At 40.3% G+C, this 57,671-nt stretch carries 51 protein-coding genes, 6 tRNA genes and 3 rRNA genes (1 of these 60 running past the window's edge); 36 read left to right on the top strand and 24 right to left on the bottom strand.

The genetic code is table 11. From position 1 onward, the window contains the following. Nucleotides 1-185: 185 nt before the first annotated feature. The 4 genes from ilvC (at nucleotide 186) to HWV00_RS20430 (ending at nucleotide 5,309) form a co-directional block, all read left to right on the top strand. Entirely contained in the window at nucleotides 186-1,661 is a 1,476-nt protein-coding gene (gene ilvC, locus HWV00_RS20445; RefSeq protein ID WP_211684110.1) for a ketol-acid reductoisomerase, read from the top strand. A 276-nt stretch (nucleotides 1,662-1,937) separates the two neighbouring features. Then, nucleotides 1,938-3,680, top strand: a complete 1,743-nt coding sequence (locus HWV00_RS20440) for a CAP domain-containing protein (protein WP_211684109.1) — start codon at nucleotides 1,938-1,940, stop codon at nucleotides 3,678-3,680. Between the two features lie 998 nt (nucleotides 3,681-4,678). Further along, nucleotides 4,679-4,957: a hypothetical protein gene (locus HWV00_RS20435; protein WP_211684108.1), complete on the top strand. Its 279-nt coding sequence runs from the start codon at nucleotides 4,679-4,681 to the stop codon at nucleotides 4,955-4,957. Beyond that, nucleotides 4,932-5,309, top strand: coding sequence for a hypothetical protein (locus tag HWV00_RS20430; protein ID WP_211684107.1), 378 nt, complete (start codon nucleotides 4,932-4,934; stop codon nucleotides 5,307-5,309). Before HWV00_RS20435 ends, HWV00_RS20430 begins: the two co-directional genes overlap by 26 nt. A 487-nt stretch (nucleotides 5,310-5,796) precedes the next feature. Here HWV00_RS20430 and HWV00_RS20425 read toward each other — a convergent pair whose 3' ends face one another. Then, complete coding sequence (locus HWV00_RS20425) at nucleotides 5,797-6,546, bottom strand: glutathione S-transferase N-terminal domain-containing protein (protein WP_211684106.1); 750 nt, start codon at nucleotides 6,544-6,546, stop codon at nucleotides 5,797-5,799. A 167-nt stretch (nucleotides 6,547-6,713) separates the two neighbouring features. On the opposite strand from HWV00_RS20425, the gene tcdA reads away from it, so the two are divergent. Together tcdA and HWV00_RS20415 are read left to right on the top strand one after the other, a co-directional pair. After that, entirely contained in the window at nucleotides 6,714-7,502 is a 789-nt protein-coding gene (gene tcdA, locus HWV00_RS20420; RefSeq protein WP_211684105.1) for a tRNA cyclic N6-threonylcarbamoyladenosine(37) synthase TcdA, read from the top strand. A 287-nt stretch (nucleotides 7,503-7,789) separates the two neighbouring features. After that, nucleotides 7,790-9,001, top strand: a complete 1,212-nt coding sequence (locus HWV00_RS20415) for an acetyl-CoA C-acetyltransferase (RefSeq protein ID WP_211684104.1) — start codon at nucleotides 7,790-7,792, stop codon at nucleotides 8,999-9,001. Nucleotides 9,002-9,054: 53 nt separating this feature from the next. Here the strand turns inward: HWV00_RS20415 and csdE are convergent, their stop codons facing one another. Beyond that, the gene (csdE, locus tag HWV00_RS20410) at nucleotides 9,055-9,480 is read right to left on the bottom strand and encodes a cysteine desulfurase sulfur acceptor subunit CsdE (protein WP_211684103.1); all 426 of its coding nucleotides are present in this window, start codon (nucleotides 9,478-9,480) and stop codon (nucleotides 9,055-9,057) included. Between the two features lie 47 nt (nucleotides 9,481-9,527). Next, nucleotides 9,528-9,782: a PepSY domain-containing protein gene (locus HWV00_RS20405; RefSeq protein WP_211684102.1), complete on the bottom strand. Its 255-nt coding sequence runs from the start codon at nucleotides 9,780-9,782 to the stop codon at nucleotides 9,528-9,530. A 112-nt stretch (nucleotides 9,783-9,894) separates the two neighbouring features. Between HWV00_RS20405 and HWV00_RS20400 the strand changes: the two genes are divergently transcribed. From HWV00_RS20400 to HWV00_RS20390, 3 genes are read left to right on the top strand one after another with little or no spacing between them, the layout of a single operon-like run. Next, nucleotides 9,895-10,191, top strand: coding sequence for a PepSY domain-containing protein (locus HWV00_RS20400; protein WP_255554848.1), 297 nt, complete (start codon nucleotides 9,895-9,897; stop codon nucleotides 10,189-10,191). Nucleotides 10,192-10,197: 6 nt separating this feature from the next. Then, nucleotides 10,198-10,857, top strand: coding sequence for a response regulator transcription factor (locus tag HWV00_RS20395; RefSeq protein WP_211684100.1), 660 nt, complete (start codon nucleotides 10,198-10,200; stop codon nucleotides 10,855-10,857). Beyond that, nucleotides 10,854-12,272, top strand: coding sequence for an ATP-binding protein (locus tag HWV00_RS20390; RefSeq protein WP_211684099.1), 1,419 nt, complete (start codon nucleotides 10,854-10,856; stop codon nucleotides 12,270-12,272). Before HWV00_RS20395 ends, HWV00_RS20390 begins: the two co-directional genes overlap by 4 nt. Nucleotides 12,273-12,384: 112 nt before the next feature. Here the strand turns inward: HWV00_RS20390 and HWV00_RS20385 are convergent, their stop codons facing one another. Together HWV00_RS20385 and HWV00_RS20380 are read right to left on the bottom strand one after the other, a co-directional pair. Then, the gene (locus tag HWV00_RS20385) at nucleotides 12,385-12,756 is read right to left on the bottom strand and encodes a YgiW/YdeI family stress tolerance OB fold protein (protein WP_211684098.1); all 372 of its coding nucleotides are present in this window, start codon (nucleotides 12,754-12,756) and stop codon (nucleotides 12,385-12,387) included. Between the two features lie 139 nt (nucleotides 12,757-12,895). Further along, nucleotides 12,896-14,116, bottom strand: coding sequence for a cysteine desulfurase (locus tag HWV00_RS20380; RefSeq protein WP_211684097.1), 1,221 nt, complete (start codon nucleotides 14,114-14,116; stop codon nucleotides 12,896-12,898). 348 nt (nucleotides 14,117-14,464) lie between these two features. Between HWV00_RS20380 and rpmB the strand changes: the two genes are divergently transcribed. From rpmB to rep, 3 genes are all read left to right on the top strand, one after another. Continuing rightward, nucleotides 14,465-14,701, top strand: coding sequence for a 50S ribosomal protein L28 (gene rpmB / locus HWV00_RS20375; RefSeq protein ID WP_019442412.1), 237 nt, complete (start codon nucleotides 14,465-14,467; stop codon nucleotides 14,699-14,701). A gap of 11 nt (nucleotides 14,702-14,712) precedes the next feature. After that, nucleotides 14,713-14,868 carry a 50S ribosomal protein L33 gene (gene rpmG, locus HWV00_RS20370; protein WP_211684096.1) on the top strand — a complete coding sequence of 52 codons (156 nt, stop codon included), beginning with the start codon at nucleotides 14,713-14,715 and terminating at the stop codon, nucleotides 14,866-14,868. 124 nt (nucleotides 14,869-14,992) lie between these two features. Beyond that, entirely contained in the window at nucleotides 14,993-17,008 is a 2,016-nt protein-coding gene (gene rep, locus HWV00_RS20365; RefSeq protein WP_211684095.1) for a DNA helicase Rep, read from the top strand. 23 nt (nucleotides 17,009-17,031) lie between these two features. Here the strand turns inward: rep and HWV00_RS20360 are convergent, their stop codons facing one another. Both HWV00_RS20360 and HWV00_RS20355 read right to left on the bottom strand, forming a co-directional pair. Then, nucleotides 17,032-18,357, bottom strand: a complete 1,326-nt coding sequence (locus tag HWV00_RS20360) for a phosphodiesterase (protein WP_255554847.1) — start codon at nucleotides 18,355-18,357, stop codon at nucleotides 17,032-17,034. Nucleotides 18,358-18,539: 182 nt separating this feature from the next. Continuing rightward, nucleotides 18,540-18,959 (bottom strand): cytochrome c5 family protein, encoded by a 420-nt coding sequence (locus tag HWV00_RS20355; protein WP_211684094.1) that lies wholly within the window; start codon nucleotides 18,957-18,959, stop codon nucleotides 18,540-18,542. Between the two features lie 330 nt (nucleotides 18,960-19,289). On the opposite strand from HWV00_RS20355, the gene HWV00_RS20350 reads away from it, so the two are divergent. The 8 genes from HWV00_RS20350 to HWV00_RS20315 all read left to right on the top strand — a co-directional run bounded on the left by HWV00_RS20350 (nucleotide 19,290) and on the right by HWV00_RS20315 (nucleotide 21,473). Further along, nucleotides 19,290-19,366, top strand: a tRNA-Arg gene (locus tag HWV00_RS20350). Nucleotides 19,367-19,403: 37 nt separating this feature from the next. Beyond that, nucleotides 19,404-19,479: transfer RNA gene (locus tag HWV00_RS20345), tRNA-His, on the top strand. A 211-nt stretch (nucleotides 19,480-19,690) separates the two neighbouring features. Beyond that, nucleotides 19,691-19,767 (top strand) — tRNA-Pro (locus HWV00_RS20340). A 5-nt stretch (nucleotides 19,768-19,772) separates the two neighbouring features. Continuing rightward, a tRNA-His gene (locus HWV00_RS20335) sits at nucleotides 19,773-19,848 on the top strand. A gap of 79 nt (nucleotides 19,849-19,927) precedes the next feature. Then, nucleotides 19,928-20,012: transfer RNA gene (locus HWV00_RS20330), tRNA-Leu, on the top strand. A gap of 4 nt (nucleotides 20,013-20,016) precedes the next feature. Further along, nucleotides 20,017-20,093 (top strand) — tRNA-Pro (locus tag HWV00_RS20325). A gap of 267 nt (nucleotides 20,094-20,360) precedes the next feature. Next, nucleotides 20,361-20,600, top strand: coding sequence for a hypothetical protein (locus HWV00_RS20320; RefSeq protein ID WP_211684093.1), 240 nt, complete (start codon nucleotides 20,361-20,363; stop codon nucleotides 20,598-20,600). A 153-nt stretch (nucleotides 20,601-20,753) separates the two neighbouring features. After that, the gene (locus HWV00_RS20315; RefSeq protein ID WP_211684092.1) at nucleotides 20,754-21,473 is read left to right on the top strand and encodes a hypothetical protein; all 720 of its coding nucleotides are present in this window, start codon (nucleotides 20,754-20,756) and stop codon (nucleotides 21,471-21,473) included. 67 nt (nucleotides 21,474-21,540) lie between these two features. Here HWV00_RS20315 and HWV00_RS20310 read toward each other — a convergent pair whose 3' ends face one another. Both HWV00_RS20310 and HWV00_RS20305 read right to left on the bottom strand, forming a co-directional pair. Continuing rightward, on the bottom strand, nucleotides 21,541-22,044 hold the full coding sequence (locus HWV00_RS20310) for a CreA family protein (RefSeq protein ID WP_211684091.1): 504 nt from the start codon (nucleotides 22,042-22,044) through the stop codon (nucleotides 21,541-21,543). A gap of 151 nt (nucleotides 22,045-22,195) precedes the next feature. Further along, a complete protein-coding gene (locus HWV00_RS20305; RefSeq protein WP_211684090.1) occupies nucleotides 22,196-22,576 on the bottom strand; it encodes a TraR/DksA C4-type zinc finger protein in 381 nt (126 codons plus the stop codon). Nucleotides 22,577-23,160: 584 nt separating this feature from the next. Here HWV00_RS20305 and rmuC point away from each other — a divergent pair. Then, nucleotides 23,161-24,519 carry a DNA recombination protein RmuC gene (gene rmuC / locus HWV00_RS20300; protein WP_211684089.1) on the top strand — a complete coding sequence of 453 codons (1,359 nt, stop codon included), beginning with the start codon at nucleotides 23,161-23,163 and terminating at the stop codon, nucleotides 24,517-24,519. A 25-nt stretch (nucleotides 24,520-24,544) separates the two neighbouring features. Here rmuC and HWV00_RS20295 read toward each other — a convergent pair whose 3' ends face one another. From HWV00_RS20295 to def, 5 genes are all read right to left on the bottom strand, one after another. Beyond that, complete coding sequence (locus HWV00_RS20295; RefSeq protein WP_211684088.1) at nucleotides 24,545-25,990, bottom strand: TrkH family potassium uptake protein; 1,446 nt, start codon at nucleotides 25,988-25,990, stop codon at nucleotides 24,545-24,547. 21 nt (nucleotides 25,991-26,011) lie between these two features. Continuing rightward, nucleotides 26,012-27,388 carry a Trk system potassium transporter TrkA gene (trkA, locus tag HWV00_RS20290; protein WP_211684087.1) on the bottom strand — a complete coding sequence of 459 codons (1,377 nt, stop codon included), beginning with the start codon at nucleotides 27,386-27,388 and terminating at the stop codon, nucleotides 26,012-26,014. 137 nt (nucleotides 27,389-27,525) lie between these two features. Continuing rightward, entirely contained in the window at nucleotides 27,526-28,821 is a 1,296-nt protein-coding gene (rsmB, locus tag HWV00_RS20285) for a 16S rRNA (cytosine(967)-C(5))-methyltransferase RsmB (protein WP_211684086.1), read from the bottom strand. Between the two features lie 51 nt (nucleotides 28,822-28,872). Continuing rightward, entirely contained in the window at nucleotides 28,873-29,826 is a 954-nt protein-coding gene (fmt, locus tag HWV00_RS20280; protein ID WP_211684085.1) for a methionyl-tRNA formyltransferase, read from the bottom strand. A gap of 22 nt (nucleotides 29,827-29,848) precedes the next feature. Further along, complete coding sequence (gene def / locus HWV00_RS20275; RefSeq protein ID WP_211684084.1) at nucleotides 29,849-30,352, bottom strand: peptide deformylase; 504 nt, start codon at nucleotides 30,350-30,352, stop codon at nucleotides 29,849-29,851. Between the two features lie 105 nt (nucleotides 30,353-30,457). Here def and HWV00_RS20270 point away from each other — a divergent pair, with 105 nt between their 5' ends. The 7 genes from HWV00_RS20270 (at nucleotide 30,458) to aroE (ending at nucleotide 35,948) form a co-directional block, all read left to right on the top strand. Next, on the top strand, nucleotides 30,458-31,549 hold the full coding sequence (locus HWV00_RS20270; RefSeq protein ID WP_211684083.1) for a LysM peptidoglycan-binding domain-containing protein: 1,092 nt from the start codon (nucleotides 30,458-30,460) through the stop codon (nucleotides 31,547-31,549). Nucleotides 31,550-31,564: 15 nt separating this feature from the next. Continuing rightward, nucleotides 31,565-32,674, top strand: coding sequence for a DNA-processing protein DprA (dprA, locus tag HWV00_RS20265; RefSeq protein ID WP_255554846.1), 1,110 nt, complete (start codon nucleotides 31,565-31,567; stop codon nucleotides 32,672-32,674). After that, nucleotides 32,674-33,150 carry a DUF494 family protein gene (locus HWV00_RS20260; protein ID WP_211684082.1) on the top strand — a complete coding sequence of 159 codons (477 nt, stop codon included), beginning with the start codon at nucleotides 32,674-32,676 and terminating at the stop codon, nucleotides 33,148-33,150. Before dprA ends, HWV00_RS20260 begins: the two co-directional genes overlap by 1 nt. 106 nt (nucleotides 33,151-33,256) lie before the next feature. Next, nucleotides 33,257-33,826 (top strand): type I DNA topoisomerase, encoded by a 570-nt coding sequence (locus HWV00_RS20255; protein ID WP_211684081.1) that lies wholly within the window; start codon nucleotides 33,257-33,259, stop codon nucleotides 33,824-33,826. 61 nt (nucleotides 33,827-33,887) lie between these two features. Then, a complete protein-coding gene (gene purE / locus HWV00_RS20250) occupies nucleotides 33,888-34,397 on the top strand; it encodes a 5-(carboxyamino)imidazole ribonucleotide mutase (RefSeq protein WP_211684080.1) in 510 nt (169 codons plus the stop codon). Nucleotides 34,398-34,461: 64 nt separating this feature from the next. After that, nucleotides 34,462-35,049, top strand: a complete 588-nt coding sequence (locus HWV00_RS20245) for an L-threonylcarbamoyladenylate synthase (RefSeq protein WP_211684079.1) — start codon at nucleotides 34,462-34,464, stop codon at nucleotides 35,047-35,049. An 86-nt stretch (nucleotides 35,050-35,135) separates the two neighbouring features. Further along, a complete protein-coding gene (aroE, locus tag HWV00_RS20240; RefSeq protein ID WP_211684078.1) occupies nucleotides 35,136-35,948 on the top strand; it encodes a shikimate dehydrogenase in 813 nt (270 codons plus the stop codon). A 67-nt stretch (nucleotides 35,949-36,015) separates the two neighbouring features. On the opposite strand, the gene HWV00_RS20235 is transcribed toward aroE, so the two are convergent. Beyond that, nucleotides 36,016-36,558, bottom strand: coding sequence for a gamma carbonic anhydrase family protein (locus HWV00_RS20235; protein ID WP_211684077.1), 543 nt, complete (start codon nucleotides 36,556-36,558; stop codon nucleotides 36,016-36,018). Between the two features lie 496 nt (nucleotides 36,559-37,054). On the opposite strand from HWV00_RS20235, the gene HWV00_RS20230 reads away from it, so the two are divergent. From HWV00_RS20230 to rrf, 3 genes are all read left to right on the top strand, one after another. Next, nucleotides 37,055-38,599 (top strand): 16S ribosomal RNA (locus tag HWV00_RS20230). Between the two features lie 266 nt (nucleotides 38,600-38,865). Then, nucleotides 38,866-41,757: ribosomal RNA gene (locus tag HWV00_RS20225) — 23S ribosomal RNA — on the top strand. Nucleotides 41,758-41,883: 126 nt separating this feature from the next. Next, nucleotides 41,884-41,999, top strand: a 5S ribosomal RNA gene (gene rrf, locus HWV00_RS20220). The 16S, 23S and 5S rRNA genes sit together here, the layout of an rRNA operon. A gap of 155 nt (nucleotides 42,000-42,154) precedes the next feature. Here the strand turns inward: rrf and HWV00_RS20215 are convergent. Further along, on the bottom strand, nucleotides 42,155-43,276 hold the full coding sequence (locus HWV00_RS20215; RefSeq protein ID WP_211684076.1) for a phosphoserine transaminase: 1,122 nt from the start codon (nucleotides 43,274-43,276) through the stop codon (nucleotides 42,155-42,157). Between the two features lie 176 nt (nucleotides 43,277-43,452). On the opposite strand from HWV00_RS20215, the gene HWV00_RS20210 reads away from it, so the two are divergent. Then, nucleotides 43,453-43,848, top strand: a complete 396-nt coding sequence (locus tag HWV00_RS20210) for a phnA protein (RefSeq protein ID WP_211684075.1) — start codon at nucleotides 43,453-43,455, stop codon at nucleotides 43,846-43,848. A gap of 101 nt (nucleotides 43,849-43,949) precedes the next feature. Continuing rightward, nucleotides 43,950-45,140, top strand: coding sequence for an NAD(P)/FAD-dependent oxidoreductase (locus HWV00_RS20205; RefSeq protein ID WP_211684074.1), 1,191 nt, complete (start codon nucleotides 43,950-43,952; stop codon nucleotides 45,138-45,140). 63 nt (nucleotides 45,141-45,203) lie between these two features. Here the strand turns inward: HWV00_RS20205 and HWV00_RS20200 are convergent, their stop codons facing one another. The 3 genes from HWV00_RS20200 to HWV00_RS20190 form a co-directional block, all read right to left on the bottom strand. After that, complete coding sequence (locus HWV00_RS20200; protein WP_211684073.1) at nucleotides 45,204-46,787, bottom strand: hypothetical protein; 1,584 nt, start codon at nucleotides 46,785-46,787, stop codon at nucleotides 45,204-45,206. A 102-nt stretch (nucleotides 46,788-46,889) separates the two neighbouring features. After that, on the bottom strand, nucleotides 46,890-47,681 hold the full coding sequence (locus HWV00_RS20195) for a Cof-type HAD-IIB family hydrolase (RefSeq protein ID WP_211684072.1): 792 nt from the start codon (nucleotides 47,679-47,681) through the stop codon (nucleotides 46,890-46,892). 75 nt (nucleotides 47,682-47,756) lie between these two features. After that, entirely contained in the window at nucleotides 47,757-48,782 is a 1,026-nt protein-coding gene (locus tag HWV00_RS20190; RefSeq protein ID WP_211684071.1) for an alpha/beta fold hydrolase, read from the bottom strand. Between the two features lie 201 nt (nucleotides 48,783-48,983). On the opposite strand from HWV00_RS20190, the gene HWV00_RS21535 reads away from it, so the two are divergent. After that, nucleotides 48,984-49,109 carry a hypothetical protein gene (locus tag HWV00_RS21535; protein ID WP_255554845.1) on the top strand — a complete coding sequence of 42 codons (126 nt, stop codon included), beginning with the start codon at nucleotides 48,984-48,986 and terminating at the stop codon, nucleotides 49,107-49,109. 78 nt (nucleotides 49,110-49,187) lie between these two features. Here HWV00_RS21535 and hslU read toward each other — a convergent pair whose 3' ends face one another. From hslU to priA, 5 genes are all read right to left on the bottom strand, one after another. After that, nucleotides 49,188-50,519: an ATP-dependent protease ATPase subunit HslU gene (gene hslU, locus HWV00_RS20185; protein WP_211684070.1), complete on the bottom strand. Its 1,332-nt coding sequence runs from the start codon at nucleotides 50,517-50,519 to the stop codon at nucleotides 49,188-49,190. 26 nt (nucleotides 50,520-50,545) lie between these two features. After that, nucleotides 50,546-51,070, bottom strand: a complete 525-nt coding sequence (hslV, locus tag HWV00_RS20180; protein ID WP_211684069.1) for an ATP-dependent protease subunit HslV — start codon at nucleotides 51,068-51,070, stop codon at nucleotides 50,546-50,548. Between the two features lie 144 nt (nucleotides 51,071-51,214). Further along, nucleotides 51,215-51,757, bottom strand: a complete 543-nt coding sequence (locus tag HWV00_RS20175) for an SPOR domain-containing protein (RefSeq protein WP_211684068.1) — start codon at nucleotides 51,755-51,757, stop codon at nucleotides 51,215-51,217. Nucleotides 51,758-51,760: 3 nt separating this feature from the next. Further along, nucleotides 51,761-53,515 (bottom strand): arginine--tRNA ligase, encoded by a 1,755-nt coding sequence (argS, locus tag HWV00_RS20170; RefSeq protein ID WP_211684067.1) that lies wholly within the window; start codon nucleotides 53,513-53,515, stop codon nucleotides 51,761-51,763. Between the two features lie 96 nt (nucleotides 53,516-53,611). Then, nucleotides 53,612-55,813 carry a primosomal protein N' gene (gene priA, locus HWV00_RS20165; protein WP_211684066.1) on the bottom strand — a complete coding sequence of 734 codons (2,202 nt, stop codon included), beginning with the start codon at nucleotides 55,811-55,813 and terminating at the stop codon, nucleotides 53,612-53,614. A gap of 232 nt (nucleotides 55,814-56,045) precedes the next feature. Between priA and rpmE the strand changes: the two genes are divergently transcribed. Both rpmE and HWV00_RS20155 read left to right on the top strand, forming a co-directional pair. Next, entirely contained in the window at nucleotides 56,046-56,258 is a 213-nt protein-coding gene (gene rpmE / locus HWV00_RS20160; RefSeq protein ID WP_211684065.1) for a 50S ribosomal protein L31, read from the top strand. 406 nt (nucleotides 56,259-56,664) lie between these two features. Further along, nucleotides 56,665-57,671, top strand: partial view of a malic enzyme-like NAD(P)-binding protein gene (locus tag HWV00_RS20155; protein ID WP_211684064.1) — the 5' portion only. Its footprint extends 235 nt past the window's final position; only the first 1,007 of its 1,242 coding nucleotides appear in the window; its start codon is at nucleotides 56,665-56,667; its stop codon lies beyond the right edge, outside the window.

The following is a 57,671-nucleotide window of genomic DNA, read 5'->3' as shown; positions in this document are numbered from 1 at the left end:
GCTTTGTTTTAACACTAACTTTACACTTGGTTGTTGTATATAAACGTGAACGTTGCATTTATTGCAATACTGTATTGTAAATATATCATTTCCAGCAATGAGTAACTTAGCATATAGTGAATACATAGCGCATCACTGGAGTAGTGATGGCACATTTAAATTACTAAATTCTCATGGAGAGCAACATGGCTAACTATTTTAACACTTTAAACCTACGCCAGCAGTTAGAACAACTTGGTAAATGTCGTTTTATGGATCGCAGCGAGTTTGCTGATGGTTGTAACTTCATTAAAGACTGGTCAATTGTTATTGTGGGCTGTGGTGCACAAGGTCTAAACCAAGGCCTAAACATGCGTGACTCAGGTCTTAACATTTCTTATGCATTACGTGGCGCTGCGATTGCAGAAAAACGTCAGTCATTCCTAAATGCATCTGAAAATGGTTTTGTTGTTGATACTTATGAGAATTTAATTCCACAAGCAGATCTAGTACTTAACCTTACTCCTGATAAGCAGCATTCAAATGTAGTAGAAACTATTATGCCGCTAATGAAGCAAGGTTCAACGCTGTCTTATTCTCACGGTTTTAATATCGTTGAAGAAGGCATGCAAGTTCGTTCTGACATTACAGTTGTAATGGTTGCACCTAAGTGTCCTGGTTCTGAAGTGCGTGAAGAATATAAACGTGGTTTCGGTGTTCCAACACTGATTGCTGTTCACCCAGAAAATGATCCAAAAGGTAACGGCCTTGCGATTGCTAAAGCATACGCGTCTGCTACTGGTGGCGATCGCGCTGGTGTACTTGAATCTTCTTTTGTTGCTGAAGTTAAATCTGACCTTATGGGTGAGCAAACTATCTTATGCGGTATGTTGCAAACTGGTGCAATCTTAGCATTCGAAAAAATGGTTGCTGACGGTAAATCACCTGAGTACTCAGGTAAATTAATCCAGTTCGGTTGGGAAACTATTACTGAAGCACTGAAATATGGCGGCATCACTAACATGATGGACCGTTTATCTAACCCAGCTAAAATCAAAGCATTTGATATGGCTGAGGAAATGAAAACGACATTACGTCCACTATTCGAAAAACACATGGATGACATCATTACAGGTCACTTCTCATCAACAATGATGGCTGACTGGTCTAACGATGATGTGAACCTACTTAAATGGCGTAAAGAGACTGGCGAAACTGCATTCGAGAACTACCCTGAATCAGATATCGTTATTGACGAGCAAGAGTTCTTCGACAACGGTACATTGTTCGTTGCTATGATCAAAACAGGTGTTGAGCTTGCGTTTGAAAGCATGGTTGCTTCAGGTATCGTTGATGAGTCTGCATACTACGAGTCACTTCATGAAACTCCGTTAATCGCGAATACGATTGCACGTAAGCGTTTATATGAAATGAACGTAGTTATCTCTGATACAGCAGAATATGGTTGTTACCTGTTTGCTCATGAAGCTGTGCCACAGTTACGTGAATACGTAAATGCACTACCAACTGAATTAATGGGCTCTGCATTCGCAGCTAAATCAAATAGCGTTGATAATGCACGCCTAATCGACGTGAACGAAGAAATTCGTAATCACCCTGTAGAAGTTATCGGTAAGAAACTACGTGGTTACATGTCTGATATGCAGAAAATCGTTGGCTAATACTTGATGTAATCATCATGGTTTAGTTAATAAAGCCCGGTAAACATTAGCGATAATGTTTACCGGGTTTTTTTATGCGTCATTATTAACGGCTAGATGTTTAAGGTGGTAATTTACATATAGAACAGTGTGTTAACTATGTAATGGGCGCTAATTTAATTGTATTTTAGCCATGTTTATTTATTGTGGTTATGGGTTTTATTTTGGTTTACATCGCTAAATTACACGTTATCTTAATCTTATTATATGGATATAATTATAAAAGATGGAGAGTTCATGGCGAACGTTAAATTGAAAGCAAGCAGTGTATTATTATTGGCACTATTATCTGGTTGCGGTAGTGAAAAAAAACCTCCCGAGTTAACAGACTCTAATCCCGACGATGACAGAACCCCTGTTGTTCCCGTTGAACCAATCGTTCCACCTGAGCCGGTAGTTCCACCTGAGCCAGTAGTTCCGCCTGAGCCAGTAGTTCCGCCTGAGCCAGTAGTTCCGCCTGAGCCAGTAGTTCCTGCCTTAGATATCTCTGCAATTAATGCTATCCGAGAAGCTGAGTTTAGTCCTTACTCGGTACTAAAGGACAGTGAGACATTAACTTTAGATGCAGCGCTCGCTACATCAGCTCAAGAGCGAGTTACGGCTTTAATCTCGACAGAAATGTTCAGTGAATATGATTATGGTTCAGTGGAAGTTAATACGTTGTTGATTGAACCAAAGCAAGATGTCGGTGAGATTCGTTACCTTTCTTTAAATGCTTTGGTTACTGTTTCTGATGCAGCTTTAGCTTGGCAGCAACAAGGAAGTTCGTTTGATATTTCCAACTTTGATTTGAATACAAAACGGTATGTGACAGCCTGCTCAGATAGTCAGCCTTGTTATAATTATGCTCAGATAGTCACGGAAAGAGCGAGTAAAATCGGTTGTGCGTCTGATGTGTATGAACAAGGTCCATTAGCGGGTCAAGCAGTGATGGTTTGCTTGTTTGATAAAACATTTGTACCTCGATATAGAGCATACAATATGTTTAGCCTACCAGATCAAGAACACGCTTCTTATACAGATAGACATAATGAACACAGGCAAAAACATTATCAGAATAAAGGATTATACTTTAACGAAATCTTGCAACTAGAAGCACAAGATTTTGCTGACATCTCGACAAAACTCGGTTTATGGCGTCACTCTAAGGGCGCTAATGAGCAGAACCCAGAATTAAAAGATCAAGGTGAGAACTTACACCTTGGTGGCGGACGCTCTTCTATTGCTGGCCCCATTGATTCTTTCTATAGCAATGAGGTGGGTAATCTCGTTGATGCTGGAGTATCAGGAAGTTCTACATGCAAAGATAATAAAGTATGTGGACACATGACCCAAGTTGCGTGGCAGAAAACCCGTCTGGTTGGCTGTGCACAATCTTTCTATTTTGATCCTGTGAATGGTAATAAAAAGAATAATTGGATTACGGTATGTCGTTATTGGCCTGGTGGTAATTATTCTGGACAGCGCTTTGCGTGCCCGCCTCAAGGTAGTGATGATATCTTAGAGGAAGCACCTTATTTAGCGCTGCCATATGCAGCAAATGATGTCGTACCATTTACAGAGGCATTGCTGAATAAAGAACTCGTGCTCATCGAAAACACTCAAAAGCGTTCAAACAGTTCAGACTGTAGTATTACTCAAGGCATTCCAGCCGCGATAGCGTTGGGTAAATCTCAGCAAATCGATAGTTTTACAATGAAGACATATAATGTGGCAGCTGACGGTAAAATAAAGCGGACTTTAGAACCACGTGAAATCAATGATGTTGTATACAAGATTAATGATTTAGGGCAACTCTCTTTAACAGGTGTTTCTGATTCATATTTTGGTGCAACAGTTGAGATCAATATGACGATCTTGTCACAGCGCACTGATGGATCTTATATTGTTGAACTAGAGTATCAAACGGATGAACAAGGTTCTGGAGGACCAGCCAATGTACCCGATGCAAGTGGTCGTGGTATTTACTTAATGCAATAGATAATATTGTAGGAAGGCTCTCGCTCGTATGTAGATCATCGGATTAAGCTACATTTTGACTCTGAAAATCGGTAAACATGAATGATAATGTTTACCGATTTTTGTGCGGATTGATTCTGAGTTTATACGCTTTTAGTTTCCAGATTCACATGGTCAATAAAAGCGATAAACTCTACAACACTATTGATAAATAAAGATATCTTTTGATCGGACATATTATATTTATTTGATGCACTTTCTAATGTTAAAAATGTCTTTTTTAGCTATATCATTTGGCATTATCTTTCCTTGTGCCGTTAGCAATAATGTCATCATGCATACTTATAACCTTGGTAAGGTATTAATATTATAAGTATTTTATAAAATCTTAACATGTAGTACTTCAATAATGATTTTATAAATTAATGCTAAGCCTAAATAATAATATACTTTTATAATGATTATAGTTTGATTGGATATTCGCTAGTATAAATGCGCTTGTTAATGCTCCCTTATCGATGATGATTGATTTAGATCAATGTTATTGTATTTATTTACGTTGAATTTAAACTTCTAATATAGCGTCTTCGCTGCATTTCTTTGTTCTTTATGCTTTATTTCTTAACTTGTTTTTATTATTCACCCGTTCAATTACGCGTTAATTTAATTTAACTCGCTTAGTTGTTTCATTGTATATTTAGTTCATGTTAATGACTTGTTTCTTTTTTAGCTCGTTAAAGAGGGTTTTTACATCAACCAATAGGTTTTAGTCTTGTCTTCATCTGTGACGTTAAATTTGATTTGTGAGGTAATTATAAAAATTCATTGTCAGTCGTTCTTATATATTTAAATTCAGTTGCTTATCTTTAGATTTTTTCATATTTAAATATTGGTTTTAGTCTTATTCTCCCCCTCTTTAGTACTATTGTTTTTTTGATAGTAGCCAGTATAGTTTTTCCAAGGTGTTAACGTAACGTTATGCTCATTCTGATTACAATATTATGAATAGAGGAAGTTTAGTGTCTAGTCTAAAAATTAAGAAACGTACTGCTGAGATTAAAAGTAAGTATGACATTCGTATACTCACTGAATTGATCAGATATTCAAAGATTAAGCCGGAAAAATCGGAAGCCGTTATGGCTGTGGTTACACTTGGGATTACGCCTTATGAAGCAGAGAAACGTTATGATAGACCTACAAATAGTGTCTCTCGAGATGTGAATAAGTTAATTAAATTGGTGGATTTTATAGAACATATAGGGAGCTTTGAGCATGGTGAAATATATAGATTTAGTTGAGCAGAGCATAATGGTACGTAATTCGCTTGTGAAAGCGGAACCATCTTTGATTGGGATGACTGAAGCGATGAAAGAAGTCGAAGAGAAAACGCTAGCCAAAGGCTTTGCGATACACCATTTTACGCGATACCGAGGTTATTCTGGCTATTGCCTTATGCTTGAGGATTTTGGTGATGAAATCCGTGAAGATGCTTTATTTTGGTCAAAATTATTTTCAGATTCATTAAAAGCGGTCGATAAAGTGATTGCTAATGTAGAAGTAGATAGTCTTTATTATTATTTGTTACGAAAAGACCCTGATAGAATCATGTTAGAGAAAGCGACAGAAGAGCTTAAACAATATATTAAATAGCTGTCAGTAAGCTTATAACTACCTCTATCGCAATGCCTGAGCCTTCCTAGTATTAATTTTCAGTTGTAAACAATGACGGTGACATCATTATTTACTCACACAGATTAACTTGTCAGTGAGTTTTCATAATGGGTCATAGTTTTGTGATATCGCATTGTTTAACCGGCACTTTAACGTTTGTTGTTTTTGTCGGTTAATTTGTTTTTTGCAAAAAAATGAAATGATTTTTTTAATCATACTACCACCATATTAATGCTGAAATATCGTTAATAAGTAAACTAAGTATGGCTTTAAAATCGTGAAATGAATGATATCCGATTATTTAATCTTACCTAGTAGAGGTAATCTGTGATGGATACCCGATGTTATAAAATAATATGTTGATGGGTTAGTAATTATGACTAATAGATATTTTTTATTGTTTTTTCGTGATGGTGATAATAGTCAGATGAATACTCAACCTTTCATCTGACTAGATGAAATACAACTACGCAGCGTAAGTCGCGATGAGGTGTTTCACAATGGCTTTTGACTCAAACATATCTACATTCGTATTTGGATCTTTAAGGAAAGGTACTTGTACAGTCCCATATTCCGCAAGAAATGCACTACGTTTTGTTTCTGGCAATGGGTTGTATTCACCAGGACTTAGGCGATGTGTTGCTGGTCCAAGCTCTCCAAATTGCTGCTTACCTAAATTAACCAACAAATAAGGTAACTCTAATTCACATAACGTCTCACGAACGGGGCGTGAATAAGGGCTACTTTCAAAACTGTACAGTACGAGCGGGTCTGTTGGCTCGAGTGCTGGTTTTTTGGTTTTCCCTGCATTCCAACGAATTAACGATGCTGTTGTTGAGCTCGCATAATTAAAAATGTTTGCACGTAAGCGAATAGGCGCACTGGTGTCGGCGTATTGCTTATATAGATACTCAATAATTTCAGATGCTGAATTGAGAATGGTTTGCGTGTTCTTATCAATTAAGAATGGAATTTTATCTGTACTGTACATCTCTTTAAGTTGCTGCTTGTGGCGCTCACCGCCTTTCGGGCAAGGAATAATAAGTACATCAAGATTCAATTCTGAAATGGCTTCACGCACTAAGCGGCACAAAGGATCGGCTTCGTTGTCATACATGATTAACGGATCTTGCTCATTAATCGTGGTTTTTGCAGCTTTGGTGCCAGCCCATAAGCGTGTTTGTGAAGCCAGAGTAGAAGTCAGTAGATTAAACATAGCGTAAATCCGTTTAGTTAAAGCTTCATCTTAGATACACAAATTTGAAAAATCTGTCTAGTCTAGCGTTGGATAATACTATTCTGATGAAAGTGTTATTTCTCGCAAACTTTGAGTTATGAGGTTGAATCAGTATAATGCGTTTTTTGCTTGATTTGGGGTAGGGTATGTCGACCGAATATGACAATCGTTTTGGTGGTATTGCACGTTTATATGGACTAAAAGCACTGCAATTTTTTAATCAAGCACACGTGTGTGTGATTGGTATTGGTGGTGTGGGTTCTTGGGCGGCTGAAGCGTTAGCACGTTCGGGTGTTGGCAAGATTACGCTGATTGATATGGATGATATTTGTGTGACAAATACTAACCGTCAAATTCATGCACTAAAAGACACCATTGGTCAGCAAAAAATTGATGTGATGGCTGCGCGTATTCATGCGATTAATCCGGAATGTGTCGTTAACCTGATTGATGATTTTGTGAGTACCGATAATATTGGTGAACATCTTAGTACTGACTATGATTACGTGATTGATGCGATTGATAGTGTTCGTTCAAAGTCAGCATTACTTGCGTATTGTAAGCGTAATAAAATTAAGTGTATTACTATTGGTGCGGCAGGCGGTCAAATTGATCCCACGCAAATCCAAGTGACTGATTTAGCAAAAACATATCAAGACCCATTAGCAGCTAAAGTTCGCTCTGATCTACGTCGTTTACATAATTTCACCAAAAATACGAAACGTAAATTTGGGATTGAATGTGTTTTTTCTACGGAACAGCTTATTTATCCTGGTACTGACGGTGAAGTATGTATGACCAAGAACTTTGCTGATGGTGCAACAGGTATGGATTGTTCAAGTGGTTTTGGTGCTTCAACAGCGGTTACGGCTAGCTTTGGTTTAGTTGCAGCATCGCGAGTATTAAAAAAACTAGCAGAAAAAGCCAACGCATAACTCGTTTAGTGCGTTTATGTTATTAATGCTTCGGCGTTAAATCATGTCTTCAAGCATGAGCTAAACCAGTTGATACAGCGCGTATTAACTGGTTTTATTTTATTAAAATCAACATCCTAATTTTTCCTTCCAATACTTTGTTTTTATTTATCTTGATAATACCGCTTGTTGTTATTCATCAGCATTGATTTGAGTTTCACTAAATTCGGTTATGTTAACAACTTGTGATACCATTCAAACACATGTTTGAAAAATAAAACTGATCACATCAAGTAAGGAAACAAGGTATGAGTAAAGTATTTATCGTAGCAGCAAAGCGTACAGCCCTTGGAAGTTTTGGCGGCAGCTTAGCTGGTGTGGATGCCGCTACATTAGGCGCGACTGCCATTAAAGGCGCATTAGCGGCAGCGAACGTTAATCCAGAACACGTTGATGAAGTGATTGTTGGTAATGTGATTAGTGCTGGACAAGGCATGGGACCTGGACGCCAAGCTGCAATGCAAGCTGGTATTCCAGCAAGTGTACCTGCTTATACACTCAATATGATCTGTGGCAGTGGTATGAAAACGATCATGGACGGCGCTGCGCACATTAAAGCGGGTGACGCTGATATCGTGGTAGCTGCTGGTATGGAAAGCATGTCTAACATCCCTTACTTGATGCCTGCTAAAACGCGTTTTGGTTCTAAAATGGGTAACATGACGATGGTTGATGCCATGATCAATGATGGTTTGACTGATGTATTTAATAACTACCACATGGGTATGACAGCGGAAAATATTGTTGATCAGTTTGGTTTAACACGCGAACAACAAGATACCTTTGCGGTTGGCAGCCAGCATAAAGCGGTTGCTGCGATTGCTGCTGAACGTTTTGTTGATGAGATAGTACCTGTTGAAGTTAAAGTTCGTCGTCAAACGCAAAGTTTTGCTACCGACGAATATCCAAAAGACAATACCAGTGTTGAAGGCTTAGCTAAATTACGCCCTGCATTTAAAGCGGATGGTTCGGTGACGGCTGCGAATGCATCTGGTATTAACGATGGTGCTGCTGCGATTATTTTAGCATCAGCGGCGGCAGTAGAAAAATACGGCCTAGAGCCTATGGCGGAGTTAGTTGCTTATGGTCAAGGCGGTATTGATCCACAAGTGATGGGCTTAGGTCCGGTTCCGGCAATTGAGCAAGCATTAAAACGTGCCGATATGTCATTGGAACAGATTGAGTTGTTAGAGCTAAATGAAGCCTTTGCAGCGCAAGCTCTGGGAGTGATGACGAACTTAACACAAGAGCATAATGTTGATATGGATTGGTTTGCAGATAAAACCAATGTTAATGGTGGTGCTATTGCGCTTGGTCACCCTTTAGGTGCTTCTGGCGGGCGTATTACTGTGACGCTATTACATGAAATGCAAAAACGTGGTGTCGATTACGGTTTAGCATCACTGTGTATTGGTGGTGGTATGGGCACTGCGTTGATTGTTAAAAATTTATTGAAATAAGACTCTGCAATCAGGGGGACGAATACGTTATTCATCCCCCTTATTATGATGTGTTATGCAGCTTGTATTGCAGCGATAACGGCTTTTAATCCATTGCCTCGCGAAGGACTTAGCTGTTGCATAAAGCCGAGCTGTGCAAAATAAGCATCAATATCAAATGTAGCTATTTCTGAGCGTGTTTTGCCGTTAACTGCGGCTAATAATGCCGCTATTAAACCTTTTACAATTCGCGCATCTGAATCCAGCCCAAACCATAAACGTCCGTCATCATCGCAATTTAGCGCTAACCATGCCTGACTTTCGCAGCCTTTAATTTGGTTTTCTGCTATTTTATAATCATCGCTCAATGTCGGGATTTTATTACCCAGCTGAATTAATTGGCGGTATTTGTTTTGCCAGCCATTTTGCGCTGTTAATAACGTCAGCACATCGTTACTGGTGATCGTATTGCCAAATGGACTTGACGAGAAATCGGTCATTATCATTCCTGTATTACCCACCAGTGTTCGGGTCTGGCAGGATAAAGTTAATCTTCTTCGATTGAGATAAATTGACCAGTGGTAGTCAGCTCTATTTCAACTTTTTCGTTATTGGAGTTACGCGCATCGATTTCATAACGATTATCATCATGATCAAATTCAACTTTTGAAATATCATGAAACCCTTGTGCAACAAGTAACTCAATGACTTGCGCGATGGTTTTTTCTGGTTGATCATTAGATGCGTTCGCGAGTGCGACGGGGCTGAGCAAAACCAGAATTAAGTAATAATATTTTAGCAAAATTAGACCCTGTTAATATTCTATTCATTAAAACAACGGTACTCTAGATACTATGAAAACACGAATCTTATTAACTGTCATGTTAATCTTCATATCATGGCGGAGCGTGGCAATGCCGCATATCGAATATGAAGAAGATCTAGACGAGGTCACTGCTGCAGTAAACGCAAAAGAGATCAGTCCGTTTATCGATCTCTTAACGATTATTGAACGCGATTTTAATGGTCGTCGGGTGATTAAAGTCGAGCTCGAAAAAGAAGATGATTATGGTGACGATGATATTTGGGTGTACGAAATTAAAATGCTTGATAGCGATCGTAATGTAGTTAAAGCTGAATTTGATGCGAAAACATTCCGGTTGTTAGCGATAAAAGGCCATAAACTTGAGCGTTTTTTTAAACGCAAATAGGCAGATATGAAAGTATTAATTGTTGAAGATGAACCGCAACTTGCTCAACAAATGCAACAGCAGTTAGCTGAGCAGGGCTTTATTATTGATTGTGCCAGTGATGGCGAAGAAGCGCACTTTATGGGATCGACAGAGACCTATGATGCTGTGGTCTTAGATTTAGGTTTACCTAAGATTGATGGACTTACAGTGCTGAAGAAGTGGCGAGCTGAAAACCTGACTATGCCTGTTATTATATTGACAGCACGTTCGTTGTTACATGAAAAAATCGAAGGCTTAAATGCGGGGGCTGATGATTACCTTGCTAAGCCATTTCAAATGGGTGAATTAGTGGCTCGATTACAAGCGCTAGTACGTCGTGCGGCTGGAAAAGCATCATCGATTGTGACTGTGGGTGATATTCGTTTAGACATTACAGCATCAACCGTTACGCAATCAGGTTTAGCTATTACGTTGACTGCACATGAATTTAAAGTGCTGAGTTATCTAATGTTACATCTTGGGAAAGTGGTTTCAAGAGCAACCTTGATTGAACATATTTATGCACAAGACTTTGATCGTGACTCGAATACGATCGAAGTGTTTGTTGGTCGTTTACGTAAGAAATTAGGTAGTGGCTTTATTGAAACAGTACGTGGACTAGGCTATAGGATTGCAGAGGATTGAAGCATCATTCATTAAAAAACCGGCTGTTATTTGCAGCAGGTGGCTGCTGCGTTGTATTGATTCTTGTCACGGGCTTTACCGTTCAGCGCTACATGAAAGAGTATTTACGCAGTGAATTAGTGGCTAAATTAACGCTATCTTTAGACGAGTTACTGAGTCGTCTTGAGTTAGAACAGCCAACATTATTGACCGTTAATAATGCTGGACTCTCTACGCCAGAAAGTCGTAATGTAATCGAATCTTCAGCGTTACCATCACTTCGTTTATTACCAATAAAATCCCTATCAGAACCACGTTTCAGTCAACCTTACTCAGGTTATTATTGGCAAATTCAAACTCAACAGCAGATCTTAAAACGTTCTCGTTCATTATGGGATACGCAATTAACGTTTCGTCATCTGGATGATGAATTCGGTCTTGATTATTTTGTGAAGTCGGGACCAAATGAACAGCCATTAATGATTGTGCAGCAGAAAGTTAAATTACCTGATAGTGAAGTGTTTTTTTGGGTTTCTGTTGCCCAGGAAAGTGGCAGTTTGGCACTTGCTTTACAGGGGGTCAATCGCAGTCTCGGTATCGGACTTGGCTTGCTCGCGTTAGCCGTTATGTTATTAATTTTGTTGCAATTAACGTGGGGTCTAAGACCGTTAACGACATTGCGTAAAGAATTAGCCGAGATTGAAAACGGTGATAAAGCACAGTTTCAGTATCACTATCCACAAGAAATTGATCCATTAGTCAAAGACATTAATCGTTTGCTTGTTCATCATCAGAGCTTACTAGAACAGGCTCGTACGAATGCTGGCAATATGGCGCACGCGTTAAAAACACCATTGAGCATCATGCAAAATGAACTCGCATTAACAACGCAGCCTCAGAATCCGTTATTGCAGCAGCAGTTAGTGCAAATGCGGCAGCACATTGAATATCATTTATCGGCATCACAAATTGCGGCTAAACAATTATTAGGAGCTAAATGCAGTCCTTATGAACAGTGTAGTAACGCGGTATCCGCTTTTTCTCGACTTTATATGAATCGTAATATTGTTGTTGATATTACGTTTAGTGAGGCGTTAACTGTGGCGGTTGATGGACGTGATTTTGATGAGATGGCAGGAAACTTAATCGAAAATGCGTATAAGTGGGCGCAAAGTCGTATTGTTATTTCGGCATCTGTGGATGAAGAGTTATTACACATCCGTATTGCAGATGATGGTCCAGGGATGACCAAAGATGAATGTGAGCACGTCATTAATCGTGGCCAGCGTTTAGATGAGCAAACGCCTGGTCATGGCTTAGGGCTGAATATTGCGGTAAATATAGCTCAGATGTATCAAGGTAAGTTAAGTTTGCAACGAGCTTCTCTAGGTGGTTTAGAAGCTGTATTAGCGTTACCGTTACGTAATCGTTTGTAGTCGTTCGCTGGTTACTGTATGACACGATGAAAGTGCGCTGAAATAGAGTCTATAAATAACTTCAGCGCCTTTTTACCTTGATATTATTAATGCTGTGTTTTTAAATTATCTATTACAGAATCTTAATATGTTCGACTTCGACTTCTGGTGTTGAACCACCTTCGAACTCACCAAAAATACGTAATCGAGTGTTGTTATTAATGGCAACAGGCAGCTTAATATCATCATCCAACTCTACAATCACTTGTCCACTATCATCTGCGAACATATATTTGTCAGAACTTATCTGGTGAATCAATTTACCTTCTAAAACAACGTTTAATTCGCTAAAACGTCCTACGTTTTCTAGGTTTTCTGCAACGGTTGTTACGTTGATTGCTGGGCCTGTGTAGTTAATAGAGTGTTTGTTATGGTCTTTTGCTACCGCGATGGTTGGTAGCATAATGATTGCAGCTGCAAGGCCTATGATTGTTTTCTTTAGCATCTTTAATCTCCTCGAAACACTTGGGTTTCATTGTTGGTATTCAGTATCAGTGTTGATGATGCTATTAAACAACATTGATACTGAATACAACCTGAGTGTGCCGTTCATATTCAGTACATGTTTGGAGAAGTAGGGATGTTTAAAGTAGATCTTGTAATTCATTCAAAGCTTTAATGAAGAAGTCTACTTCAGCTTTGGTGTTGTAAATCGCAAAGGAAACACGAATTGTGCCCGATAAATTAAGGCTCTGCATGAGAGGTTGAGCGCAGTGATGGCCTGTTCTAACTGCAATACCTTGTAGATCTAATAACATACCCACATCGCCATTGTGTGCATCATCAATAATAAAACTGACGCCACCCGCTCGTTGCTGTGGGTTGCCGATAATTTTAATTCGTGGCATTTTTTCGAGCTTTGCTGTTGCATATGCAAGTAATTCAGCTTCGTGGTTTGCAAGTATCTGACGGTCGTAGCTGTTTAAAAATGTCATGGCAGATGCAAGGCTTATCGCCGCCGAGATATTGGGTGTACCAGCTTCGAACTTAAACGGTAATTCGTTATAAGTCGACTGCTCAAAGCTGACTGTTTTAATCATTTCACCACCGCCTTGCCAAGGTGGTAGTTGATTGAGCTCAGCTTCTTTACCCCAAAGCACGCCAATACCTGTCGGGCCATACATTTTATGACCTGAAAAAACGTAAAAGTCACATCCTAATGCTTGTACATCGATAGTCCAATGAGAAACGCCTTGTGCGCCATCGATTAATACTTTTGCTCCCACTTGTTTCGCTAAAGCGATAATGTCCTCAATCGGGTTTACAGTGCCGATTGCGTTAGAGACATGACTAACAGCAACAAGTTTGGTTTTATCGTTTAACAACAGCTTGTAAGCCTGCATATCAATATCTGTCGACGGTAATAGCGGGATAATCTTAAGAATTGCGCCTGTGCGTTGTGCTAGCATCTGCCAAGGAACAATATTAGCGTGATGTTCTAGGGTTGAAATGATAATTTCATCCCCAGCTTGAAACTCCGTTGTTAAACAGTTTGCGATTAAGTTGATCGCTTCTGTCGTACCGCGTGTCCAGATAATTTCTTTACTGCTATTTGCGTTAATAAATTGCGCACAAATATCACGTGCATTCTCATAAGCAGCTGTAGCCTGAGCACTTAGCGCATGTGATGCGCGGTGTACATTTGCGTTAATATCACGATAATAGGTATTAATTGCCTCGAGAACACACAAGGGTTTTTGACTTGTGGCTGCATTATCCAAATAAATTAAAGGGTGATCATTCACTTGTTGGGATAATACGGGGAATTGTTTTCTCAGGTTTGTTAATTCTATATCGTTCAGCATCGGTGTAAACTCACTATCAAGGAGTGGGGATTATAACCTGAAAAATAGGGTTTCGCATTTGTACATTTAGGCCAATTGAAATACTTTTTGTAATTATTATGATTTAATTTTTATTGCTTGTTTTTGGCCTTTTTTTTGTGTTTTAAACTGTTTTATTACATTTGTGCTCATAAAGCCACCGTTTGCGCTTATTTTTAGCGCTATTACTGTGCTGTTAAAGATGGTGATATTTTGCACTATTATTGATTTATGTCTGGGTTTACTGTATAAACCGAGCTTTAAAAGTATACCTAGTAGCTTCAAATGCGACTATGTAGACACTTATATTTGAAGTTATTGGAGCACACTATGTCAAAAGTATGCCAAGTTACTGGTAAAAAACCAGCTGTTGGTAACAACGTTTCTCACGCAAAAAACCGCACACGTCGCCGTTTCTTGCCAAACCTACATTCACACCGTTTTTGGGTTGAGAGCGAAAACCGCTTTGTTAAATTACGTCTTACTGCTAAAGGTATGCGTATTATCGATAAGAAAGGTATTGATTCAGTTTTAACTGAAATGCGTGCCCGTGGTGTTAAGGTTTAAGGAACTAGATTATGCGCGATAAGATTCGTTTGAATTCATCTGCTGGTACAGGTCACTTCTATACTACAGATAAGAACAAAAAAAACATGCCTGAAAAAATGGAAATCAAAAAGTTTGATCCAGTTGTTCGTAAGCACGTTATGTATAAAGAAGGCAAAATCAAGTAATCCTTGATTTCGTTTTTGCTATATAAAAAATGCCAGTTATTTATAACTGGCATTTTTGTATGTTAATTTTGCTACAATCTAATCTCTACCTCTTTTCTTAATGTTTTAGTCTGGTGTTGCCCTTATGAAAATGAATCCCCGTCAGGATGAAGCTGTTAAATATATTTCTGGTCCATGTTTGGTACTTGCTGGTGCAGGCAGTGGTAAAACGCGCGTTATTACCACCAAAATTGCTCACCTTGTGCAGAACTGTAGTTATGATGCCAAGAATATTGCGGCAGTAACTTTTACTAATAAAGCAGCGCGTGAGATGAAAGAGCGTATCGCTCAGACATTAGGTAAGAAAGAAGCGAAAGGTTTAATGGTATCGACGTTTCATACCTTAGGTCTCAATATCATTCGTAAAGAATATAAGACCTTAGGGATCAAGCAAGCGTTTACGTTATTTGATGACCAAGACCAATTAGCGCTATTAAAAGAGCTAACTCAAGATACTTTAGAAGAAGACAAAGAGCTGATTGACCAATTACGCAGTGCGATCTCTAATTGGAAAAATGAGTTAGTATTGCCGCCGCAAGCAATCGCGCGTGCGCAAATGCCACAAGACAAATTATTTGCTCAGTGTTATGACGATTATCTTCGACATATGAAAGCGTACAACGCCTTAGACTTTGATGATCTCATCATGATGCCTACTTTGTTATTACGTTTGAATGAAGAAGTGCGCGAACGCTGGCAAAACAAGATCCGCTATTTATTAGTGGATGAGTATCAAGATACCAATACAAGTCAGTATGAATTGGTAAAACTGATCGTTGGTCAACGGGCTAAATTTACCGTTGTTGGTGACGATGATCAGTCGATTTATTCATGGCGTGGTGCTCGCCCTGAAAACTTAACGTTATTACAAAATGACTTTCCTGGTTTGAAAGTGGTGAAGCTAGAACAAAATTATCGTTCGACGCAGCGTATTCTTAAAGCGGCGAATATTTTAATTGATAACAATCCGCATGAATTTAATAAACGCTTATTCAGTGAATTAGGTTATGGCGATCCGATTAAAGTGTTCACCACAAAAAACGAAGAGCATGAAGCTGAAAAAGTAGTATCAGAATTGTTAGCGCATAAGTTTATGGCGCGCAGTGAATACAAGGATTACGCGATCTTATATCGTGGTAACCATCAGTCTCGCTTGTTTGAAAAAGCGCTTATGACTAACCGCATTCCATATAAAATCAGTGGCGGTACCTCATTCTTCTCGCGTGCCGAGATTAAAGATATGATGGCGTACCTGCGCTTATTAGTGAATCCAGACGATGATAATGCGTTTTTACGCGTAGTGAATGTACCACGTCGCGAAATCGGCCCTACGACGTTAGAGAAACTCGGTAATTACGCCAACATGCGTAATATTAGTTTGTTCGCAGCAAGTTTTGAAATGGGACTTGAGCAGACATTAACGGGGCGTGGTTTACTCGCTGTTCGTGGCTTTACTCGTTGGTTAGTTGAATTGTCAGACCAAGAGCAGCGCAGCGATAGTATTGATGCTGTGCGTGATATGGTGCGTGACATTCATTATGAAGACTGGCTATATGAGACGAGTACAAGTGCGAAAGCAGCTGAGATGCGTATGAAGAATGTATCTGAGTTGTATCGTTGGGTGACCGAGATGCTTAAAGGTGATGATCTTGATGAAGAGATGACACTGGCACAAGTGGTCACACGCTTAACGCTGCGCGACATGCTTGAGCGTAATGAAGACGAAGATGATTCCGATCAGGTGCAGTTAATGACTTACCATGCATCTAAAGGACTAGAATATCCTTATGTGTTTATGGTGGGTATGGAAGAAGGTATTTTACCGCATCAGAGTTCTATTGATGATGATCCTAATGTTGAAGAAGAAAGACGTTTAGCTTATGTAGGGATTACTCGAGCACAAAAAGTCTTATTCATGATGTTATGTAAAGAACGTCGCCAGTTTGGTGAAGTGGTGAAGCCTGAACCAAGTCGTTTCTTACTTGAATTACCACAGGATGATCTGGAGTGGGATCTGCGTAAAAAGCCTGATTCACCCGTTGAAAAGCAAGCAAAAGGTAAGCGTGGCGTTGCAAACTTAAGAGCGCTTTTTAATAAGTAATCACAATGAATAAAGGCCGTTTGTTAGAGTTCTAATAAACGGTCAACCTGCGTGTAATCCATGGGTTGAGCGATATAATTACCTTGCCCAAACTCACAACCTAGCTCGACTAATTTAGCATGCTGCTGCTGTGTATCAATCCCTTCGACAATAACCTTAAATCCCATATCATGACTAATATCCCTAATTACCCGAATTAACGACAAGTCTTTTTTTGACATCAACATGCGATTTGTGAAGCTGCGATCTATTTTGACGAAATCGATTGGGTATTGAAAAAAAGCATTGAGTGAACTAAAACCAGTGCAAAAGTCATCTAAACCAACCTGCACACCAATATGACGTAATTTTTTTAAGGCGCGAATAACAAATTTGTTATGGGCCATGAATTCATGTTCTCTAAATTCAAATACTAAGCGGTGCGGTGGTATCTGTTGCTGTTGAATAATAAAAATCAAATGTTCGACAGCACCTTCAAGAATAAGGTGTTTGACCGATAGATTCATCGCGAGCATGATCTGTTTATTATTTACATGGGAGTCATGCCACCTTTTTAATTGTAGGCAGGCTTGATACATAATATGTAAATCAAGCGTAATGATAATATCGGTACGTTCAGCTAAGGATATAAAGCTATCTTCTTGGTGCTCTTCTTGCCAGTGAGCGATGACTTCAAAGCCCACTAATTGATTACTGTTAAGCTGAATGATCGGTTGATAATACGGTAAAATATCATTGTTAATAATTGCGCGAGTGAGCTTTTCTTGCTGTTGTATGGCTACTGTATTTTCTGCGAGTACTGGGGAGGCAGTAGATAGGTGGTATTGACCAAGACCTTGCTGCTGGGCGTTCTTTAATGCGATGTCAGCATCTTTTAATACCTGACTAACAGTGTGAGGGTCTTGCTGTAAGCTAATGCCAATACTGCTACTACAGAGAATCTTATAGTTGTTTACCTGAAAGCTAAAACGAAATTGTGATTGGATTTCTTTGGCTAGTCGTATCGCACTGTCTGCGTCTACAATATCTGTTTTCAATAATGCGAATTCATCACCTTGCAAGTTAACTAAACAGTCGTTGCTCGATGTTAATGATTGTAAATGATGGCGGATAATCGAAATAAGCTTATTACTGAGTTCACTGCCAAAGTTTTGTTCTACATCGGCCATATTATCAATTTTAATTAATAATAAGACGAAGTTTTGCTGTGTTTTTTGGAGTTGTTGTAAGGCAGATTTTAGCTGAGTTAAAAATAGGGCTCGTTGCGTTCGTAATGAGCTAGATAACGCCAAGGCGATAAGCTTTGCGTTATTGGGTTCGTGTTGTGTTGATAGACGTTCCTTGTTCACAGCGAGTATCCTAATGGTCTTTAATGACTAAAAACTAAGTCTTATAGTGATAAAGTCTAGCAGTGGATATCTGAGGGTCAAAAAAAGCCACTAAATAAATTAGCGGCTTTGTCGATGGATAGCTTAGTTAGAACAACCAAACATACCTAATGTTATTGCTATAGCGCAGTTTATCGTTTGCGTTATAAACCTTGGATCATGAAATCAACGGCAGCTTGTAGTTCATCATCAGAACACGTAGAACATGTACCACGTGCTGGCATTGCACCATTTAAGCCTTCAATTGCATGGCGATAAAGTGTCTCTTTACCTTGTGCGATTCGAGGAGCCCACTGGTCTGCATTACCTTTAATTGGAGCGCCTGCAAGGCCACTGCCATGACACATGTTACAAGTAGCTGTATAAACTTGTTCACCAGAACGAGGTTCTGCTGGTGCTGTGCTTTTAGCAACAACAGGAGCAAGTTCACCTGGTAGGTATACTTGACCTACAGGAGCAATGCGTTCTTCAATTGATTCAGCTGAATTATGATTTGCACTTACATTGAATACAAATAGCAATGATGCTGATAAAGTGATTAGAATATTTCGTAATTTATACATGCTCTTTTTAGCTCCCTAATGATGGTATTGTCAGTCTATGGATGACTTTTATTATAATAAATCCCTACTGCTGGCAGGCATTATATCCTTACCAAGCCCGAGGTTAAATAGTTGTAACAACCTTTGTTGTATTTAACTTAGATCAATATAGCGATGAGTTATCAAATTTAGGTGTAATTTAGACGTAATTTTTCTGATTGATTTGTTTATTAAAAATTAATACTGACTTGGTTATAAAAGATACAGGGACTGTAGATATATAACATTTTAATGAAGAATTGATGGATTTGCCTAGACGAGATTCATTGTTGGACGTAAGATATTGCTCATGCGTCCGTAGCTCAGCTGGATAGAGCGCGCCCCTCCGGAGGGTGAGGTCGGAGGTTCGACTCCTCTCGGACGCACCATTATAGTTATGATGGTTATGCAATAAAATGGTAAATGGCGGTTGTAGCTCAGTTGGTAGAGCCCCGGATTGTGATTCCGGTTGTCGAGGGTTCAAATCCCTTCAGTCGCCCCATTGCTTTTTATTGAATACGCATAGCGAAATACAGTTTAGTAAGTGAATTAGTTTGCTTTGATTGTTTTTTGAACTAGCGCTGTTTGTTTTTATTCCGATTTAATTGAAAACGATAAAAAAAACGTTTTTTAGTTAAAAAGACTTGCAGACTTATACACAATATCTATAATGCGCACACTTGTTAAGAATGATGCATTCTAATGAGCATGTTCGGTGATTAGCGCAGCTTGGTAGCGCACCTGGTTTGGGACCAGGGGGTCAGAGGTTCGAATCCTCTATCACCGACCACTATGGCGGTTGTAGCTCAGTTGGTAGAGCCCCGGATTGTGATTCCGGTTGTCGAGGGTTCAAATCCCTTCAGTCGCCCCATATTCGATAACGTAGATATTCTTTTAGAATTGAGTTATCACCCTTGCTAGAGTTACCTGCTAGTAAGTTGAAAAATTGTGCGGAAGTGGCGGAATTGGTAGACGCGCTAGATTTAGGTTCTAGTATCGCAAGGTGTGAGAGTTCAAGTCTCTCCTTCCGCACCATGTTCGGTGATTAGCGCAGCTTGGTAGCGCACCTGGTTTGGGACCAGGGGGTCAGAGGTTCGAATCCTCTATCACCGACCACTATTCGGAAAGCCTGCTCATTGAGCAGGCTTTTTTCGTTTCCAGCCTTTTATATCGATTAAAATCAACCTCATACTAAAGAATTAAGATAATGTATTTTAGCTTAATTGTACTCACTCTTATCTTTATATGGATAAGACATATGGTCATTTATTCGTTTTACCTCTCAATCTAAGCGACTTATTATTCCCCTAATTAAATGAATATGTTGTTATAGAGACTAATTATATTTCTAAGGGATAGAAATTAGGGCGATGAGGGGGAGTTATGGATGGGACACTCGATATTGAAAAAAGAGAACTAGAAACGGATACGGTTATATCATCATTGCTGAAAACAGCAGGTGGCATGACGGGTATTTCGGCTATATTACAACAGAGTAAGTTTGAATCATTGTTAGTGAGTGTACAACTAAGTGATAATGATCTGGATGAAGTCGATCTACTTTCTCGTATATTAGGTGTTGAACCATTAATTTCAGAGCAAGAACATGGTAACAAAGTCTAAAATAAACAGGTAAAGTCCATTCTTCAGTAATGGACTTTTTTTTGCCTTCTTTTTAATCTCTTCTCAAAATAGCATTTTCACTAATAATTGATTATCACCTTGAGGTGACACTGATATACTCTCGCACCTAATTTATTGACTAAGGGTCGTCGCGTGACTGAAATCAGTTTTTACCAACAAATTTATCCTATCATCATTATGATGCCAATTGCGGCAGCGTGTTTTTTGGCGCTTGTGTTATCGAAAGGGGAGGTTTGCCCAGGTCAGCGTAAGCGTATTACTGAAAATATGATCTCTATTTGGGCTGTATTAGCGTTAGGCTTAATGATTGGTATTGAAGAGCATGCGACAACGTTAACGTTAATTGTCGGTGGTATTGCTGTATTTATCGGGATTATGCAAAATTTAATACAATCTCGTTTAGAAGGTAAGCGTGCAATACCAAGCACGTGGTTACGTTTGCCAATTATACTTGCGGTGATTACAGGTGTGTTAGTGCTTTGGCAACAGCAGCAACTCTTGCTATTACTCGAAGCAATATTACTTGGTGCTGTATTTGCTCATGTGGTCTTATTACGCGCTAAACATCGCTTACAAGCATTTAATGTGATTTTACCTATCGTCGGTATAGTCGCGAGTATATTATTGATGTTGGGGCTACTGGTTGTTGCTGGGCTAAATGCTGATGCAAGTAATATGGCTGTTATTCAAGAATTCGTTATATACCGTGCGCTAATTTTACTGCTTGCACTGGCTATTTGGACAATCCCGCTTTATACCAAACAAGAGTACACGCCGAATATGGTGTCGCTGACAACGGTACTGTTACTATTCTCGGAAGTCATCGGTATGGGTGTTGTGACGGCCTTTTAGAACGCTGTATCGTTTACGTTAGAATAAAAGTAAAGCCACTGAACGCAGTGGCTTTATTATTTTAATTTTACTGTGTTACAGCTGTAGTAGGCTGTTGCCAAGCTTTCGTAGCCCATAATGGCACTGTTGATAATGAATGCTTGTAGCTACCATTAATCTCTTTTGTTGAATACGACACATATAATAGACTCTGACTATCTGCATCATAAATTCGACGGATCTTTAGCGATTTAAATAAGATACTTTTCGATTGGGTAAAGATAACTTCGCCCCCTTTCGATGTATCAATTTTAGCTAACATATCTGCCGTTATCTCACCTGTTTGTCGACAAGCAATGCCCATATCTGATGGATCAGAGAAATCTAAGTCAGCTTCAATATGGCTCACGTGACAAGTAACGCCAGGTACTTTTGGATCTATAAACGTATTGATTTTGATATCTTTAGTCGTAAATAAACCAAGGCTAATTTTACCTGATTCATCATCACTGCAACCGCTTAAAGCAATGCTGCTGGCAAGTAATGAAAATAAACTAAGCGTTTTAAATCTTTTTGAAAATGGCTTTAACATAGGTGCATTCCTATTGCTGATTGGTCCAATTAAATAATAGATTAATATGGATGGCGGAATGAGGAAAGTAATAACGTTGATTTGTTAGTACTTTCCGTCTTAATTTGCGGTATCAATAATAGCTTAGGTCGCTATTCGATGGCCTTGGGGATTAACGGCGGTATAAGCTGTGATCTGTAAATTCTTTGGTAGATTGACACTCTAAGCATAAGCGTGAATCTGGGCGTGCTTGTAAGCGTTTAATTGATATTTCATCACCACAGCTGTCGCAGTAGCCATAATCGCCACTATCAATACGACGTAATGCATTCATAATTTTTTTAATATGCAATTTATCGTGATCAATACGATTAAGCTCAAGACGATGTGCTTCTTCCATTGCTGCACGGTCAATTTCATCAGCCATCTCATTGCTATCAGAGATAACGACATTAGTTGACTGATTTTCGATGCGCGCTAAAATCTCGTTTTGTTCTGTTTCTAGTTTCTCTTTGAAATAGGCAACTTGGCCTTCATTCATAAAATCGCTCATATATATTACCTATTTCGTATTCGGATTATTGTTGATTAGCATAATCGACATTTCAATTGTCCATAATATAGGGTTATCTACCCTATTTTGGCAAAAAATAACTGAAAATTACAAATTGGGGTATTTTGTCTCGTTTCAAGGGGGATGGCTAATTAATCCGTAAAATTTTATCTGAAATGTGCTCTGATGGTAATTATAGCCAGTGGATTAGTTTTATTCTTAATCAGGTTAGGCTAACATCGTTAACTCTTTTAGTATGGTTAACGTTGATATCTTAAATTGCTACTGGGCCTTATAGTTTAAGTACACGTTTTAGAATTTGGTTAAGGATATATGCTCATGAAAGCGATAACGGTACACCGTCCAACGTTAAAAATCATCTGGAAGCTTTTAGTATTTTTATTTTTCCCGCTTATTATTTGGTTATATAGCGTGATCGGTGATGTTCCATTTAGCACGATCGATAGCGGTGCTAATTATCATAAATGGATAATATTTTTTATTTACCTTGGGTGCCTCGCCGCATGGTTTTCTCTTGATCGCGCGTTGTCACATAGTTCTTTTTTTCGTAGTTAAGTTGCCTTATGAGTGTTGATTCCCTTTTTTCCGTATTACCGTACATTGTTGTTACCTGTATTGCCGTTGTCTGTAGTTTAGTTGCTATCCGTAAAAGTCAGCAAGCTACATTATCGATGCAAACATTAAACCATGAAGTCGAGTTACTAGAACAACAACTTGATAGTGTTAACTATACGCATGATCAATTACAGCAAGAGCACGACGCCAATAAATTAAAGTTGGAATCGCAAAATAACCAATTTATTAAGTTAATGTCACGATTGCGTGAAAGCGATATTCGTTTGCAAACGGAACGTCAAGCTAACGAAGAAAAATTAGCGCTACAAGCACAGTCAGAACAACGCTTACAGCAGCAGTTCGAAAACTTGGCAAATAAGATATTTGATAGTAAAACCGACAATTTCAAAGAACTAAATAAGTCTAGTGTGGAATTACTATTGATGCCATTAAAAACGCAGCTGGAAGGGTTCAAGCAGCAGGTTCAAGATGTTTACGCCAATGAGGCGAAAGAGCGTCACAGCTTACAATCAGAGGTTGCCCGTTTACAGCAAGTGTATCAATTAATGTCGAGCGAAACGGCTAATTTGACCAAAGCGTTAAAAGGTGACAATAAGCAGCAAGGTAATTGGGGTGAGGTTATTCTGGCTCGGATATTATCGGAGTCTGGATTACGTGAGGGACATGAGTATGACGTGCAAGTAAGTCTGAACAATGAACATGGTAAACGTTTTCAACCAGACGTGATTGTACACTTACCCGATGATAAGGATGTTGTTGTTGATTCCAAGGTGTCGCTCACCGCTTATGAGCGTTACTTTAACGCCGAGGATGAAGTTACGCGTAAACAAGCACTGCAAGAGCATGTCACATCAGTACGGAGCCATATTCGAGAGTTAGGCCGCAAAGACTACCATTTGTTACAAGGTCTAAAAACATTAGATTATGTGCTTATGTTTGTAGCGGTTGAGCCGGCATTTATCGCAGCATTGGAAGCCGACCCTGGTTTAATGAAGTTCGCGTTAGATAATAATATTATGTTAGTGAGTCCCACCAATTTGCTTATTGCTTTACGTACTATTGATAACTTATGGCGCTATGAACGTCAAAACCAAAATGCCCAACTGATTGCTGAACGCGCGGGAAAAATTTACGAGAAGTTACGCTTATTCAGTCATGATATGCAAGATATGGGGTCTGCGTTAGATAAAGCACAGGACAGTTATGACTCGGCAATGAAACGATTGAGTTCAGGTAAAGGTAACTTAATTAAACAAGCGCAGCAATTTGTAGATTTGGGTGTAGAAGTAAAAAAACCATTGCCGATTGAGTTGATTGAAAAGAGCAGTACTCACCAAGTTGAATGATGAGTACGCTTGTCATTCAATTATATTAACCTTTCCAAAATGCGGGGGTGACGAGTACTAATACGGTCATGATCTCCAGTCTTCCCATCAACATGCCTAAACTTAACGCCCATTTTGCAGAGTCAGGTAAGCTAGCAAAGTTACCGGCTGGGCCAATCACAGGACCCAGTCCCGGCCCCACATTTGCTACAGCGGTAATTGCGCCTGTAATACTGGTTATCGGATCTAAACCTATGATACTTAATACGGCAGCTAATATCGAAATAGTGGCGATAAACGCACTACCAAAGGCCACAACAGAGCGCACAATCACATCATTCACATTACGACCATTGTAATGCTGTCTAAATACGCCTGACGGGTGAACAAGTTGCGACATTTGTTTACGAAATAGGGTAAACGCGATTTGAAAACGGAATATTTTGATACCGCCAGATGTAGATCCCGAACAGGCACCAGTAAACATTAATCCTGCGAACAGTACGCTCGTGAACTCTCCCCAAGTACCGAAATCGGTTAAACCAAAACCGGTGGTTGTGACGACAGATACGATATTGAACATACTGATTCGGATCGCATCGGTGAGGTTAAATACGTCTTTTTGCCACAGATAAAGTGACATCATTAGCGTTGTGACGATGACGAGTTTCGCAAACCCTATTATTTGAGCATCTTTTACGAGGATTCTTATATCACGGCGATGGATTGCACTGATCAAAAGCAAAAAGGGTAGGCCACCTAAAAACATGAAGAAGGTACCATTCCATTGTGCGGAATCAGAAAAGTGTGCCATGGATTGATCTGAGGTAGAGTAGCCACCTGTTGAGAGAGTTGTCATTGCATGGTTAACAGCTTCAAAGCTCGTCATACCTGCGACTAAGTATCCAAAGTAGCACAATATCGTTAAGCTTAAGTACACATACATCACGTATGCTGCGGTATGCTGAGTCTTAGCTGTGTTTTTATCAGACCAATCAGATGATTCGGTTTGAAATAAACGCATACCACCGACATTTAGATAGGGTAATACGGCCACACCCATTACCACGAAACCGACGCCGCCTAACCACTGTAAAATGGAACGCCATAGCAGTACGCTATGCGCCATCGTATCCAAATTAGAAAGTACTGTTGAACCTGTTGTCGTGATACCAGACATGGTTTCAAAATAGGCGTCAGTATAGCTAATATGCTGAATTAGCATGAACGGCAGTGCTGCAAATGCAGAGGCAATAATCCAGACACAGGTTGTCAGCAAAAACATTTCACGGATACCAAGGCGAAAGACTTTCGATCGCCCTTTATGCCAGAATAAACCTGATGCAATGGTGGTGATTATAATTGATTTGAAGAATTCAGGTGCGCCATGGCCATCGGTAGCTAAAGCCAATACTAAAGGAGCAACCATAAACATGGCAAGAGCGCGGAGTACCACACTCGCCATGAACAATACCGGTTTAAAATTAACCATGGAACAAGTTTCTATGCGTGTTTATAAGAAAAACGGACTTGGTTGAAAAAGTTTTTCTACATCAGGGATGAACTTTTTATCAACGAGGAACATAACGACGTGATCATCTTGTTCAATGACTGTTTTGTCATGGGCAATTAAAACGGTGTCATTACGGACAATTGCGCCAATCGTAGTACCTAATGGTAGTTTTAAGCTACCGACTGTACGACCTACAACGCGAGATGTTAATTTATCACCATGCGCAATCGCTTCAATCGCTTCAGCTGCCCCACGACGCAATGAATATACGTTGGCAATATCAGCACGACGCACATGGGTTAACAACGCGGAGATTGTTGCTTGTTGTGGCGATATGGCAATATCAATGGTACCGCCTTGGACTAAATCCACATAAGCACCACGTTGAATTAATACCATGGCTTTTTTCGCGCCCATGCGTTTAGCAAGCATTGCCGACATGATATTTGCTTCATCGTCATTGGTTACGGCGATAAATACATCCGTTTGATCAATGTGTTCTTCGCTCAGTAATTCCTGATCAGATGCATCGCCACAGAATACAATCGTATTGTTGAGCATTTCAGACAGCTGTTCTGCTCGAGTGATGTTACGTTCGATTAATTTAACCGAATAATCACGTTCTAAACGAGTTGCTAGTGCTGCACCGATATTACCACCGCCCGCAATAATAATACGACGATAAGGTTTTTCGAGCTTTTGTAACTCACTCATTACGGCTCGGATATTATTGCTTGCGGATACAAAGAATACTTCGTCATCGGCTTCAATAATCGTCGTACCTAGTGGGCGGATCGGCTTTCCTTGACGGAAAATAGCGGCTACTCGGGCTTCTACGTTCGGCATATGCTCACGTAATGCTGCGAGAGCATTACCAACTAATGGACCTCCGTAATAGGCTTTTAGCGCAACTAAACCCACTTTGTTATTCGCGAAGTTAACCACTTGCAGTGCACCAGGGTAGTCGATCAGACGTTTAATATAGTCTGTTACCAGTTGCTCGGGGGCAATTAAGTGGTCGACAGCAATTGCATCGTTATGGAATAAGGTTTCTTTGTTGTGGAGATAAGATTCGTTTCTAATTCGGGCTATTTTATTTGGTGTATTAAAGAGGGTGTAAGCAACCTGACAAGCAATCATATTGGTTTCGTCATTGTTGGTTACTGCAACGAGCATATCAGCATCTTGTGCACCCGCTTCACGAAGCACGTCTGGATTAGCACCGTGACCTTCAACAACACGTAAATCAAATTTATCTTGTAAATTTCTTAAGCTGTTACCATCGCGATCAATAATGGTGATGTCATTATTTTCACCAACTAAATTTTCAGCTAATGTGCCGCCAACCTGGCCTGCACCGATAATGATGATTTTCATTTAACCTCGCACCAAATAAAATTGTCATGATCTGTTTTGATTAAGCGATTCTACGCTTATCTAAGGTAAAGTCGAATAACGCCAATAGTTTATAGCCAAACTATAACAACTATAGCTTGGCTTGTATGACAGTATCGTTATGCTTTCTTCTGTAATTTCGCGTAGAAGAACCCATCCATACCTTGGGTATTTGGTAGGATCTGCCAGCTTGATGCTTGATCATCACTATTTTTTGTTAGCGGAATCAGTGCTGCATCTGGAGTACGAGCAACAAATTGAGCAATTTGTTCACTGTTTTCAGCAGGTAAAATTGAGCATGTTGCATATAGCAAGGTGCCACCTGGTTTTAGCTGCTGCCACATAGCGTCTAAAATTTCAGATTGTAATTGTACTAATGGTGCAATGTCGCTATCACGACGTAACCATTTAATATCAGGATGACGACGAATAACGCCCGTTGCACTACAAGGGGCATCTAATAATATGCGATCAAACTTATCACCTTTCCACCAATCTTCAGGCTTACTTGCATCGCCGTGAATAAGTTCAGCTTCTAATTGCATACGGGTTAGGTTTTCTTGTACACGGCTCAAACGTGTCGCATCGAAATCAACGGCAACAAGGTGTTTTAATGCTGGTTGGCGCTCTAAAATATGCGCTGTTTTACCACCTGGCGCGGCACAAGCATCAAGAATTAATTCGCCTGGTTGCGCGTCTAGGAATTGCGCTGCAAATTGTGCTGCACCATCTTGTACAGAACTGTGACCTTCTGCAAAACCAGCTAGCTTATAAACGTCGGTTGGCTTTTCTAAACGCAGTGCTGAACTTGCACTTTCTACGATATCAGCAACGATTTCATCAGCGGCTAATAATGCTTGATAATCAGCTTGATTATGATGCTGTTGATTAACACGGATCCACATTGGTGGGCGTTCATTATTAGCCATTAATACATCTTGCCATTGTTCTGGATAAGCCGCTTTAATACGCTTAATTAACCAGCCTGGATGACCAAATTTACACGCATCATTACCGTCTGCTTGAGCTTCTAGATCATCTTGTTGGCGTTGGTAATTACGTAAAATTGCATTAACTAAACCACTCAATTTAGGTGATTTTAATACTTTGATTGCGTTTACTGTTTCTGCTACTGCTGCATGTGCAGGAATGCGCATGAATTTTAATTGGTATAAACCAACTAAAATTAAGAAATGAACAGGTCTTTGCTTACCGGTTAATGGTTTACTCATTAGTTGACGGCTAATAAATTCAAGACGTGGCAACCAGCGCAATACGCCGTAACAGATCTCCTGTAGTAAAGCACGATCCTTGGCTGGTAATAATTGCTGAGCAATTGGTAAGGCTGTCGTCAATGACTGACCTCTATCAACAACTTGGTAAAGTACTTTTGCAGCGCTAGCTCTGGTTTTCATGGTTATATATCCGCGGTAGAACCGCTCAATGTTGGTGAGCGGTTATAGGTATTAAATAGAATTAAGTAATTGGCCAACAGTAAACCACTCTTTACGAGCGTTTAATATGTCCTGAACTGGCATGGCTTTTTTACCTGCAAGCTGCATGTTTAATAACGTTAAAACGCCATTACCCGTTGCGACTTGAATGCCTTGTTTTGTTGCCGCTATAACAGTGCCTGGCTGCGCATCGGTACTTTCTTCACTGATGCTTGTTTGCCAAATTTTAACATTCTGTTCAGCAATTTGTGTATAACTTACAGGCCAAGGGTTAAAAGCACGCACTTGACGTTCAATTTCTACAGCTGATTGAGTCCAATCTATGTTTGCTTCTTCTTTGCTTAGTTTTGATGCATAGTTTGCTTGTTCGTCATCTTGCACTTCAGCAACGGCTGTGTTGTTACTGATTTGTGCTAATGTTTCTAGCAAACCTTGTGGGCCGAGCTCTGCTAGTTTGTCATATAAACTTGCACTGGTTTCATCATCAGCAATTGGGCATGTAACTTTGTGTAGCATGGCACCGGTATCTAGGCCTAAGTCCATTTGCATAATCGTTACGCCAGTTTCTGAATCGCCAGCCCAAATTGAACGTTGGATTGGTGCTGCACCACGCCATCTTGGTAATAACGAACCGTGCACGTTAATACAACCTAAACGTGGAGTATCGAGTACAATTTGTGGCAGGATTAAGCCATAAGCAACCACAACCATGAGATCTGCATTTAACGCTGCTAATTCTTGTTGTGCTTCTTCATTACGTAAACTAACTGGTTGGTAAACTGGAATATCATGGCTTACTGCAAGTTGTTTTACATCGCTTGGTTTTAATTTTTTACCACGACCAGCTGGACGGTCTGGTTGGCTGTATACAGCGATCACTTCATGCTCTGAATTTAATAATGCAGAGAGATGTTTTGCGGCAAAATCGGGTGTGCCAGCAAAAATAATGCGTAGTGGTTTAGTCAAGATTAATTCCTACTTTGTATTCTTATTTGTTTTGACGTGCTAGCTTTTCTAGCTTTTTTCGAATTCTTTGCTGTTTTAGCGGCGATAAGTAGTCAATGAAGAGTTTTCCATTCAGGTGATCTACTTCGTGCTGTAAACAAATGGCTAATAAATCATGGGCTTCTAGTGTAAACTCATTACCATCACGGTCTAGTGCTGTTACAGTCACGCTTTCTGCGCGAGGCACAAAAGCGCGTGATTCTGGTACCGATAGGCAACCTTCTTCAATACCTGTATCACCGGATTTATCGGTAAGTACTGGATTGATAAGGATCAGAGGTTCATCGCGTGTTCCTGACAGATCGATAACAACAATGCGTTGTAAAATATTAACTTGTACAGCGGCTAAACCAATGCCTTCTTCGGCATACATGGTTTCGAGCATGTCATCGATGATGGTTTGTATCGCTGGTGTGATTTCCTGCACAGGTTGAGCAATTTTTTTCAATCGATCATCAGGAAAATGTAAAACTTCTAATATAGCCATGGTACTTTCTTATTTTGAATGGATTCAAATAACGCTTAATTTTGACGTAAAACGTTACAATAATCACTATAAATATAAGCGTTCAAACAACAATTAGGAAAGGATATGTCCATAAAACGTCGTTTGATCTTTGCTTTGGCTGCTATTTTACCTTTTTTAGCGCATGCTGATAGCTTAAACTTAAAAAATCAATACCCCACTGAATATATCGTTAAAGAAGGTGATACCCTTTGGGATATATCGAGTAAATACTTACAAAGCCCGTGGTTATGGCCACAATTGTGGGATGCTAATCCAGCATTAGATGATCCGCATCTTATCTATCCCGGCGATAAACTACAATTGATCTTTGTCGATGGGCAGCCACGCTTAGTACGTAATCATGTACGTAAACGTATATTAAAAGTCTCTCCCAAAGCACGGCCTGAGTTAAAAGGGAGTCGTGCTATCCCAACTATACCGCTTAAACTGATCAATTCTTTTTTAAGCCGTGATTATGTAGCCGCCGATGATAAATTAAAATTGGCCCCTGTGATCTTAGGCAATAATGATGGCAATACCACATTCCTTGTTGGTCATAGTATTTTTGCTTCAAGCTCTTTAAAGCCTGGTCAATACGGTATTTATCGTCGTGGTCGTACTTATATGGATCCGGTGACGAAAGAAAAACTGGGTAATGAAGTCGAATTCATCGCTATTGCACGTGTTGTCAATACTGGCACTGAGACGGTTCCAGCAAAATTATTAATTTTAAAAAGTACAAAAGAAGCGCGTAAAGGTGATCGATTATTACCAATGCCGGAACAAGACCGATTACCGGTTTATTTTCAACCGCGTAATTTTCAGCTGGCAAGTGATGGTGTGATTGTTGCCGCCGATGAAAAATACAGTGCGATTGGCAAAAATGATGTGGTGATCATTAACCGTGGTTGGCGTGATAGTGTTGGTGCTGGTGATGTATTCTCAGTATTAAAGCGTGGTAAAACGATTATTCGCAATGAACAAGATCTGGATTTTAATTACGACGATCAAGTTAACCAGTACGATAAGCTATTTGGTAGCAAAAATGAGTTACAGCTCCCAGATGAACGGATCGGAGAAATGATGGTGTTCAAAGTTTATGACAAAGTAAGCCTTGCGCTTATCACACACAGCTCACAAGTGATTAAACTTAACGATAAGGTAAGTAATTTATGATAACTAGGTAAAGTAATGATGGTTAATGAGCAAGATAAATATTGGTTAGCGCTATACGACGTACCTAAGATTGGAGGGAGTAGGGCGCTAAAGTTATTGCAAAAAACATCGTTAACTACATTATTTACCAGCTCTGCGCAGTATCTACAATCTCTTGGTTTGGATGCCGCGCAGCAGCAAGCTATTCTCAATCCCGATTGGTCGACTATCGATCACTCTCTTAACTGGCTTTCAATCAGTGAAGATCGTTATTTAATTCCTATCACTTCTCAGCATTATCCCTTGGCATTAAAAAATATCGCATCACCCCCTTTGTTGTTATATCTCGAAGGGAACATTAAGCTCTTATCCAAGCCTCAAATTGCGATGGTTGGCACCCGAAATCCGAGTTATTACGGTAAGCGACATGCACATCAGCTTTCTGCTGAATTAGTATTACAGGGATTGGTTGTGACGAGTGGCCTCGCAATTGGTATTGATAGCGAATGCCATCGTAGTGTATTAGAAAGCAAAGGGGAGACTATTGCTGTTCTAGGTACTGGATTAGCGAATATTTACCCTAAGCGTCATCAAAAATTAGCACAACAGATCCGAGAGCAAGGTGCTTTAGTTTCTGAATTTAGTCCTTTTACACAAGCGAGGCCCGAGAACTTCCCTCGTCGTAACCGTATTGTTAGCGGGCTGTCTCTTGGGGTGATAGTTATTGAAGCTGCGTTAAAGAGTGGTTCGTTGATTTCGGCCCGTTATGCACTAGAACAAGGACGAGAGGTGTTTGCAGTGCCGGGCGCGATAGATAATCCCATGGCTGCGGGTTGTCACTATTTGATCCAACAAGGTGCAAAACTCATTACTCAAACAAGTGATATAACTGATGAACTCACATATATAAATGTAAGTACGAAATTTGAGCAAACAGACCTGTTCAGCTCTGATCCCGAAACTGTTTCATTGCCAAATCAAATTATCTTAGATAGTGTCGGTTATGAGGTAACGACAGCAGATTTCATTGCTGAGCGCAGCCAACAACCTGTTAGCCAAGTATTAACGAGTTTAATTGAACTCGAACTTGATAATTGGGTGAGTGTTGTGCCCGGCGGCTATGTGAGATCGCAACGGAGGCGCTAATGCTAGATATACTTATTTATCTTTTCGAAAACTTTTATGAACAAAATGAATCTGAGTTCTTAGTTGATCGAGATGACTTACTAGGTGAGTTAATTCAGGCTGGTTTTGCTGAAGCTGAAATACATAAAGCGATTACATGGATTGAAAATTTAGTCGAATTACGTAATGGTGGTGTGCAAACTCATCTGCAAGTTTCAAGTGTGAGTTCGATGCGAATTTATACTGAAGCTGAGCAATTTTATATAAATACTGAATGCCGTGGTTTTCTATTATTTTTAGAGCATATTAATGTGCTTAATATTGAAACGAGAGAAATGGCTATTGCACGTTTAGTTGAACTTGAAAACACTAACATGGATCTTGATGACATAAAGTGGATTATTTTGATGGTGTTATTTAATGTTCCAAACGGCGAAAAAGCGTATTTACAGATGGAAGAATTAGTGCAAGCTAAAACTCATGAGTATCTACACTAAACTATAAATTATAGTGAACGGGCGATTTTAATTGCATTAATTACTGGCATAAAATGTCAATTTTGCTAATATCCGCCCATCAATTATTCATTTTAAAATTGTTCAAATGTCTAAAAGTGACGACAAACTATTTACAGTTCATGAACATGCCTTGGAGAAAGAGTACGAGACGTGCCCGCAATGCGGTGCTGAGTTAAGTATTAAAAATTCCAAATCAGGCCCCTTTTTAGGTTGCAATAATTATCCAACTTGTGAATATTCACGCCCTCTATCAAATCAGTCTCATTTCGAAGATGACAAAGTACTTGCCGGTTCAGTATGCCCAGAGTGCCAGCATGAGCTCGCATTAAAGCGTGGCCGTTATGGCTTTTTTATCGGCTGCACTCAATTTCCAGCCTGCAATTACATGTCTAAAACAGAAACACCAGATGAAACCGGAATATGTTGCCCGCAGTGTAAATCGGGTGATTTGATGCAGAAAAAATCGCGTTATGGAAAGATATTTTATTCTTGTAATAAATACCCACAGTGTAAATACATTATTAATTTCAAGCCAGTTTCAGAATCTTGCCCAGAGTGTCAATGGGCCATTTTAGTTGAAAAGAAAACCAGTAATGGAAAACAACTTATTTGTCCACAAAAAAAATGTGGTTATAAGCGTGCTTTATTAGAATAGTGGTTAACACTATCAGTTAATTTAAATAATTAAAGATAACTCATACGGAAAGGGAATAATTATGTCTACACAATTTGTTGCAGTATTAATGGGCTCAGATTCAGATTTACCTGTCATGCAGGCTACACTGAATGTGCTTAAATCATTTGAAATCCAGTACGAAGTGAAAGTAACTTCTGCTCACCGTACGCCTGCAGCGACACATCAGTATGTTACTGATGCAGAAAGCCGTGGTTGTGCAGTCTTTATTTGTGCTGCAGGTCTTGCTGCTCACTTAGCTGGTGCAGTTGCTGGTATTACAACGCATCCTGTTATTGGCGTGCCAATTGACGCAGGCCCTTTACAAGGTATGGATGCATTATTATCTACAGTTCAAATGCCTGGTGGTGTACCTGTTGCTTCTGTAGCAATCGGTAGCGCTGGCGCTAAAAATGCGGGTTACCTTGCAGCTCAAATGTTAGCAATTGGTAACCCAGAAATGGCTGCAAAAGTAAAAGCTGAACGTCAAGCAAATGCAGCCAGCATTATTGCTAAAGATGCAGCACTACAAGCTAAACTAAAAGCACTATAATAAGTTAGTCTTATAACTGTCGTTATAGAGTCAGAAATGGTAGCGTAAGCTACCATTTTTATTTATGACTATTAATAATAGATATATCACAGTGAATAATTCAACAGCTATTCGTAATGCCGTCACAGCATTACAACATCAACAGGTTATAGCCTATCCAACAGAAGCCGTTTTTGGGTTAGGTTGTGATCCAATGAATGAGCAAGCGGTTCAACGCTTATTAACCATCAAACAGCGTCCTGTTGAAAAAGGTTTGATCTTAATTGCTGCAAACTTAGCGCAGTTAAATGATTATGTCGATTTAACCTTATTATCTACAGCGCAAATCAATAAGATTAATCAAACTTGGCCTGGTCCTGCAACTTGGGTTATGCCTGCTAAAGCACAAGTACCGAAATGGTTAACAGGACAATTTGATAGCATTGCTGTTCGTGTATCTGCACACCCGACAGTGCAAACCTTATGTCTCGCTTTTGGTGGTCCAATTACATCAACCAGTGCTAATTTAACGGGGTTAACACCTTGTGTGACTGCTGAGGAAGTGGCTGCACAATTAGAATCTCACCTTGGCGCTATTGTTGATGAGCCCGTTGGTGAACTTTCACAACCGACAACGATCACAGATGCGCTTACTGGCAAGGTTTATCGTTAGTCTCAATAATACTTATTGACCGTTATAGTAATATCATTGTTTACTCGATTTTTCTTTCGTCCATTTCATTACAGGAGTTGTGCAATATGGATCGTTATGCCGTATTTGGTAATCCAATTAACCACAGTAAATCACCGATGATTCATACTTTGTTTGCTCAGCAAACTGCGCAGGATCTTAGTTATCAGGCAATTGAAGCGCCAATTAATGGCTTTGTTACTGCAATGAATACGTTTTTCTCTCAGGGAGGGAAGGGTTGTAATATTACCGTGCCTTTTAAAGAGGATGCTTTTTCATTTGCTAAGGAATTAACAGCAAGAGCACAGCTTGCTGGTGCGGTTAATACGCTTTATCTTCGTGATGATGGCTGTGTTATTGGTGATAATACAGATGGTTTTGGTCTTGTTCATGATTTATTACAATATACAGAATTAACGAATAAACGCATTTTATTACTTGGTGCAGGTGGTGCTGCACGTGGGGTAATAGGACCATTATTAGATCAAGGTATAAAAGAACTTGTTATTGCAAACCGTACTGATGCAAAAGCACAGCAGTTAGCATCATTATTTAATGGTAAAGGTAATATTAACGCATGCGGCTTTACTGAGCTAAATGGCCATTTTGATCTTATTATTAATTCTACGTCTGCGAGTTTGTCTGGTGCTATCCCTGCCATTTCATCTACATTAATTAATACAGATACAATTTGCTATGACATGATGTATAAAGCAGGCATGACAGCTTTCAATTCATGGGCGGCAGAACAAGGTGCTGAAATTGTGATTGACGGTTTGGGCATGTTAGTTGGCCAGGCTGCTGAGAGTTTTAAAGTTTGGCGAGGGGTCACACCTATTATGTCTTCAGTGCTTACTGAATTAAGAAAGACGATCAAATAATAATATTATTAGCCCCCGCTAAATAGAATGTTAGCAGGGGCCTGCATACTATTTAATAATATGTCCGCTATTGGCTGTCTTCAATATACTCATTTTTAAGAATCACGTAATTGTCAGCTGATAGTTTTAAGAATGCGATTTCTTCTGTTGTTAATTTTCGAGCTTGTTTTGCTGGGCTGCCTATATATAGATAACCACTGATTAATTTTTTTCGTGGTGGGACTAAGGTGCCAGCTCCGATCATGACGTCATCCTCAATAATCGCCCCATCAAGTATAATTGATCCCATGCCGATGAGTACTCGATTACCAATAGTACATGCATGTAATAGTGCCTTGTGACCAACTGTTACATCTTCACCTATCAGTAAAGGAATGCCGTTGGGGTTTGCTGGACTCTTACGGGTGACGTGTAATACGCAACCATCTTGTACATTGGTACGCGCACCGATACTGATTTTGTTTACATCTCCACGTGCAGCAACGAGTGGCCATATACTGGCATCTTCATCTATAGTTATATTTCCGATAAGGACTGCTGATTTGTCAACGTAAGCTGAATTGGCTAGCTGCGGTGAAATTCCTCGGTATTCTCTAAGTGAAGTACTCATTATTGTCCTTATATAGTCATTAATGTTAGTCAGTGGTCAATATGCATAGTAAACAACCAGCATTAATAGCGCTATATTATTTTCTTAGAAATGACTTGCCTGTAAATGTTTAATCCCTATAATGGCGCCTCACTGACACGGCAACAGCCGCTAAGTTAAGGTGTTTAAAAGCGACTTAGGTTACTTTTTAAACTTCCTGAATAAAGCATAAATATGTGCTTGACTTCAAAATTGGTTTGCGTAGAATACGCAGCCTGACTACGACGCAAGACGTCAAGGTCAACGCTCTTTAACAATTTATTCAAGCAATCTGTGTGAGTACTTACAGAGATATAATGACCAAAAATTATATCAATGTAATTATGAACATTAAATTAAATCGAAAGATTTGGTTTTATAAACAACAAACCTCGGTTTGTTGTTGAAGTACAGAATTCATTGAGCCGACTTGATACTTATTATCAGTAATGATTTTAGGCATCAGTCAAAAAACTTTTAATTGAAGAGTTTGATCATGGCTCAGATTGAACGCTGGCGGTAGGCTTAACACATGCAAGTCGAGCGGAAACGAAGAATAGCTTGCTATTCTGGCGTCGAGCGGCGGACGGGTGAGTAATGCTTGGGAATCTGCCTAGTCGAGGGGGACAACAGTTGGAAACGACTGCTAATACCGCATACGACCTACGGGTGAAAGGGGGCCTCTTCTTGAAAGCTCTCGCGACTAGATGAGCCCAAGTGGGATTAGCTTGTTGGTGAGGTAAGAGCTCACCAAGGCGACGATCCCTAGCTGGTCTGAGAGGATGATCAGCCACACTGGAACTGAGACACGGTCCAGACTCCTACGGGAGGCAGCAGTGGGGAATATTGCACAATGGAGGAAACTCTGATGCAGCCATACCGCGTGTATGAAGAAGGCCTTCGGGTTGTAAAGTACTTTCAGCGAGGAGGAAAGGTAAGTAGTTAATAACTGCTTACTGTGACGTTACTCGCAGAAGAAGCACCGGCTAACTCCGTGCCAGCAGCCGCGGTAATACGGAGGGTGCAAGCGTTAATCGGAATTACTGGGCGTAAAGCGCATGCAGGCGGTTTGTTAAGCGAGATGTGAAAGCCCCGGGCTCAACCTGGGAACTGCATTTCGAACTGGCAAACTAGAGTTCTTGAGAGGGTGGTAGAATTTCAGGTGTAGCGGTGAAATGCGTAGAGATCTGAAGGAATACCAGTGGCGAAGGCGGCCACCTGGCAAGTAACTGACGCTCAGATGCGAAAGCGTGGGTAGCAAACGGGATTAGATACCCCGGTAGTCCACGCCGTAAACGATGTCTACTCGGAGTTTGGTTCCTTGAGAACTGGGCTCTTAAGCTAACGCATTAAGTAGACCGCCTGGGGAGTACGGCCGCAAGGTTAAAACTCAAATGAATTGACGGGGGCCCGCACAAGCGGTGGAGCATGTGGTTTAATTCGATGCAACGCGAAGAACCTTACCTACTCTTGACATCCATAGAACTTTTCAGAGATGAATTGGTGCCTTCGGGAACTATGAGACAGGTGCTGCATGGCTGTCGTCAGCTCGTGTTGTGAAATGTTGGGTTAAGTCCCGCAACGAGCGCAACCCTTATCCTTATTTGCCAGCACGTAATGGTGGGAACTCTAAGGAGACTGCCGGTGATAAACCGGAGGAAGGTGGGGACGACGTCAAGTCATCATGGCCCTTACGAGTAGGGCTACACACGTGCTACAATGGCGCATACAAAGGGCTGCAAACCAGCGATGGTAAGCGAATCCCATAAAGTGCGTCGTAGTCCGGATTGGGGTCTGCAACTCGACCCCATGAAGTCGGAATCGCTAGTAATCGTGAATCAGAATGTCACGGTGAATACGTTCCCGGGCCTTGTACACACCGCCCGTCACACCATGGGAGTGGGCTGCACCAGAAGTCATTAGCTTAACCTTCGGGAGGGCGATGACCACGGTGTGGTTCATGACTGGGGTGAAGTCGTAACAAGGTAGCCCTAGGGGAACCTGGGGCTGGATCACCTCCTTACGTAAAGTTGTTAATTTTTGTAAGTGCCCACACAAATTGCTTGAATAGAAAACGTTAAAGACGTTAGAGAGTAAAGATAAGCAACGCTTATCTTTGCTTTTTAGCAAATTGCTCTTTAAAAATTTGGAAAGCTGAATAAATAAAGAAGTTCTTAAAACACGTTATTACTTAGGTAATAACAATATAGTGTTCTTGAGTATTCTTGAGGCGAAAAAAACTAGATAATACCTAGTTATTTCAATTGTACGGTCGACTTTAGATTGTATGGTTAAGTGACTAAGCGTATACGGTGGATGCCTAGGCAGTCAGAGGCGATGAAGGACGTGTTAATCTGCGTTAAGCTGTGGGGAGTTGATAAAAAGCGTTAATCCACAGATTTCCGAATGGGGGAACCCACTCTACTTTGTAGAGTATCGTAACGTGAATACATAGCGTTACGAAGCGAACCGGGAGAACTGAAACATCTAAGTACCCCGAGGAAAAGAAATCAATAGAGATACCCTTAGTAGCGGCGAGCGAACGGGGTCTAGCCCTTAAGCAGTTTGGAAGTTAGTGGAAGATTCTGGAAAGTTTCACGATACAGGGTGATAGTCCCGTACATGAAAACGACCTTACTGTGAAATCGAGTAGGACGGCACACGTGATATGCTGTTTGAATATGGGAGGACCATCTTCCAAGGCTAAATACTACTGACTGACCGATAGTGAACCAGTACCGTGAGGGAAAGGCGAAAAGAACCCCTGTGAGGGGAGTGAAATAGAACCTGAAACCGTATACGTACAAGCAGTGGGAGCAGACTTGTTCTGTGACTGCGTACCTTTTGTATAATGGGTCAACGACTTAATTTCAGTAGCAAGGTTAAGCGAATAGCGGAGCCGTAGGGAAACCGAGTGTTAACTGCGCGAATAGTTGCTGGGATTAGACCCGAAACCCGGTGATCTAGCCATGGGCAGGTTGAAGGTTGAGTAACATCAACTGGAGGACCGAACCGACTAATGTTGAAAAATTAGCGGATGACTTGTGGCTGGGGGTGAAAGGCCAATCAAACCGGGAGATAGCTGGTTCTCCTCGAAAGCTATTTAGGTAGCGCCTCGCGTCTAACTATTGGGGGTAGAGCACTGTTAAGGCTAGGGGGTCATCCCGACTTACCAACCCTTTGCAAACTCCGAATACCAATAAGTTCAATCGCGGGAGACACACGGCGGGTGCTAACGTCCGTCGTGGAAAGGGAAACAACCCAGACCGTCAGCTAAGGTCCCAAAGTGTATGTTAAGTGGGAAACGATGTGGAAAGGCTCAGACAGCCAGGAAGTTGGCTTAGAAGCAGCCATCTTTTAAAGAAAGCGTAATAGCTCACTGGTCGAGTCGGTCTGCGCGGAAGATTTAACGGGGCTAAACATACCACCGAAGCTACGGATGCAAGACTTGTTCTTGCATGGTAGAGGAGCGTTCTGTAAGCCGTTGAAGGTGAGTTGAGAAGCTTGCTGGAGGTATCAGAAGTGCGAATGTTGACATGAGTAACGATAATGGGGGTGAAAAACCTCCACGCCGAAAGACCAAGGGTTCCTGTCCAACGTTAATCGGGGCAGGGTGAGTCGACCCCTAAGGCGAGGCCGAAAGGCGTAGTCGATGGGAAACTGGTTAATATTCCAGTACTCACTTATATTGCGATGGGGTGACGGAGAAGGTTAGGCTAGCATGGCGATGGTTGTCCATGTTTAAGGTTGTAGGCTGTATTCTTAGGCAAATCCGGGAATACATTAAGGCTGAGAACTGATGACGAGTCTCTACGGAGATGAAGTAGTTGATACCCGGCTTCCAGGAAAAACCTCTAAGCTTCAGATATAAGAGAATCGTACCCCAAACCGACACAGGTGGTTAGGTAGAGAATACTAAGGCGCTTGAGAGAACTCGGGTGAAGGAACTAGGCAAAATGGTACCGTAACTTCGGGAGAAGGTACGCCAATGATGGTGAAGGACTTGCTCCGTAAGCTATTGTTGGTCGCAGAGAAATGGTGGCTGCAACTGTTTATTAAAAACACAGCACTGTGCAAAATCGAAAGATGACGTATACGGTGTGACGCCTGCCCGGTGCCGGAAGGTTAATTGATTGGGTTAGACTTAGGTCGAAGCTCATGATCGAAGCCCCGGTAAACGGCGGCCGTAACTATAACGGTCCTAAGGTAGCGAAATTCCTTGTCGGGTAAGTTCCGACCTGCACGAATGGCGTAATGATGGCCACGCTGTCTCCACCCGAGACTCAGTGAAATTGAAATCGCTGTTAAGATGCAGTGTACCCGCGGCTAGACGGAAAGACCCCGTGAACCTTTACTATAGCTTGGCACTGAACATTGAACCTACATGTGTAGGATAGGTGGGAGACTGTGAAACATTGTCGCTAGATGATGTGGAGTCTATCTTGAAATACCACCCTTGTACGTTTGATGTTCTAACGTAGGCCCCTTATCGGGGTTGCGGACAGTGTCTGGTGGGTAGTTTGACTGGGGCGGTCTCCTCCCAAAGAGTAACGGAGGAGCACGAAGGTTGGCTAAACATGGTTGGACATCATGTGGTTAGTGCAAAGGCATAAGCCAGCTTAACTGCGAGACAGACACGTCGAGCAGGTACGAAAGTAGGTCTTAGTGATCCGGTGGTTCTGAATGGAAGGGCCATCGCTCAACGGATAAAAGGTACTCCGGGGATAACAGGCTGATACCGCCCAAGAGTTCATATCGACGGCGGTGTTTGGCACCTCGATGTCGGCTCATCACATCCTGGGGCTGAAGTTGGTCCCAAGGGTATGGCTGTTCGCCATTTAAAGTGGTACGCGAGCTGGGTTTAGAACGTCGTGAGACAGTTCGGTCCCTATCTGCCGTGGGCGTTTGAGAATTGAGAGGAGCTGCTCCTAGTACGAGAGGACCGGAGTGGACGAACCACTGGTGTTCGGGTTGTTATGCCAATAGCATTGCCCGGTAGCTAAGTTCGGAACTGATAACCGCTGAAAGCATCTAAGCGGGAAGCAGGCCTCGAGATGAGTTCTCACTGGGACTTTAAGTCCCCTGAAGGGCCGTTGGAGACTACAACGTTGATAGGCAAGGTGTGTAAGTGCTGTGAGGCATTGAGCTAACTTGTACTAATTACCCGTGAGGCTTAACCATACAAATTAAAGTATGATTAATTGAAATATCGACTTAAGAATAGATTGAACACTTTATGTTTTAAAGACTTCTTTATTTATAGCTTTTCAGATTTTAGAGATACATTTTGAAAGCAAACAAGATTTGCTTGGTGACCATAGTGTTACGGTACCACCTGATCCCATTCCGAACTCAGTAGTGAAACGTAATAACGCCGATGGTAGTGTGGGGCTTCCCCATGTGAGAGTAGGGCATCGCCAAGCGCCAAATTAGAGAGAGCCGATATCAGTGATGGTATCGGCTTTTTTGTGTCTAAAATTCAGTGAAATCGCGTGATAGTACTGATAGCGACGACAAGCAAGATAATAAAAAACCAGCCGACGGCTGGTTTTTGGTTTCAGCTTAAAGATAAAATTTGTTAGTTTTTATCTTTAACATTCTCATAAGCCCAAGTGAGCCAAGGCAATAGTAATTCAATATTATGTGATTCAACCGTAGCGCCACACCAAATACGAAGTCCTGATGGTGCATCTTTATATGAGTTAATATCGAAAGCCACTTGCTGTTCGGCTAATAGTTTACAAAATACTTTCAGTTGATCATCTGTGAGGGATAGGCGTAAACATACGCTTGTATTTGAACGACATTCAGGTTGCTCGGCAAGGAACTCAATCCAATCATTTTGACTGACAAAGTTCGTTAAAATAGCTAAATTGTGTTCAGAACGCGTAATTGCACTTTCAACGCCACCTATTTCTGTTATCCAATTTAATGCATCTAAATAATCCGCAACACATAACATCGACGGGGTATTTATCGTGGCACCTTTGAAGATACCCTCAATAAGTTTACCGTTTTTAGTTAAGCGGAAAATTTTTGGCAGGGGCCAAGGCGGGGTGTAAGACTCTAAGCGTTCAACTGCCGCCGGGCTTAGTACGATCATGCCATGCGCACCTTCACCACCCAGCACCTTTTGCCAGCTAAATGTCGTTACGTCGAGTTTATCCCAATCCATCTGCATTGCAAAAACTGCAGATGTCGCATCACAAATGGTTAATCCACTACGTTGAGAGTCGATCCAATCTGCATTTTCAACTTTAACGCCAGACGTTGTACCATTCCAAGTAAAAATGATGTCATGATCTGAACTTGTTTGAGTTAGATCTGGAAGTTGACCGTAATCTGCCGTTATTGCATTTACATCACTGAGCTGTAATTCGTTTTTTATATCACTGAACCAACCTTTACCAAATGATTCCCAGTAGCAAACATCGACAGGTTTTTTCCCAAGTAATGACCATAACATCATTTCCATTGCGCCAGTATCAGATGCTGGCACAATAGCTGCTTGATAGTTAGAGGGAATTTTTAATAGCGCTTTAGTTTGTTTGATGGCTTGTTGTAGCGCTGCTTTACCGACATTAGAACGGTGTGAGCGACCGAGAGTACTTATATCCAGTTGTGCTAATTCATAGCCTGGACGCTTACTGCAAGGGCCTGAAGAGAAATTTGGATTCAGGGGTTTGTTACTTGGGATCATTTGTTATTCCTTTACTAAAATGCTATCCATGTGAATCGATTATAGCAATCCACTTCTCATCTATGAAGTATTTAAACTAGTGATATTTTATAGTATTTTTTATTAGTGCTAACGTTTGCTATTCCTGACAAATAAACGTATTTTCAACACAGTTTAAATATATAGGAATTGAAATCATGGCTAAAGGCTTAGACAAACATCAGCATAGAAAAGATGAATTAAATGCATTCGGTAAAAACTTAGCACGACGTGCTCGTTCGCATTGTGAAACATGTGACGCTTCAGGTGTGAAACTCAATATTTTTGAAGTTGCACCGGTCCCGACAACTCCGGATTATGATGATTGTATTTTGATTTGTGATACTTGCAGTGAACAGCTTAATAATCCAAAACGTATTGATGCTGACCATTGGCGTTGTTTGAATAAATCAATGTGGTCTGAAGTTGCTATCGTGCAAGTTACGGCTATTCGCATGCTACGCGTATTGGCTGAAAAGCATGAATGGGCCGCAGACCTTGATGAAATGGCTTACTTAGAACCGGAAGTTGAAGAGCGTATTAACAAGCTGTAATAAATCTCTCTATATCTTACTTGAAGTCGTTTGGGTATCTGGATAATTAATGCTATTCTGCGGCTCCATTTTTGTATTGTAGTTTAAATTAGAGGTCTTCGATGAGCCAAAGTTGTGATGTGATTGTAATTGGTGCTGGCGCAGCAGGATTGATGTGTGCAGCAAGTGCTGGTTACCGAGGTCGCTCTGTATTGGTTCTCGATAATGCCAAGAAAGCAGGTCGTAAAGTATTAATTAGTGGTGGTGGTCGTTGTAACTTTACCAACAACGCGCTATCTACAGATGCTTTTATTTGTGCAAATCCACATTTTGTTAAATCTGCATTAAGCCGTTATACAGCGTGGAATTTCATTGATATGGTTGAACGCCATGGCGTCGCTTATCATGAGCGTGAACATGGGCAGTTATTCTGTGATGATTCAGCAAAAGACATCGTTGATATGTTACATACAGAATGTGATTGGGCTGGCGTTAAGATTCAATTACGTACTGAAATTTTATCTATTGAAAAAGCGGATGATGAACGTTTTCATCTTGAAACGAGTCAAGGGGCATTAAATTGTGAGTCATTAGTTGTCGCAACTGGTGGTTTATCTATGCCTAAATTGGGTGCAACCCCTTTTGGATATAAGATCGCGGAGCAGTTCGGTTTAAAAGTAAATCCGACTAAAGCTGGCCTCGTTCCTTTTACTTTACAGCAGCATGATAAAGATAAATATGCTGATCTGTCAGGTGTTAGTTTACCTGTAAATATCACGACAGAATCAGGTGTTAGCTTTAAAGAGGCGCTATTATTTACCCATCGAGGCTTATCCGGTCCTTCAGTATTACAAGTATCTTCGTATTGGAATCCAGGTGAAGCGGTTAGCATTAACTTGTTACCTGATGCTGATATTATTGAAACCTTAGCAGGCATGACTGAATCAAGTCCAAATCAAGCATTAAAAACATCCTTAGGGCGTTTATTACCGAAACGACTTGTTGAGATATTTTATGCCGATGATTTGTTACCTGAATGCACGCTTAAACAATTACAGCATAAAGATCTTAATGATATATCAACGCTATTACATAGCTGGAAAGTAAAGCCGAATGGTACCGAAGGCTATAGAACAGCTGAAGTTACTCTAGGCGGTGTCGATACTGATGAACTTTCGTCAAAAACGATGGAAGCTAAAAAAGCAGCAGGCTTATACTTTATTGGTGAAGTTATGGACGTAAGTGGTTGGTTAGGTGGTTATAATTTCCAGTGGGCTTGGTCTTCAGGCTGGAGTTGCGGACAGTTTACATAGTTGTTGATTAGCACTTAATGAAACTTTGAGTCATTCATTTATAACCCAAAGTTTAAGTCTTATTTACTTTATTGGAATCGCGTTATCAGCCGTTAATGGGTTGCTGATTAGCTGCACTTGAGTAAACGTATTTTTATTGGCTTGTATACCATTACTCACTTTAGCGGGATAGTTTATTCCGTTAAAGTCTAATTGCTGCCATCTTTGATTATTCTTCATTAATAAACTTTGCCATTGATAATTTTGTGTCTGGCTGATCTGGATAGGGACTTGAGCTTCAGATATCCGACTTACAAATTTATAGCCATTTACTTTATTTTCAAATACTAATAAAACACACCCACCAGTTTTGCACCAATCAAGCATGACTAATAGATCTTTGCGACCATTGCCATTTAAGTCATATTCACTAAACCAGTATTTTGAGTGAGCAGATTTGGTTTTATGCATCGTGAAGTAGCGCTTTATGGCGTTGTTAATTGCGGGTGTACTTACCCTCGGTGATACTAGGTTTTCTGGTAGAAATATGCGTTCAGAAGTATTGCGCTCTAGAGTGAAAACTGATTCTGTCTTTATACTTTCGGTTATTCTATCGAGTGTTAAGACTGAGCCATTAAAACTATAGTTTTGATTATTTCGCCACTGCTGATCGGCTTCTAACTTGACTCCATCACGGCGAAAGTGAAAAACGATGTTTGCTTTATTTTCCTGACGTTTAGTTAGCAGTAATTTTAATCCTGATGAACCGTATAAATGCCAATAACCACTTTCATTGATTTCATTACCATTGTTATAAAGATATCTAACATTAGCTTGGTGATGTGCTAATAGTGCTAACTCGATCGTGACATTATTATTTTTATAACGATAGTGACCAAGCCAATTGCCTATGCTGTCTTGTTGGTTAGGATATTGACCACAGCCTTTTATTTGTTTGTTTTTTAAATATACCGTTGTTTCATACTGCCAATAATTATTGTTGTTATCTATACATCCATTTCCAGCAAAGGATATATTAAGCTGTTCCCCACTGTCGTTTTCAGTTTCTACGAATGCATGTAGACCTTTTGTTACTACACTCTTCTTAATCGTCCATTTACTGTTTAAATCTTTAATGATGAATGTCAGTTCATTATCTTGGCCGTAGCCTCTCCAATTTAATTCAGATCCTATGATTTGAAAGCTTGCTGCCGAGAGGGGCGTTTTACAACTGGTTTTACTTTGACTAGATAAATAATGCAGTTGTTCTACACTGATATTTGCGCGTAGGTGAGTTGGGTTTAATGATTGGTTAATTTGACCTTCGAATTCAATATAGGCTTTATTTTTATTTAACTGTTTAATTTGTTTTAATAAATGACTATTTGGTTGGAGATTAAAAATCTGATCATTATGGCATAAGCGTATGGTACGTTGCTGCGCTGTTATTGTTACCACTCCATTGAAATTAGTGTATTTAGGTGGGATCACTGAAGTATGTGGTTCACTGTTAATCACACCTGTTAAAGGTTGTGAGTTAAGTGCTGATTTTGATATTTGCTGTTTGCTGTTATCGAGAGAATAAAGGCTATTGCTTATAATTGGTTGATACGATTGCACGCAGCCTGTCATTATAAGCAGGCTGAGATAGGTTATAACTCGAAGCATAATTCATCCTTGATATCGAGAGTTTATCTAATAGTTAATTAGTTACCGAGATTCCATTCTGAGTAACTAATTCTAATTTATTATGCGGTTGGCAGTTATTAACTACAATATATTTTTTTCAATATACTGTGCAACGCCATCTTCTGCTGAATCACCTATCATTTCGAAGTCAGGTAGTGCGTTTTTAAGCATTACGGAAGCATTACCCATTATTAAACCTTTATCAACAGCTTGTAACATCTCTAAATCATTCATACCATCACCAAAGGCAATTGTTTCAGCCATCGTGAAGCCTTTTATTTTTAGTACCTCAGTCAGTGCTTCAGCTTTATTAACTTTGATATCCATCACTTCGAGGCATTCTGGTAATGAAAATGAGACATTTAGTTGTGTGCTGTACTGTGCGTTGATTTGATCTGCTAATTTAACTAAGTCATCATGCGGGCCACAGAAAAAGAACTTCGCAATACCTGCTTTTTCTAAGGTGGTGATATCGACCACTTGATAGCTAAAGGTAGAATCCTGACTAAAGCTAAGGATCTCTGGATTAGGCTTATTCACAAACCACTCGTCATCGCGATAAATATTAGCTTGTATTGTTTTTGGTAAATCGATTTCAGAGATTATTTGAGCGATATCTGTAGATACATTTTTGCTGTAAATTAGCTCTCCCTTATTGTTATGTACACGCGCACCATTTGAGGTGATAAGGTAAATCTCTGCATCAATTGTTTTTCTGATCGCTTCTACATCAACGTTATGACGACCAGTGGCGATGATAAATTTTTTATCTTGTTTTAATAGCTTATGGATCGTCGTTTTGGTTTGCTCTGAGACTATATGCGCAGGCGTTAGTAACGTACCATCTAAATCAGAAACGATAACTTTATACATTTAAACCTCAATATTTACTTTATTTTATGTACCTAAAATAGTGTGTTTATCGTGATAACTGTCCGTAGTAATGGGCTAATGTTTAGCAAAATAGTGGAGTGCTACAGTTAGCGCCGGGATCCTAAAAATATCCGTTTCTAAGAATAATTCGTGTGCCGCACCAGGAATAAGAACTGGCTGGGCAGGCTGATGTTGATTATGTTTGTGGCTTAATGCACGGCAAAACTGTTGTTGTGCTTCAGCAAGTACCACTTCATCACCACCGGCCTGTAAGATCAGGGTTGGCGTTTTTATATCGCCTGCATAGTGGATTGCTTGACGACAGGCTTTAACACTTTGTTGTAGCCAGTTAATCGTAGGTCCACCCAGTTGGGTTTGTGGATAGAATCCATAGCTACGGCGAAAAATATCAAATCGTAATGGACTTTGTGTTAGTTGATTGTTTTCAAATGGTGAGTGAGAAAAGTCACCTTTACCTGGTGCATAAAATGATTCGGTATGAATGATCTTATTCACGATATGCATAGCTCGACTGTAAACATTCGCAATCGGACGTGGTATTTGACCGAAGTTAATACCAAACATCGGTGATGCTAATACGGCAGCGTCAAAGTCATTATGATAGCTTTGTAAATATAAGCTCGCAATTGCACCGCCCATAGAATGGCTGAGTAGGTATTGCTTACTGTGTTGGCTTGGGCTAATGACCTTATCAATAAAGAATCTTAAATCAGTGACGTAATCACGGAAATGCTCTACATGCCCTTTATGTAGATTTTTAAGTAAACGATCTGACATACCTTGGCCGCGATGATCTAAACAATACACCGAATAGCCTTGTTGGCATAGATCGTAAATAAGCTCTCTAAATTTTTGGTAGGATTCTGAACGTCCGCCTAAAAGTACAATTGCAGGGCCAGTCTCATTTATTACTGCAGAAGCATAGCGTAGCGTTATGTTATCGACGCCTTTTAACGAGCCTTCTACGATCGTTGCATCCCAAAATTGTGAAATCTCATGATGATATTTATCTGCAAGCTGTGATTCTGTAGTTAAATTATATGGGTTATCAAATTCGACACATGGGTATTTAGTGGACATAGGTTGCAGAAGCTTCTTAAGTAATTTTATCTGTGAGAGTTTGTTTCTAGCCTATCATAATTTGGCATAAAAAATTGAGACATCACTGGCTATAAATATATTATTATCAATAATTGTATATTGGTGTTTTAGTAAACCTAGACTAATCTTATTTGGACTGAGAATACTGACCATATTTTTCGAAAATAGGAGAGTGCACCCATGAAACGTTCTAGACTCAAGAAGAAAATAAGTTCGTTAAGACGAACTCGCTGTCATTGGAGTCTGCTTACTGAGAAGTTAAAGCCGATCGATGTAAGCCAAAGTGCACTGCTTCACCGCCGTTAAATTATGGTTTAGTAAAAATAAAGGCGCTATGATAAGCGCCTTTTTGTTTTCTATTTTTTAGTTTTAATGAAAAATAGATTAAAGAATATAACGACTTAGATCTTCGTCTTCTACTAGTTCGTTTAGATATTTACTCACGTAATCACCATCAACAATTAATGTTTCACCTGATTTATCTGAAGCATCGAATGAAATCTCTTCCATTAAACGTTCTAATACAGTGTGTAAACGACGAGCACCGATATTTTCTGTTTTCTCATTAACATTCCATGCCGCATTTGCGATACCGTCAATACCTTCTTGTGTGAAGTTAACATCAACACCTTCGGTTTTAAGCATTGCAATGTATTGTTCTGTTAATGATGCGTTTGGTTCCGTCAGAATACGCACAAAATCTTCTGCTTTAAGGGCATCTAATTCAACACGAATAGGTAGACGGCCTTGTAACTCTGGGATTAAATCTGATGGTTTAGCTACTTGGAAAGCACCTGATGCGATGAATAAGATATGGTCTGTTTTCACCATTCCGTGTTTCGTTGTTACGGTTGAACCTTCAATAAGTGGTAGCAGATCGCGCTGTACACCTTCACGTGATACGCCACCGTCATTTGAATCGCTGCGTTTACAGATCTTATCTATTTCATCAAGGAATACGATGCCGTTATTTTCTACTGCGAAAATTGCTTTTTCTTTTAATTCTTCTGGGTTTACCAGTTTTGCTGCTTCGTCTTCAACAAGCTGTTTTAGGGCTTCTTTCACTTTCATTTTACGTGATTTAGCTGTTGAACCACCAGATAGGTTTTGGAACATGCCTTGTAGCTGATTGGTCATTTCTTCCATGCCCGGAGGCGCCATGATCTCAACACCCATTTGAGGCGCTGCAAGTTCAATATCAATTTCTTTGTCGTCTAATTTACCTTCACGTAGTTTTTTACGGAAGATTTGACGCGTATTATCATTGCTGGCTTTTTCTTCTTCGCCCCAGTTATTACGTGGGTTTGGTAGCAATGCATCAAGTACACGATCTTCAGCATTTTCTTCTGCACGAACATGGTACTTCTTCATTTCTTGTTCACGGGTTAATTTTACCGCTACATCTGTTAAGTCTTTGATTATTTGGTCAACTTCTTTACCCACATAACCAATTTCAGTAAATTTAGTTGCTTCAACTTTAATAAATGGTGCGTTGGCTAATTTAGCTAAACGACGTGCGATTTCTGTTTTACCAACACCAGTTGGACCGATCATCAAAATATTTTTTGGTGATACTTCTTGACGAAGTTCTTGGTCTAACTGCATGCGGCGCCAGCGGTTACGCAGTGCGATTGCTACTGCGCGTTTTGCATTTTGTTGACCGATAATGTGGCGGTCTAATTCAGAAACGATTTCTCTTGGAGTCATTGACGACATAATAAGCTTCCTTTAATTCGGTAAATTTAGTAATCGATAGTTTCAACTGTTTGGAAACCGTTGGTGAATACACAGATATTACCTGCAATAGTCAGGGATTTTTTAGCGATCTCTTCAGCGTCTAATTCAGTATTTTCTAATAATGCCATTGCTGATGCTTGTGCGAAGTTGCCACCTGAACCGATCGCAATAAGATCATTTTCTGGTTGAACAACATCGCCATTACCGGTAATGATGAATGAGCTATTCTTATCCGCTACAGCCAGTAGTGCTTCTAGATTTCGCAACATTTTGTCGGTGCGCCAATCTTTAGCAAGCTCTACAGCGGCACGCTCTAGGTGACCTTGGTGAGCTTGTAATTTTGCTTCAAAACGTTCGATGAGGGTAAATGCGTCAGCTGTACCGCCGGCAAAACCTGCGATAACTTGGCCATTGTACAAACGGCGTACTTTTCTTGCGTTGCCTTTCATTACCGTGTTGCCAAGAGAAACTTGTCCGTCTCCGGCCATTACGACTTTGCCTTCACGGCGTACAGATACAATAGTAGTCACGATAAACTCCACTCTAATTAATTTGAGCGCAGCTGAGTTGGGATTAGCCACGCTTCATTGTGATAGGTAAAAAAAACGCCTCATATGATATGAAGCGATTTCATTACGATATACAAACTAAGGTGGGTATACCTATTTAGTTTTTCAAGGCTTCCACTGCCAAATTTCGCAAGTTGTGACTCCTGCGCGCTTAATTTGGTGGCGTTCTTTTTCTGCGGTACGTTTACGTTCGTAAGGGCCTAAAACAACACGATACCAACTGCCGGTGTGACGAACACTCGCGGTATAACCTTGAAAGGCTATCGTTGCTTTCATCGCTTCAGCTTGTGACTGCTGACGGAATGAACCACATTGCATTTGGTAACGAATTCCCGTGTCTTGTTGGGGCGGTATTTCGACAATGACTTCTTTTTCTTGCAAGTCTTGTGGATATTGCCACACTTCCTTTGGCTTTTCGGGTAATGGTTTTACCGTTAGCTTTTTAGGTTGTGTTTTTTTAACGGGTTCCGGTGCTGATTTTTCTGCTGTGCCACTCACCTGAGCTAAAAAATAGCCAAGGCCAATCGCAAGCAATAAAAATAGCAAGATAGCCAACACCGGACGTTTCTTTTTAGTTGGTGGTGCTTTTTTAGCACCACGCTTCTTTCTAGGCTTTGGGGCGTGCCCCGCGTAATCCTTACGAGCCATAATTTACATGCGTTCCAAAGTTTCAATACCCAGTAAATCTAGGCCTTGTTTAAGTGTTTTAGCAGTTAACTGTGCTAGTTTTAAGCGACTTAGTTTAACGTTTTCGTCTTCAGTGCTTAAAATTGGGCAGGCTTCGTAGAAGCTTGAGAATACGCCAGCCAGTTCAAATAGGTAAGTACATAGCGTGTTTGGTGTTGCACGTTTTGCTACTTGATGAACAATTTCGTTAAACTGAATCAGTTTACCTGCAAGTTCTTGTTCTTTTTCTTCGTTTAGTTGTACTTTTGCAGTTGCTAGTTTTGCAACTGTTTCTGCATCAACTTTATTGAAGATACTACCAACACGTGTGCAAGCGTAAAGTAGGTAAGGTGCTGTATTACCTTCAAAACTTAACATTGAATCGAAGTTGAAGATGTAGTCACTGCTACGGTTTTTAGACAAATCTGCATATTTAACTGATGAGATACCAACAACACGTGCAATGTGTTTTAGTTCTTCTTCAGAAAGGCTTGGGTTTTTCGCTTTAACAAGCGTGTAAGCACGTTCTTCAGCTTCAGTTAATAGATCAACCAGTTTAACAGTACCACCTGAACGCGTTTTGAATGGACGGCCATCTTCACCGTTCATTGTACCAAAACCAAGGTGTTCCAGTGATGTCTCTGGTTTAACGAAACCAGCTTTTTGTACCACTGAGAATACTTGTTGGAAATGCAGTGCTTGGCGTTGATCAACAAAGTACATGATGCGGTTAGCATTTAATTGCTGTTGACGGAAACGCATTGCTGCAAGATCTGTTGTTGCGTAAAGGAAACCGCCACCGTTTTTCTGGATGATAACTGGTAGTGGGTCACCGTCTTTATTCTTAAACTCATCTAAGAATACGCATTTAGCGCCGTTTGATTCTGTTAGTAAACCTTGTGCTTCAAGTTCGTTAACGACGTTGTGTAGGTCGCTGTTGTAGAAGCTTTCGCCACGCACGTCTTCACGTGTTAATTTTACGTTTAGGCGTTTGTAGATGTCATGACAGTGTGCAAGTGACACGTCATTAAACTCTTGCCATAGTTTATTACAGTCTTCATCACCTGATTGCAGCATTACTACCATTTCACGAGCGCGAGTTGCAAAGTCTTCAGATTCGTCGAAACGACCTTTTGCTGCGCGGTAGAATACTTCTAGATCAGAAAGCTGCATGCTGATTTCTGCATTTTCAGCGCGTTTTTCTTCCATGTATGCGAGTAGCATACCGAACTGTGTACCCCAATCACCAACGTGGTTTTGACGAATCACGTTATGACCAAGTAGCTCAAGCGTACGTGCAACTGAATCGCCAATGATTGATGAACGTAAGTGACCTACGTGCATTTCTTTTGCTAGATTTGGTGATGATAAATCAACGACAACATTGTCTGGTGTTGTTGATTTTTGTACTGAAAGGTTTTCGTCTTCAAGTGCAATATCAATCTGTTGTGCTAACCAGTTTTGGTTTAAGAAAATGTTGATAAAACCTGGACCTGCGATTTCAGTGCGACTTACTAAGTCTGATTCAGGCAGGTTATCAATGATTAATTGAGCTAACTCACGCGGATTTTTCTTCGCTGGTTTTGCCATCATCATCGCTAAGTTTGTTGCTAAGTCACCATGAGCTTTATCGCGGGTTCGATCTACAGCGATGCGTGGTTGTGCATCTGCAGGAATAATTTGTTGTTCTTTTAAGATCGTAACTGTCTGCTCTAGCAGCTGTATAATATGCTCTTTCATGGATTCTCTTCGCTAGCAATGATGAAAAATAGATCCAACATTTTAGCGTGATTAGGGGCGTTTGACTAGCTAATCAACGGATAAATGCCGATATCCTTACAACATTTCAGTTGGATCCACGTCTAACGACCAACGGGCTTTGCGTGCAGACTTTAATGCTTCAATTTTGGGCATTATTTGGCGTAATAAATGAGTAATATGTTGACGTTGCGGACTTTGCAGTAAAAGTTGCAAGCGATACTTTCCTGCCCGTTTTTCCATCGGGGCTGGCATCGGTCCTAAACAGAGTAATTGCGGATTGTGATTATGTTCTTGAACGAGCTGTTTGATTTCAACTAAAAAAGCGTTGGCGTCACTGAATTGATGTGCTTCTGCGCGGAACAATGCTTGGAAACTGTAAGGCGGTAGATTTGCCATTGAGCGAGCATGTAATGCTGTTTGAGCAAAGTGGCTGTAACCATTGTTAACTAAGTCTTGAATCAGTTCATGTTCAGGGTGGTGAGTTTGAATTGCAACTTCACCTTGTTTTGCTGCGCGGCCTGCACGACCTGATACTTGTACAAATAATTGTGCCAATTTTTCAGGTGCTCGAAAGTCACTGCTAAATAGCGCGCTATCAACATCAATGAGCCCAACTAAGGTGACATCTGGAAAGTGATGACCTTTTGCGAGCATTTGCGTACCAATTAAGATACGGAACTCTCGTTTACGTACGGCTTCTAACGACTTTTCTAAACTGCCTTTGCGACTCGTGCTATCTCGGTCAATACGAATGATCGGGTATTGAGGGAAATGCGTCGATAGCATAGCTTCTAACTGCTCTGTACCAAAACCTGCGGTCATTATCTCGTTGGAATTACAGCTCGGACAACGACGTGGTTTCGGAAATTGTTCATCGCAATGGTGACAGTGTAAAGTATTGCGTGATTGATGATAGGTATAATATGTATTACAGCGCTGACATTCTGCCATTGAGCCACAGGTATGGCACATAACAGCCGGCGCATAACCACGACGGTTTAAAAATAGTAGGACTTGATTGCCAGCAGCTAAGTGGGTCTCCATCAGCGCCATAAACTCGGCTGATAGCCCACTGTCTAATGATTGGTTTTTAATATCGATAAGATGATGGAGGGGCATTTTGGCATTGCCTGCACGCTGAGTCAGCTGTAGGTGACGATATTTACCCGTCATTGCGTTATGCAATGTTTCCAACGCTGGTGTGGCTGAGCCTAATACTACGGCGATATTATTTCTATGTGCCCTGACAATGGCTAAGTCTCTTGCGTGGTAGCGGAATGTCTCTTGCTGTTTTAATGATCCATCGTGTTCTTCATCAATAATTATTACGCCTAAATCATGCATTGGGGTAAATATTGCAGAACGTGTACCAATAACGATACCAGCGACACCGGCTTGTGCTTCAAGCCAGGCTTCACGCCGCTCAGCATCATTTAAACCAGAGTGTAGGGCGACAATAGGGACGTTGAAACGACGTTTGAAGCGTGAAATGGTTTGTGGCGTCAAACCAATCTCAGGCACGATCACTAATGCTTGCTTACCTGTCTTTAACACCTTTTCAATGACGTTAAGATATACTTCGGTTTTACCACTTCCTGTAACTCCATCAAGCAAATAGGTCGCAAAGCGATGAATATCAATGGCTGCAATATTGATTGCCTGTTCGGTATTTAGAGAGGGACGATTATCACTGACCACGAGATTTTGGCGCCAATGTTGGTCATCGTTGTCTTGAATCTCAATATACTGTTGGTTAATGAACCCTTTTTCTTGCAGCGCTTTAATGGTACTCGATTTTATATTGGCTAATTTTAAATGTGATTGCGTTAAACCTGTTTCAGCCAATAGCTTGATCGTTTGTAGCTGGGCAGGGGTTAAACGGTTGAGTTCTTGTGCCGTCAGTTCATGTGCGTTATCGGTCAGTTCCCAGAATGTGTAGCTGTTTAACTTTGCCGATTCTAACTTTCGTAATAATACCGGTAAAGCTTGTGCGATCACTTCACCAATCGGGTAATGGTAATAATCTGCACACCAACTAAAAAATGCCAGCATCTCTGCTGATAAAATTGCTTTGTCATCGAGAATGTTAATGACAGGTTTTAATTTCGCCAGTGGAAACTCACTGTCATTTTTGGTTGCTAATGCAATGCCGATTAATTGCTTATTCATGAAAGGAACACAGACCCGCATACCAGCCTGAATGTGCATATCTTCAGAATAAATATAATCAAACGTTCTGTTTAAATGGACGGGAACGGCAACGGCAACAACGGGCATGAACTTAACTCTCTTTTACGGCTTAAATCTGTATCTCAGCAAACAGTTTACGGCTGTTAACTAGGTAATGTCTTGATATTTTCTGTTTAATGTTCTAATTGCAGTTTATTTATGCATCAGCTATTGATATTGAGGGGTAAGATCCTATATTATTCGCATCCTAAAAATTCTATAACTTTATGTGGTGTCTGGCAGTGTTTCAGATGGCGACATAACCAAAATTGAGGTTTCTATGAAACAAGGTATCCACCCAGAGTACACAGCTATCGAAGCTAAATGTTCATGCGGTAACGTTTTCACTATGGGTTCTACTCGTGGCAAAAACATCACTCTAGACGTATGTTCAAACTGTCACCCATTCTACACTGGTAAGCAACGTACTGTTGATACTGGCGGTCGTGTTGACAAATTCAACAAGCGTTTTGGCGCTCTTGCTGCAAAATAATAATTGTATTTATACAATTTATTACAGTGAATCAAAAAGGTACCTTAGGGTGCCTTTTTTTATACCTGAAAAATGGTTTGAAACATTTATAAAACGTAGATTTAACCTCTTTGAGTGCATTTGATTAAAAATGTTCTTCTAAAATTATCAAATCATATAAAAATAAACACTTCGTACCAGTGCAAAGGTAGAATAAACAACTTAAATTAATGTAGAATCATGGCAACAATATTATTACCTAGTTTAGCTCAGTATAAAATAAAAGAGAGCTGTGTTAAATTAATGTTAAATGTTTTAATGTTGAATTCGATTATTATTTTTTTCCCCCTACGTTGTTTCTCACGTCTTGTTATTCTTGAATTAAGGCGATGAGTTATGTGCATTCATTTTATTCAGGATATTGCGTATGTCAGACCTCAGACAGCAAGCATTGGATTACCATGCGAACCCTAAACCAGGCAAAATTGCTATTCAACTCACTACGTCGGCAGAAACAGCTGATGATCTTTCTTTAGCATATAGCCCAGGTGTTGCAGAGCCAGTGCGAGAAATTGCAGCTAATCCTGATGATGCTTACAAATATACTGCAAAAGGTAACCTTGTTGCGGTTATCTCAAATGGTACCGCTATTTTAGGCTTAGGTAATTTAGGCCCATTAGCGTCTAAACCTGTGATGGAAGGTAAAGCGTTATTGTTTAAACGTTTTGCTGATATTGATTCGATTGATATTGAAGTTAAGCACCGCACATCAGAAGAATTTATTGATACGGTTGCTAATATTGCCGATACATTCGGTGGTATTAATCTAGAAGATATTAAAGCGCCAGAATGTTTTGAAATTGAAAAAGCACTGATTTCTCGTTGTAAGATCCCTGTATTCCATGATGATCAACATGGTACTGCGATTGTTACTGCCGCGGGTATGATCAATGCGTTAGATGTTCAAGGTAAAGATATCACTGAAGCAGTTATTGTTTGTATGGGCGCGGGTGCTGCGGCAATTGCCTGTATGGAATTATTGATTTCATGTGGTGCACAACGTGAAAAAATCTACATGTTAGATCGTAAAGGTGTGATTCATACTCGCCGCGATGACATTAACGAATATAAGCAGCGTTTTGCGAATAATACTGATAAACGTACATTACAAGATGCAATTAATGGTGCAGACGTATTTGTTGGTGTGTCTGGCCCAAATGTACTATCTGCTGATGATGTTAAGTTAATGGCTGATAACCCTATTATTTTTGCATGTTCAAACCCAGATCCAGAAATCAAACCTGAATTAGCACATGCTGCTCGCCAAGATTTGATCATGGCAACAGGCCGTTCGGATTACCCAAACCAAGTTAATAACGTATTATGTTTCCCGTTTATTTTCCGTGGCGCATTAGACTCGCGTGCGAGTGTGAT

Origin of the sequence: Moritella sp. 24, from assembly GCF_018219155.1 — a bacterium.
Classification (GTDB): domain Bacteria; phylum Pseudomonadota; class Gammaproteobacteria; order Enterobacterales; family Moritellaceae; genus Moritella.
This window is presented reverse-complemented; position numbering and strand designations above follow the sequence as displayed.

Coding starts and splice junctions, on each gene's coding strand:
- ilvC (WP_211684110.1), top strand. CDS start 186: ATGGCTAACTATTTTAACACTTTAAACCTACGCCAGCAGTTAGAACAA.
- HWV00_RS20440 (WP_211684109.1), top strand. CDS start 1,938: ATGGCGAACGTTAAATTGAAAGCAAGCAGTGTATTATTATTGGCACTA.
- HWV00_RS20430 (WP_211684107.1), top strand. CDS start 4,932: ATGGTGAAATATATAGATTTAGTTGAGCAGAGCATAATGGTACGTAAT.
- HWV00_RS20425 (WP_211684106.1), bottom strand. CDS start 6,546: ATGTTTAATCTACTGACTTCTACTCTGGCTTCACAAACACGCTTATGG.
- tcdA (WP_211684105.1), top strand. CDS start 6,714: ATGTCGACCGAATATGACAATCGTTTTGGTGGTATTGCACGTTTATAT.
- HWV00_RS20415 (WP_211684104.1), top strand. CDS start 7,790: ATGAGTAAAGTATTTATCGTAGCAGCAAAGCGTACAGCCCTTGGAAGT.
- csdE (WP_211684103.1), bottom strand. CDS start 9,480: ATGACCGATTTCTCGTCAAGTCCATTTGGCAATACGATCACCAGTAAC.
- HWV00_RS20400 (WP_255554848.1), top strand. CDS start 9,895: ATGCCGCATATCGAATATGAAGAAGATCTAGACGAGGTCACTGCTGCA.
- HWV00_RS20395 (WP_211684100.1), top strand. CDS start 10,198: ATGAAAGTATTAATTGTTGAAGATGAACCGCAACTTGCTCAACAAATG.
- HWV00_RS20385 (WP_211684098.1), bottom strand. CDS start 12,756: ATGCTAAAGAAAACAATCATAGGCCTTGCAGCTGCAATCATTATGCTA.
- HWV00_RS20380 (WP_211684097.1), bottom strand. CDS start 14,116: ATGCTGAACGATATAGAATTAACAAACCTGAGAAAACAATTCCCCGTA.
- rpmB (WP_019442412.1), top strand. CDS start 14,465: ATGTCAAAAGTATGCCAAGTTACTGGTAAAAAACCAGCTGTTGGTAAC.
- rpmG (WP_211684096.1), top strand. CDS start 14,713: ATGCGCGATAAGATTCGTTTGAATTCATCTGCTGGTACAGGTCACTTC.
- rep (WP_211684095.1), top strand. CDS start 14,993: ATGAAAATGAATCCCCGTCAGGATGAAGCTGTTAAATATATTTCTGGT.
- HWV00_RS20355 (WP_211684094.1), bottom strand. CDS start 18,959: ATGTATAAATTACGAAATATTCTAATCACTTTATCAGCATCATTGCTA.
- HWV00_RS20320 (WP_211684093.1), top strand. CDS start 20,361: ATGGATGGGACACTCGATATTGAAAAAAGAGAACTAGAAACGGATACG.
- HWV00_RS20310 (WP_211684091.1), bottom strand. CDS start 22,044: ATGTTAAAGCCATTTTCAAAAAGATTTAAAACGCTTAGTTTATTTTCA.
- HWV00_RS20305 (WP_211684090.1), bottom strand. CDS start 22,576: ATGAGCGATTTTATGAATGAAGGCCAAGTTGCCTATTTCAAAGAGAAA.
- rmuC (WP_211684089.1), top strand. CDS start 23,161: ATGAGTGTTGATTCCCTTTTTTCCGTATTACCGTACATTGTTGTTACC.
- HWV00_RS20295 (WP_211684088.1), bottom strand. CDS start 25,990: ATGGTTAATTTTAAACCGGTATTGTTCATGGCGAGTGTGGTACTCCGC.
- trkA (WP_211684087.1), bottom strand. CDS start 27,388: ATGAAAATCATCATTATCGGTGCAGGCCAGGTTGGCGGCACATTAGCT.
- rsmB (WP_211684086.1), bottom strand. CDS start 28,821: ATGAAAACCAGAGCTAGCGCTGCAAAAGTACTTTACCAAGTTGTTGAT.
- def (WP_211684084.1), bottom strand. CDS start 30,352: ATGGCTATATTAGAAGTTTTACATTTTCCTGATGATCGATTGAAAAAA.
- HWV00_RS20270 (WP_211684083.1), top strand. CDS start 30,458: ATGTCCATAAAACGTCGTTTGATCTTTGCTTTGGCTGCTATTTTACCT.
- dprA (WP_255554846.1), top strand. CDS start 31,565: ATGATGGTTAATGAGCAAGATAAATATTGGTTAGCGCTATACGACGTA.
- HWV00_RS20260 (WP_211684082.1), top strand. CDS start 32,674: ATGCTAGATATACTTATTTATCTTTTCGAAAACTTTTATGAACAAAAT.
- HWV00_RS20255 (WP_211684081.1), top strand. CDS start 33,257: ATGTCTAAAAGTGACGACAAACTATTTACAGTTCATGAACATGCCTTG.
- purE (WP_211684080.1), top strand. CDS start 33,888: ATGTCTACACAATTTGTTGCAGTATTAATGGGCTCAGATTCAGATTTA.
- HWV00_RS20245 (WP_211684079.1), top strand. CDS start 34,462: ATGACTATTAATAATAGATATATCACAGTGAATAATTCAACAGCTATT.
- aroE (WP_211684078.1), top strand. CDS start 35,136: ATGGATCGTTATGCCGTATTTGGTAATCCAATTAACCACAGTAAATCA.
- HWV00_RS20235 (WP_211684077.1), bottom strand. CDS start 36,558: ATGAGTACTTCACTTAGAGAATACCGAGGAATTTCACCGCAGCTAGCC.
- HWV00_RS20215 (WP_211684076.1), bottom strand. CDS start 43,276: ATGATCCCAAGTAACAAACCCCTGAATCCAAATTTCTCTTCAGGCCCT.
- HWV00_RS20210 (WP_211684075.1), top strand. CDS start 43,453: ATGGCTAAAGGCTTAGACAAACATCAGCATAGAAAAGATGAATTAAAT.
- HWV00_RS20205 (WP_211684074.1), top strand. CDS start 43,950: ATGAGCCAAAGTTGTGATGTGATTGTAATTGGTGCTGGCGCAGCAGGA.
- HWV00_RS20200 (WP_211684073.1), bottom strand. CDS start 46,787: ATGCTTCGAGTTATAACCTATCTCAGCCTGCTTATAATGACAGGCTGC.
- HWV00_RS20195 (WP_211684072.1), bottom strand. CDS start 47,681: ATGTATAAAGTTATCGTTTCTGATTTAGATGGTACGTTACTAACGCCT.
- HWV00_RS20190 (WP_211684071.1), bottom strand. CDS start 48,782: ATGTCCACTAAATACCCATGTGTCGAATTTGATAACCCATATAATTTA.
- HWV00_RS21535 (WP_255554845.1), top strand. CDS start 48,984: ATGAAACGTTCTAGACTCAAGAAGAAAATAAGTTCGTTAAGACGAACT.
- hslU (WP_211684070.1), bottom strand. CDS start 50,519: ATGTCGTCAATGACTCCAAGAGAAATCGTTTCTGAATTAGACCGCCAC.
- HWV00_RS20175 (WP_211684068.1), bottom strand. CDS start 51,757: ATGGCTCGTAAGGATTACGCGGGGCACGCCCCAAAGCCTAGAAAGAAG.
- argS (WP_211684067.1), bottom strand. CDS start 53,515: ATGAAAGAGCATATTATACAGCTGCTAGAGCAGACAGTTACGATCTTA.
- priA (WP_211684066.1), bottom strand. CDS start 55,813: ATGCCCGTTGTTGCCGTTGCCGTTCCCGTCCATTTAAACAGAACGTTT.
- rpmE (WP_211684065.1), top strand. CDS start 56,046: ATGAAACAAGGTATCCACCCAGAGTACACAGCTATCGAAGCTAAATGT.